The sequence below is a fragment of the Exercitatus varius genome (assembly GCF_029577735.1).
GTDB lineage: Bacteria > Pseudomonadota > Gammaproteobacteria > Enterobacterales > Pasteurellaceae > Exercitatus > Exercitatus varius.
In genome coordinates this window covers 1-57671 of record NZ_JARQTO010000003.1, presented here as the reverse complement: position 1 = coordinate 57671, position 57671 = coordinate 1, and the positions used below count along the sequence as shown (strand labels likewise).

Annotated in this window: 60 protein-coding genes and 1 tRNA gene (1 of these 61 running past the window's edge); 17 read left to right on the top strand and 44 right to left on the bottom strand. The window is 47.0% G+C overall.

The annotated features are described in order from the left end of the window. From P7M01_RS04425 to purM, 10 genes are all read right to left on the bottom strand, one after another. On the bottom strand, positions 1-160 hold the 5' portion of the coding sequence (locus P7M01_RS04425; RefSeq protein ID WP_317483255.1) for a heavy-metal-associated domain-containing protein. It extends 113 nt beyond the left edge of the window; the window shows 160 of its 273 coding nt (coding positions 1-160); its start codon is at positions 158-160; its stop codon lies off the left edge, out of view. Next, on the bottom strand, positions 157-519 hold the full coding sequence (locus P7M01_RS04420) for a mercuric transporter MerT family protein (protein ID WP_317482186.1): 363 nt from the start codon (positions 517-519) through the stop codon (positions 157-159). The genes P7M01_RS04425 and P7M01_RS04420 overlap by 4 nt, the downstream gene beginning before the upstream one ends. Next, complete coding sequence (locus tag P7M01_RS04415; protein ID WP_317483256.1) at positions 494-1591, bottom strand: transglutaminase-like domain-containing protein; 1098 nt, start codon at positions 1589-1591, stop codon at positions 494-496. Before P7M01_RS04415 ends, P7M01_RS04420 begins: the two co-directional genes overlap by 26 nt. A gap of 150 nt (positions 1592-1741) precedes the next feature. Continuing rightward, the gene (locus tag P7M01_RS04410) at positions 1742-2359 is read right to left on the bottom strand and encodes a glucose-6-phosphate 1-dehydrogenase family protein (RefSeq protein WP_317483257.1); all 618 of its coding nucleotides are present in this window, start codon (positions 2357-2359) and stop codon (positions 1742-1744) included. A gap of 77 nt (positions 2360-2436) precedes the next feature. After that, complete coding sequence (gene apaH / locus P7M01_RS04405) at positions 2437-3264, bottom strand: bis(5'-nucleosyl)-tetraphosphatase (symmetrical) ApaH (RefSeq protein ID WP_317483258.1); 828 nt, start codon at positions 3262-3264, stop codon at positions 2437-2439. A 3-nt stretch (positions 3265-3267) separates the two neighbouring features. After that, positions 3268-4137: a 16S rRNA (adenine(1518)-N(6)/adenine(1519)-N(6))-dimethyltransferase RsmA gene (gene rsmA, locus P7M01_RS04400; RefSeq protein WP_317483259.1), complete on the bottom strand. Its 870-nt coding sequence runs from the start codon at positions 4135-4137 to the stop codon at positions 3268-3270. A gap of 89 nt (positions 4138-4226) precedes the next feature. Beyond that, entirely contained in the window at positions 4227-5174 is a 948-nt protein-coding gene (locus P7M01_RS04395; RefSeq protein WP_317475931.1) for a peptidylprolyl isomerase, read from the bottom strand. Between the two features lie 63 nt (positions 5175-5237). Next, positions 5238-5777 carry a bifunctional pyr operon transcriptional regulator/uracil phosphoribosyltransferase PyrR gene (gene pyrR, locus P7M01_RS04390; protein WP_202936045.1) on the bottom strand — a complete coding sequence of 180 codons (540 nt, stop codon included), beginning with the start codon at positions 5775-5777 and terminating at the stop codon, positions 5238-5240. Positions 5778-5862: 85 nt separating this feature from the next. Next, complete coding sequence (purN, locus tag P7M01_RS04385; RefSeq protein WP_202936046.1) at positions 5863-6501, bottom strand: phosphoribosylglycinamide formyltransferase; 639 nt, start codon at positions 6499-6501, stop codon at positions 5863-5865. 54 nt (positions 6502-6555) lie between these two features. Continuing rightward, positions 6556-7593, bottom strand: a complete 1038-nt coding sequence (gene purM, locus P7M01_RS04380) for a phosphoribosylformylglycinamidine cyclo-ligase (RefSeq protein WP_202936047.1) — start codon at positions 7591-7593, stop codon at positions 6556-6558. A 586-nt stretch (positions 7594-8179) separates the two neighbouring features. On the opposite strand from purM, the gene rppH reads away from it, so the two are divergent. The 5 genes from rppH to tadA all read left to right on the top strand — a co-directional run bounded on the left by rppH (position 8180) and on the right by tadA (position 12302). Further along, positions 8180-8773: an RNA pyrophosphohydrolase gene (gene rppH, locus P7M01_RS04375; RefSeq protein WP_202936048.1), complete on the top strand. Its 594-nt coding sequence runs from the start codon at positions 8180-8182 to the stop codon at positions 8771-8773. Beyond that, entirely contained in the window at positions 8770-9561 is a 792-nt protein-coding gene (locus P7M01_RS04370; RefSeq protein WP_317483260.1) for a sulfite exporter TauE/SafE family protein, read from the top strand. Before rppH ends, P7M01_RS04370 begins: the two co-directional genes overlap by 4 nt. Before the next feature lie 24 nt (positions 9562-9585). Next, entirely contained in the window at positions 9586-10401 is an 816-nt protein-coding gene (gene lgt, locus P7M01_RS04365; protein WP_202936050.1) for a prolipoprotein diacylglyceryl transferase, read from the top strand. An 11-nt stretch (positions 10402-10412) separates the two neighbouring features. After that, positions 10413-11264 carry a thymidylate synthase gene (locus tag P7M01_RS04360; RefSeq protein ID WP_202936051.1) on the top strand — a complete coding sequence of 284 codons (852 nt, stop codon included), beginning with the start codon at positions 10413-10415 and terminating at the stop codon, positions 11262-11264. 486 nt (positions 11265-11750) lie between these two features. Continuing rightward, a complete protein-coding gene (gene tadA / locus P7M01_RS04355) occupies positions 11751-12302 on the top strand; it encodes a tRNA adenosine(34) deaminase TadA (protein ID WP_317483261.1) in 552 nt (183 codons plus the stop codon). A 28-nt stretch (positions 12303-12330) separates the two neighbouring features. Here the strand turns inward: tadA and rpoD are convergent, their stop codons facing one another. The 4 genes from rpoD to P7M01_RS04335 form a co-directional block, all read right to left on the bottom strand. Beyond that, positions 12331-14205 (bottom strand): RNA polymerase sigma factor RpoD, encoded by a 1875-nt coding sequence (rpoD, locus tag P7M01_RS04350; RefSeq protein ID WP_317483262.1) that lies wholly within the window; start codon positions 14203-14205, stop codon positions 12331-12333. An 81-nt stretch (positions 14206-14286) separates the two neighbouring features. Further along, on the bottom strand, positions 14287-16050 hold the full coding sequence (gene dnaG, locus P7M01_RS04345; RefSeq protein WP_317475936.1) for a DNA primase: 1764 nt from the start codon (positions 16048-16050) through the stop codon (positions 14287-14289). A 92-nt stretch (positions 16051-16142) separates the two neighbouring features. Further along, on the bottom strand, positions 16143-16358 hold the full coding sequence (gene rpsU / locus P7M01_RS04340) for a 30S ribosomal protein S21 (protein ID WP_005701713.1): 216 nt from the start codon (positions 16356-16358) through the stop codon (positions 16143-16145). A gap of 294 nt (positions 16359-16652) precedes the next feature. Beyond that, the gene (locus tag P7M01_RS04335) at positions 16653-18647 is read right to left on the bottom strand and encodes a TonB-dependent receptor domain-containing protein (RefSeq protein WP_317483263.1); all 1995 of its coding nucleotides are present in this window, start codon (positions 18645-18647) and stop codon (positions 16653-16655) included. Positions 18648-18866: 219 nt separating this feature from the next. Between P7M01_RS04335 and asd the strand changes: the two genes are divergently transcribed. After that, entirely contained in the window at positions 18867-19754 is an 888-nt protein-coding gene (gene asd / locus P7M01_RS04330) for an archaetidylserine decarboxylase (protein WP_202936056.1), read from the top strand. A 12-nt stretch (positions 19755-19766) separates the two neighbouring features. After that, entirely contained in the window at positions 19767-20393 is a 627-nt protein-coding gene (locus P7M01_RS04325) for an FKBP-type peptidyl-prolyl cis-trans isomerase (RefSeq protein ID WP_202936057.1), read from the top strand. Positions 20394-20458: 65 nt separating this feature from the next. Here the strand turns inward: P7M01_RS04325 and P7M01_RS04320 are convergent, their stop codons facing one another. The 5 genes from P7M01_RS04320 to proB all read right to left on the bottom strand — a co-directional run bounded on the left by P7M01_RS04320 (position 20459) and on the right by proB (position 25285). After that, complete coding sequence (locus P7M01_RS04320) at positions 20459-21670, bottom strand: NRAMP family divalent metal transporter (RefSeq protein WP_317479699.1); 1212 nt, start codon at positions 21668-21670, stop codon at positions 20459-20461. A gap of 39 nt (positions 21671-21709) precedes the next feature. Continuing rightward, on the bottom strand, positions 21710-22444 hold the full coding sequence (gene pxpA, locus P7M01_RS04315; protein WP_202936059.1) for a 5-oxoprolinase subunit PxpA: 735 nt from the start codon (positions 22442-22444) through the stop codon (positions 21710-21712). After that, entirely contained in the window at positions 22431-23360 is a 930-nt protein-coding gene (locus tag P7M01_RS04310; protein ID WP_202936060.1) for a 5-oxoprolinase subunit C family protein, read from the bottom strand. The genes pxpA and P7M01_RS04310 overlap by 14 nt, the downstream gene beginning before the upstream one ends. Continuing rightward, positions 23357-24001 carry a 5-oxoprolinase subunit PxpB gene (gene pxpB / locus P7M01_RS04305; RefSeq protein WP_317475942.1) on the bottom strand — a complete coding sequence of 215 codons (645 nt, stop codon included), beginning with the start codon at positions 23999-24001 and terminating at the stop codon, positions 23357-23359. The genes P7M01_RS04310 and pxpB overlap by 4 nt, the downstream gene beginning before the upstream one ends. A gap of 174 nt (positions 24002-24175) precedes the next feature. Continuing rightward, positions 24176-25285: a glutamate 5-kinase gene (proB, locus tag P7M01_RS04300; protein ID WP_317483264.1), complete on the bottom strand. Its 1110-nt coding sequence runs from the start codon at positions 25283-25285 to the stop codon at positions 24176-24178. A 182-nt stretch (positions 25286-25467) separates the two neighbouring features. Here proB and P7M01_RS04295 point away from each other — a divergent pair, with 182 nt between their 5' ends. The 3 genes from P7M01_RS04295 to folA are packed head-to-tail and all read left to right on the top strand — an operon-like array spanning position 25468 to position 27234. Beyond that, positions 25468-26244, top strand: coding sequence for a threonine/serine exporter family protein (locus tag P7M01_RS04295; RefSeq protein ID WP_317483265.1), 777 nt, complete (start codon positions 25468-25470; stop codon positions 26242-26244). 1 nt (position 26245) lies between these two features. Next, the gene (locus P7M01_RS04290; RefSeq protein ID WP_317475945.1) at positions 26246-26710 is read left to right on the top strand and encodes a threonine/serine exporter family protein; all 465 of its coding nucleotides are present in this window, start codon (positions 26246-26248) and stop codon (positions 26708-26710) included. A 14-nt stretch (positions 26711-26724) separates the two neighbouring features. Continuing rightward, complete coding sequence (gene folA / locus P7M01_RS04285) at positions 26725-27234, top strand: type 3 dihydrofolate reductase (protein WP_317479695.1); 510 nt, start codon at positions 26725-26727, stop codon at positions 27232-27234. A gap of 27 nt (positions 27235-27261) precedes the next feature. Here the strand turns inward: folA and P7M01_RS04280 are convergent, their stop codons facing one another. The 5 genes from P7M01_RS04280 to P7M01_RS04260 all read right to left on the bottom strand — a co-directional run bounded on the left by P7M01_RS04280 (position 27262) and on the right by P7M01_RS04260 (position 31493). Beyond that, a complete protein-coding gene (locus P7M01_RS04280; RefSeq protein ID WP_317483266.1) occupies positions 27262-28350 on the bottom strand; it encodes a 5-methyltetrahydropteroyltriglutamate--homocysteine S-methyltransferase in 1089 nt (362 codons plus the stop codon). A 119-nt stretch (positions 28351-28469) separates the two neighbouring features. Beyond that, entirely contained in the window at positions 28470-29687 is a 1218-nt protein-coding gene (locus P7M01_RS04275; RefSeq protein WP_394853429.1) for a BaiN/RdsA family NAD(P)/FAD-dependent oxidoreductase, read from the bottom strand. Beyond that, positions 29684-30514, bottom strand: coding sequence for a c-type cytochrome biogenesis protein (locus P7M01_RS04270; protein WP_317483268.1), 831 nt, complete (start codon positions 30512-30514; stop codon positions 29684-29686). Before P7M01_RS04270 ends, P7M01_RS04275 begins: the two co-directional genes overlap by 4 nt. Beyond that, positions 30511-30969 (bottom strand): heme lyase NrfEFG subunit NrfF, encoded by a 459-nt coding sequence (gene nrfF, locus P7M01_RS04265; protein WP_317480769.1) that lies wholly within the window; start codon positions 30967-30969, stop codon positions 30511-30513. The genes P7M01_RS04270 and nrfF overlap by 4 nt, the downstream gene beginning before the upstream one ends. Continuing rightward, complete coding sequence (locus tag P7M01_RS04260) at positions 30966-31493, bottom strand: DsbE family thiol:disulfide interchange protein (protein ID WP_317480768.1); 528 nt, start codon at positions 31491-31493, stop codon at positions 30966-30968. The genes nrfF and P7M01_RS04260 overlap by 4 nt, the downstream gene beginning before the upstream one ends. Positions 31494-31564: 71 nt before the next feature. Here P7M01_RS04260 and P7M01_RS04255 point away from each other — a divergent pair. Further along, a tRNA-Thr gene (locus P7M01_RS04255) sits at positions 31565-31640 on the top strand. Between the two features lie 9 nt (positions 31641-31649). Here P7M01_RS04255 and nrfE read toward each other — a convergent pair. The 16 genes from nrfE to P7M01_RS04175 form a co-directional block, all read right to left on the bottom strand. Continuing rightward, entirely contained in the window at positions 31650-33551 is a 1902-nt protein-coding gene (gene nrfE, locus P7M01_RS04250) for a heme lyase NrfEFG subunit NrfE (protein ID WP_317480767.1), read from the bottom strand. 84 nt (positions 33552-33635) lie between these two features. Then, positions 33636-34598, bottom strand: coding sequence for a cytochrome c nitrite reductase subunit NrfD (gene nrfD / locus P7M01_RS04245; RefSeq protein ID WP_394853329.1), 963 nt, complete (start codon positions 34596-34598; stop codon positions 33636-33638). Further along, the gene (nrfC, locus tag P7M01_RS04240; protein WP_317480766.1) at positions 34598-35278 is read right to left on the bottom strand and encodes a cytochrome c nitrite reductase Fe-S protein; all 681 of its coding nucleotides are present in this window, start codon (positions 35276-35278) and stop codon (positions 34598-34600) included. Before nrfC ends, nrfD begins: the two co-directional genes overlap by 1 nt. After that, positions 35275-35916: a cytochrome c nitrite reductase pentaheme subunit gene (nrfB, locus tag P7M01_RS04235; RefSeq protein WP_202936072.1), complete on the bottom strand. Its 642-nt coding sequence runs from the start codon at positions 35914-35916 to the stop codon at positions 35275-35277. Before nrfB ends, nrfC begins: the two co-directional genes overlap by 4 nt. Positions 35917-35995: 79 nt before the next feature. Continuing rightward, complete coding sequence (gene nrfA, locus P7M01_RS04230) at positions 35996-37519, bottom strand: ammonia-forming nitrite reductase cytochrome c552 subunit (protein WP_317483269.1); 1524 nt, start codon at positions 37517-37519, stop codon at positions 35996-35998. 407 nt (positions 37520-37926) lie between these two features. Further along, a complete protein-coding gene (lipA, locus tag P7M01_RS04225) occupies positions 37927-38889 on the bottom strand; it encodes a lipoyl synthase (RefSeq protein ID WP_317475951.1) in 963 nt (320 codons plus the stop codon). A 33-nt stretch (positions 38890-38922) separates the two neighbouring features. Then, a complete protein-coding gene (lipB, locus tag P7M01_RS04220) occupies positions 38923-39585 on the bottom strand; it encodes a lipoyl(octanoyl) transferase LipB (protein WP_317476987.1) in 663 nt (220 codons plus the stop codon). A 5-nt stretch (positions 39586-39590) separates the two neighbouring features. After that, positions 39591-39887, bottom strand: coding sequence for a DUF493 family protein YbeD (gene ybeD / locus P7M01_RS04215; protein ID WP_317476986.1), 297 nt, complete (start codon positions 39885-39887; stop codon positions 39591-39593). A gap of 112 nt (positions 39888-39999) precedes the next feature. After that, positions 40000-41187, bottom strand: coding sequence for a serine hydrolase (locus tag P7M01_RS04210; RefSeq protein ID WP_317483270.1), 1188 nt, complete (start codon positions 41185-41187; stop codon positions 40000-40002). 20 nt (positions 41188-41207) lie between these two features. Further along, positions 41208-41693 carry a septal ring lytic transglycosylase RlpA family protein gene (locus tag P7M01_RS04205; RefSeq protein ID WP_202936078.1) on the bottom strand — a complete coding sequence of 162 codons (486 nt, stop codon included), beginning with the start codon at positions 41691-41693 and terminating at the stop codon, positions 41208-41210. 75 nt (positions 41694-41768) lie between these two features. Beyond that, complete coding sequence (gene rodA / locus P7M01_RS04200) at positions 41769-42887, bottom strand: rod shape-determining protein RodA (protein ID WP_317475952.1); 1119 nt, start codon at positions 42885-42887, stop codon at positions 41769-41771. A 4-nt stretch (positions 42888-42891) separates the two neighbouring features. Further along, complete coding sequence (gene mrdA, locus P7M01_RS04195) at positions 42892-44985, bottom strand: penicillin-binding protein 2 (RefSeq protein WP_317480763.1); 2094 nt, start codon at positions 44983-44985, stop codon at positions 42892-42894. 19 nt (positions 44986-45004) lie between these two features. Next, a complete protein-coding gene (gene rlmH / locus P7M01_RS04190) occupies positions 45005-45472 on the bottom strand; it encodes a 23S rRNA (pseudouridine(1915)-N(3))-methyltransferase RlmH (RefSeq protein ID WP_202936080.1) in 468 nt (155 codons plus the stop codon). Positions 45473-45508: 36 nt separating this feature from the next. Further along, a complete protein-coding gene (gene rsfS / locus P7M01_RS04185; protein ID WP_317476982.1) occupies positions 45509-45823 on the bottom strand; it encodes a ribosome silencing factor in 315 nt (104 codons plus the stop codon). 40 nt (positions 45824-45863) lie between these two features. Next, complete coding sequence (locus P7M01_RS04180) at positions 45864-46709, bottom strand: 23S rRNA (adenine(2030)-N(6))-methyltransferase RlmJ (protein WP_202936082.1); 846 nt, start codon at positions 46707-46709, stop codon at positions 45864-45866. Positions 46710-46781: 72 nt separating this feature from the next. Further along, on the bottom strand, positions 46782-49370 hold the full coding sequence (locus P7M01_RS04175) for a penicillin-binding protein 1A (RefSeq protein WP_317483271.1): 2589 nt from the start codon (positions 49368-49370) through the stop codon (positions 46782-46784). Between the two features lie 129 nt (positions 49371-49499). Here P7M01_RS04175 and P7M01_RS04170 point away from each other — a divergent pair, with 129 nt between their 5' ends. From P7M01_RS04170 to pfkA, 6 genes are all read left to right on the top strand, one after another. Beyond that, positions 49500-50333 carry a competence protein ComA gene (locus P7M01_RS04170; RefSeq protein ID WP_317483272.1) on the top strand — a complete coding sequence of 278 codons (834 nt, stop codon included), beginning with the start codon at positions 49500-49502 and terminating at the stop codon, positions 50331-50333. Positions 50334-50339: 6 nt separating this feature from the next. Beyond that, positions 50340-50843, top strand: a complete 504-nt coding sequence (locus tag P7M01_RS04165) for a hypothetical protein (RefSeq protein WP_317483273.1) — start codon at positions 50340-50342, stop codon at positions 50841-50843. After that, entirely contained in the window at positions 50840-51424 is a 585-nt protein-coding gene (locus P7M01_RS04160; RefSeq protein ID WP_317483274.1) for a competence protein, read from the top strand. The genes P7M01_RS04165 and P7M01_RS04160 overlap by 4 nt, the downstream gene beginning before the upstream one ends. Before the next feature lie 2 nt (positions 51425-51426). Beyond that, the gene (locus P7M01_RS04155; protein ID WP_317483275.1) at positions 51427-51813 is read left to right on the top strand and encodes a pilus assembly protein PilP; all 387 of its coding nucleotides are present in this window, start codon (positions 51427-51429) and stop codon (positions 51811-51813) included. 9 nt (positions 51814-51822) lie between these two features. Beyond that, entirely contained in the window at positions 51823-53250 is a 1428-nt protein-coding gene (locus tag P7M01_RS04150; protein ID WP_317483276.1) for a type IV pilus secretin PilQ, read from the top strand. 187 nt (positions 53251-53437) lie between these two features. Further along, positions 53438-54403, top strand: coding sequence for a 6-phosphofructokinase (pfkA, locus tag P7M01_RS04145; RefSeq protein ID WP_202936089.1), 966 nt, complete (start codon positions 53438-53440; stop codon positions 54401-54403). A gap of 64 nt (positions 54404-54467) precedes the next feature. Here the strand turns inward: pfkA and purT are convergent, their stop codons facing one another. The 4 genes from purT to P7M01_RS04125 all read right to left on the bottom strand — a co-directional run bounded on the left by purT (position 54468) and on the right by P7M01_RS04125 (position 57609). After that, on the bottom strand, positions 54468-55649 hold the full coding sequence (gene purT, locus P7M01_RS04140) for a formate-dependent phosphoribosylglycinamide formyltransferase (RefSeq protein WP_317483277.1): 1182 nt from the start codon (positions 55647-55649) through the stop codon (positions 54468-54470). Between the two features lie 15 nt (positions 55650-55664). Continuing rightward, on the bottom strand, positions 55665-56171 hold the full coding sequence (gene luxS / locus P7M01_RS04135; protein WP_317483278.1) for an S-ribosylhomocysteine lyase: 507 nt from the start codon (positions 56169-56171) through the stop codon (positions 55665-55667). Between the two features lie 230 nt (positions 56172-56401). After that, entirely contained in the window at positions 56402-57007 is a 606-nt protein-coding gene (locus P7M01_RS04130) for a sugar O-acetyltransferase (RefSeq protein ID WP_317483279.1), read from the bottom strand. Further along, positions 57004-57609: a beta-phosphoglucomutase family hydrolase gene (locus P7M01_RS04125; protein ID WP_317476972.1), complete on the bottom strand. Its 606-nt coding sequence runs from the start codon at positions 57607-57609 to the stop codon at positions 57004-57006. The genes P7M01_RS04130 and P7M01_RS04125 overlap by 4 nt, the downstream gene beginning before the upstream one ends. Positions 57610-57671 lie beyond the last annotated feature (62 nt).

The following is a 57671-nucleotide window of genomic DNA, read 5'->3' as shown; positions in this document are numbered from 1 at the left end:
TGGTGGACACCACGCCGTCAAGGTTGCGCAGTTCCTTGTTCACCAAATAAACGCAAAGCTGGCAGTTCATTTCTTCGATATGCAACGTCACCTTGCGTTCGGCGGCAAAACCGTTACCCGACAACAAAAGTGCGGTCACAAAAAGTAACGTTTTTTTCATTCTAAAAATTCCAAAATATAAGGTAAAACATAGGGATAACTTAAGAAAAAGAGAATCACCGGCGCCATTATCCAATATAAAATCCGCAATGTTCGACGGGATAAATATTTAGTGCAAATGATTTTATCGGAAAAATTCAGCAGCCAGAATCCGTAGCCGAAAGCGCCCAGAGAAATCACCAGCATGGGCACCTGCAAATAGCTGTATTCGCTTAGCTGCACCAACCAGGCGGAAGACACGCCGAAAGCCAAATAAAGCAGCGGCCCGATACAGCACAGAGTCGAAGCCACGGCGGCAGCCAGCGCCGTGGTACACATCGCCCAGAATTTGGCGTTAGCGCTCTTTTGAGGTGAATTCATAACCGAACTCTTTGGCGTCGTAAGAATTTAACGGATCGCCGCCCACTTCCGCATAAGGATAGCCAAAGTTATTCAGCGGCGCCAATTCCGGCATTGGATAAAGATTGAAATCCCGCGCGTGGTTAAAGCCCATCCAGTTGCCTTCCCAGTTTCCGAACAAATATTGCGAAACCGCTTGAGTATCCTTATCTTCCGCGGATTTCTTCTCGGTTAAGCGATATTTCGCCACATCCGCAGAATCCACCGGCACCCAGCCGAAGCCTGCTAAATAGAATTCCGCTCGACAATGTTGACCGCCGTTTTCATTGGCAACCTTATCTTTTGCGCCGCCGAAAGCGGATTGGGAATATTCGCCCATTTTCACCGCTCGACCTAAACGGATACCGAAAATTTCACGCGCCGGAATGCCGGAAGCGCGGGCTAAAGCCACGAAAACGGAGTTAATATCCGTGCATTTGCCTTTTAACGCGCCGGTGGTTAAGATTTTTTCCACATCGCCGTCTCCGCAGCCTAAAACGGAATTGTCCCGTTCCATATTGTTAACGATCCATTGGTGAATCAGCTCGGCTTTTTTCAACGGATTGTTTTCTTTGCCCGTAATTTTATCGGCGAACTGCTTGACGATGCCGTCGGTTTTGATGTGTTGAGTCGGTTGTAAATATTGCTGCACATCCACGGAATATTCAATTTTTTCAGGAACTTGATAATCTTTCAACAGACCTTGTTTCATCGGCTCGCGATCTTTGGTTTCGACGACAAGCTTAACCGTTAAATCGCGTTTAGCCGCATCTTTTTGCCACACGGCAAACAAGGTTTTAGCACCGTATCGGTTGTTTTCCGTGATATAGGCTTGTTGATAGTTACCGTCAAATTCGACGGATTTCACCTCCTGATAATCATTGCTGAAAGGCAACGGCACCCACAATTTGGTTTCGCCGCTCGAGCCTTTCGGCACCTGCAAATCGTAGCGTTGGGTAAATTCGTAAGTGTGCGTTGTCGTATTCGGTGAGGTTTGCGCCTGGGCCAACGCCGCAACAGAGGAAAGCGCGGCGGCTAAAATCAGTTTTTTCATGGAAAGTCCTTAGAGAAGTAAACAAACAAAACTTGTTATATTCAGGTTCAGCGCTGAGGACAGAATGAACCGCTGTTAAGAATAGCTTAAAATTTCAGAAAAGAAAATGAGATAAGCGGGATAAAGTGCGGTCATTTTTTGCGAAGTTTTTTATTGATGACATTTTTCATACAGCGGCAATAATTCTCGAATGGTGCGGCTGATAAAATTCACCACGTCAAGATGAGCCAGTTCGGCTTTCTCCACATTTTTGCCGATGCACCAGAAATCCTCGTCGGAACGCAAATTCAAGTCGGATTGAGTCAGTTGTTTTACCCGACGGAAATCCGCATATTCGCTTTTATCGCCGCGCCAAATATCAAACTCGGCGAATTGCCGGAAATCGAAATTATCCAGCCATTGATTGTATTGCTGAACGCTGATTTGCGAACGCTCCGCGCGATAACAATGCCAATCCAGGCTGACCTGCAAACGGCGGCGATTCAACAACACCGACAAAATCGCGGCGGAATTTTTGTTAAATTCATATTTGAAATAGGCAAAGAAGTGCGCGCGCACCTGCCAACCGTTGCACCATTTTTCGATATGCGGTTCGGCAAAAGGCGAACCGAGCCGCGCCGAAACCTGCAATATACAGTTTTTCCATTCGTTCCATTCCCGTTTGTAATCCGCTTTAATACGGGGAATGTCTTCAGGGCAATATTTTTTCAACTGGGCGAATTGAAAAAACGGAATATCGAATAATTGACAGCTTGCTTCGGAAATCATGCAAAAACTCCGTGATTTTTATGTGTAATCGCCGGTGCGATTATTTATGGCTTCGCTACCGTTGGCAAAGCTAAGGTTCAAAAAACGTGGCTTTTTTTGACCGCACTTTGACTGAAAATTCGTTTGTCGTCCCAGCGTAACAGCGTCATGCGATTGCCCCAGGCGCAGCCCGTATCCAACGCATAAATATTAGCCGGCGTCGAATAATCCACCAGACTTGCCCAATGGCCGAAAATAATATTTTCGGTTTTAAACAGCGGATTGTCGCAGGCAAACCAAGGCATTAATTCCGACGGCGCCTGCTCCGGCGGCAGCTTGCAGTCGAAATCCAAACGATGATCCGCATAACAGAAACGCATGCGGGTGAAAACATTAATGCTGTAACGTAAACGTTCAATTCCTTGCAAATCCGACGACCAACGTTCGGGACGGCTGTCGTACATTTGGCGCAATAAGGCGCGGTAATCCCCTTGCCGCAACACCGTTTCCACTTCACGCGCGCAAGCCTGCGCCGTCGCCACATCCCAATCCGGTGAAATGCCGGCGTGAACCAGGCTGAAATTCAAAGATTCATCATGCACAAATAACGGTTGACGGCGTAGCCAATCTATTAATTCATCAAAATCCGGCGCGGCAAAAAGTGCGGTCAAATTATCGCGAGTTTTTACTTTTTTAATGCCGTACGCGCAGGCAAGCAAATGCAAATCATGATTACCCAACACCGTCTGCGCCGATGAACCGAGATTCTTCACAAAGCGCAGGCATTCCAGCGATTTCTCGCCGCGGGCGACAAGATCGCCGGTGAGATAAAGTTTATCTTTGGCGGGATCAAACCGAACCCGTTCCAGTAGCATTTGCAGTTCGTCAAAACAGCCGTGCAGATCGCCGACAAAATAAGCGGACATATTTTATGCTTCCGTATCCAAGATTTCGCCGATGTCGCTGTCAAGCTCAGGCGGATTATCGTGCAGCCAGTTTGCCAGGCGAACATAATCGGCAATGGTTAAATTTTCAGCGCGCGCCGTTAAATCCACGCCAAGTGCGGTCAGATTTTCAGGCGAAAATAACGTTGAAAGCGCATTGCGCAACGTCTTACGGCGTTGATTAAACGCCTGGCTTGTCACGCGATTAAGCCAATACAAATCTTTCGCCGGATACGGTAATTCCTTGTGCGGAATCAAACGAACCACGGCGGAATCCACTTTCGGCGCCGGTTTGAAAGCGGTGGGCGGCACTTCCAACACCGGCATCACCCGGCAAAAATATTGGGTCATGATGGTCAGGCGACCGTACGCTTTGCTGTTCGGCGCCGCGCATAAGCGTTTCACCACTTCCTTTTGCAACATAAAGTGCATGTCCTGAATTTTGTCGTGAAACTGCAGTAAATGAAAAATTAACGGCGTGGAAATATTGTACGGCAAATTGCCGAATACGCGTAATTTCAAGCCTTGCCGGGCGAGATTTTGTTCTTCATATAATTTGCCGAAATCAAACTGCATGGCGTCGGTTTCAATTACATTCAGTTTTTGATGTAAAAACGGATGATGACGCAAACGCTCGGCTAAATCGCGATCCAGTTCCACCACGGTTAAGCGATCAAGTTGATCGGCGACCGGCTCGGTTAACGCGCCCAAACCGGGACCGATTTCAACCAGAAATTGTCCTTTTTGCGGATAAATGGCGGCGACAATGCTTTGAATAACGTTGTCGTCATGTAAGAAGTTTTGCCCGAACCGTTTGCGGGCGGTATGTCCCAGGTGTCGTTTGGAATTGTTCATAATAATTATGCTTAAAAATAAAAAAGAGTGGGCGAAACCCGCCCACTGAGAAAATTCGTGTAATCCTTTTGGTTAAGAACCCGATTAAATTACTTCGTTAAATATTTGATTTCTGCGCCCTTGCGTAACGCTTTCACCCAATCTTTCGAATATTCGCGAAGTTGCTCGTTAACCAAGGTTTCGTACGCTTTTTGACGGTAGGCTACATCCGTCATATCCCCTTGGCGAGTATCCGTCACTTCCAGAATATGCCAGCCGAACTCGGTTTTAAACGGTGCGGAAATCGTGCCTTGTTTAGTGGTTTTCACCACTTTAGCGAATTCCGGCACATAATTTTCCGGGAAAGCAAAGCCTAAATCACCGCCGTTGGCGCCGGAAAGATAGTCTTTCGAATAATTTTTTGCCGCCTCCGCGAAGGTGGTTTTACCGGTTTGAATATCCGTCCGTACTTGGTTTAACTGCGCTTTTGCCTGTTCATCGTTTAACAGCGGATTCAACTTCAACAGAATGTGACGCACTTTGTATTGGGTAGCGGTGACCGCTTTCGGATTACCGCTGGCTTTCGCCTGCTGCAACATTTTCTGACTTAATTCTTCCACCTGTTCGCGACTTACGTCCACACTTTTGCCGATACTGCGGTTACGCACTTCCGCCATCATAATTTGGTTGGAAATATTCGCTTTGAACTGAGACAAGCTGATGCCCTGATAATCCAATGCGTCCAGTAATTGCCCGTAGGTTAAACCGTTTTGCGCCGCGATATTGCGCACGATTTGATCCACTTGCGCCGGATTCACTTTAACGCCCGATTCTTTAATGGCTTTCTGCACCAACATATCATCGATAATTTTATCTACAGCGGCGCGGCGATTGCTTTCGGTATTCGCCCGTTTTCCCATCGCCCGTTGTAATTGACTCTCCAAAATAGGTTCGCCGTTCACTGTCGCCACGACCTGTTCAATCGCCTGAGCGCCGGTTGCAACGGCAAACAATCCTACTGCGGAAATGGCAATAGCCTTTAAATATCCTAATTTCATAAACTATACCAGATATAAGTTAATAAATTTGCTTATTAGAGAAAAAACGGCGGAAAAAGTTCCTTATCGCGGCAATAAAGCCACTTCATAACAACCGTCAAACTTCATCGTACGCACCTGCACTTTCTCGCTGCGGCTGGTCGGTACGTTTTTTCCTACGTAATCGGCACGAATCGGCAGCTCGCGATGCCCGCGATCCACAAAAATCACCAGTTCCACTCTGGACGCGCGCCCGAAATCCACTAAAGCATCCAGGGCCGCACGAATGGTTCTGCCGGTAAACAGCACATCGTCCACCAAAATCACGGTTTTATTCTGCACGCTGATGAAGTCGGAAGAACCGTTATACACCGGCGATTGGCTGCTCGGTTCGGCATATTCCAAATCATCGCGATAAAAAGTGATATCCAAATCAATAGACGGAATTTGAGAACCGGTTAACTCATTGATTTTCCGCTTAATTAATTCTGCAATTTCCGCTCCGCGGCGTTTAATTCCGACAATTACGAGTTCGTTTAAATTCTCGTGTTTTTCAATAATTTCGTGGGAAATTCGTGAAATCGTGCGCATAAACTGGTCTTCATCAATGATGATTTTTTCCATACCAATGCGTTCTCCAAAGGTTAATAAGTCAAAGACCGTATTACTATATCAAAAATCCGATAAAAAATGACCGCACTTTATGAAATTATTCGTCGGCATAGCCGTTTTCCGGCAATAATTTGCCGTCTAAATAGGCTTTGCCTTGAATTTCCTGCAAACGCCCATCGATAAACCACTTCACTACCAACGGATAAATCTGCAATTCCTGGGTTTTGACCCGCGCTTCAATATCCGAAATGTCGTCTCCGGGGAAAATCGGCACTTTCGCCTGTAAAATAACGGCGCCGCCGTCCAGTTCCGGCGTGACGAAATGCACGCTGGTACCGTGTTCGCTGTCGCCGGCGTCCAGCACTTGTTGATAAGTATTCAGTCCTTTATATTTCGGCAATAATGACGGATGAATATTAAGAATTTTCCCTGCAAAGCGCGTAACGAAACCTTCGCTCAGAATTTTCATGTAACCCGCCAACACGATTAAATCCGCGCCGATCTTTTCGATATAATCCCCGATGGCTTGGTCCATCGCCGCATGATCGGCGAAATCCCGACGGATAAAAAGTGCGGTAGGAATTTGCGCAGTTTTTGCCCGTTCCAAACCCAAAGCGGAAGCCTGATTACTGATGACCGCCGCCACCCTGGCATTAATACGGCCCGCCGCACAGGCATCGATAAGCGCCTGTAAATTCGTTCCCGTTCCTGAAATTAATACGACAATTTTTTTCATTATTAAAACCAAAAGCCCAATCCGGAGATCGGGCTTTGTTAAATTATTTTTCCATTAACGAATGATGACTTGCTCTTCTCCGGCATTCAACGGTTCGACCCGGCCGATTAACCAAGCATTTTCACCGGCCGTGCGCAAAACGTTCAACGCCTTTTCCGCTTCCGTCTCAGGCAACGCAATCACCATGCCGACGCCGCAGTTGAACGTACGGTACATTTCATGGCGGGTAATATTGCCCTGTTGTTGCAACCATTTAAACACAGGCTGCCATTCCCAGCTGCTTTCATCGATCACTACTTTCACATCTTTCGGTAACACGCGCGGAATATTTTCCCAGAAACCGCCGCCGGTCAAATGGGCAATGGCGTGCACTTCCGCTTTTTCGATTAACTCAAGTACGGATTTAACGTAAATTTTAGTAGGCGCTAACACCTGTTCCGCCAACGGTTTACCGGCTAATTGTTCGGTCGCCGGATTCACGCCCGCCACTTCAATTACTTTACGCACTAACGAGTAACCGTTTGAATGCGGGCCGCTTGAACCTAATGCAATTAACGCATCTCCCGCCCGCACTTTAGAGCCGTCCAGAATTTTTGACTTTTCCACCACGCCGACACAGAAACCCGCCAAATCGTAATCGCCCTCATGATACATGCCCGGCATTTCTGCGGTTTCGCCGCCCACTAACGCACAACCGGATTGCACGCAGCCTTCCGCAATGCCTTTTACTACATCGGACGCCACATCGACGTCTAATTTACCGGTGGCATAATAATCCAGGAAAAACAACGGCTCGGCGCCTTGCACCACTAAATCGTTTACACACATGGCAACCAAGTCGATTCCGATGGTATCGTGTTTTTTCAAATCAATAGCCAAACGCAGTTTGGTTCCCACCCCGTCAGTCCCCGACACCAACACCGGTTCTTTATATTTGGTCGGTAAAGCGCACAATGCGCCAAATCCGCCTAAACCGCCAATCACTTCCGAACGCGTGGTGCGTTTCACATGCGGTTTAATGCGTTCGACCAATTCATTACCCGCGTTAATATCGACGCCCGCGTCTTTATAACTTAAAGATTGTTTGCTCACGGTAAATTTCCTTCTAAAGATTAGGTGAGTAAAAAATTTGTGGCGTATTGTATCAGCTAACGTAATCGTTTGCGATAATTTTCCGCGTACGGCGGAGAAAAATCCGCCCGGTGAAAATCGGTTATTTTTTGACCGGCGCTAATCCGGCCTAAACGGGAAAAATTTCCGGCTCATCACTTCAGGTTTAACTTATTGATTTTATTTCTATATTTAGAACCAAGCCCCTTCAACCGAGAATATTTTACAGTGTTCTTCCCGACTTCAATCACAACCTTATCCACAAAAAAACTGAATAACTCATAAATGGCTTTTCCCGCTTCCCGAACGGTCAAAATCCGAGCGAAATATCGTCCTTTTCCCGATAAAAAGTGTGGTCAATTTTTGCTTTAAATTTCAGATAACCATATTCGGAACCCCGTTACTTTCCGAATCTTCGGCGGGATCGGAATTTTCTATCTCCCAATTATCCCCAAATTTATCCACAATACGAAGAATGGCGCGAGATAAACCGCATACAGTATTGGCGAAATCCGCCTGCTATGACATAATTCATGCTTATGAATTTTTACAGTTAAGGTGAAGGATAGTGATCGACTTCGATGGCTACCGTCCTAATGTTGGCATTGTGATTTGTAACCGCAAAGGACAAGTGCTTTGGGCAAAAAGGTACGGGCAAAACTCTTGGCAATTTCCGCAAGGCGGCATCAACGAAGGCGAAACGCCCGAACAAGCGATGTATCGCGAATTGTTTGAAGAAGTGGGATTGCAGAAAAAAGACGTCAAAATTCTTTACGCTTCGAAGCAATGGCTGCGTTATAAATTGCCGAAACGACTATTGCGGCACGACAGTAAACCCGTTTGCATCGGGCAGAAACAACGTTGGTTTCTGTTGCAGTTACTTTGTAATGAAAAAGAAATTGATATGGGCCGTACGCAATCTCCCGAATTCGACGGCTGGCGCTGGGTCAGCTTCTGGTATTCCGTTCGTCAGGTGGTTTCCTTTAAACGCGATGTATATCGCCGGGCAATGAAAGAATTTGCGCAATTTTTATTCGATCCGAGCAAAAATGAGACCGCACTTTTTCAACATAACGAAGCCGGAAAGGCGGAATCCGGCAAAAAGCAACCCTATTACCACAAATACGCCCCTCAAAATAAAAAAGGGAAAAAACGCAGATGATAACGTTATTTTTAATTTGCCTGCCGGTTGGTTGTTTAGTCGGTTTTCTGGCGGGCTTGTTCGGTATCGGCGGGGGATTGGTGATTGTGCCCGTGCTGGTTTATTTGCTTCCGCTGGCCGGCGTACCGGATTCTCTGCTAATGACGACCGCGCTGGGCACATCTTTCGCCACCATTATCGTAACGGGCGCGTCTTCCGCCTATAACCACTATAAAATAGGCAATATTCGCTGGTCGTCGCTGAAAGTGTTTGCACCGTCCATTATGATCGCCACATACCTGGCGAGCTTATTTATCAGCAACCTGCCGCGCGAGCTGGCAAGTAAAATATTTGCCGCATTAGTGGTTTATCTTGCCGCCAAAATGGTTTTATCCGTTAAATCCAAAACGGGCGACAAACCGCTAACCACGCAGGCCGCTATTATCGGCGGCTCCGTCATCGGTGTTTTATCCAGCGGCGCAGGTATCGGGGGCGGCGGTTTTATCGTGCCATTTCTGAACAGCCGCGGTTACGAAATGAAGCAGGCAATCGGTTCTTCTTCATTCTGCGGCATGTTGTTGGCATTGTCCGGCACCTTAAGTTACATCACCAGCGGCTGGAACAACGCCAATATGCCGGAATGGTCCCTGGGTTACGTTTATCTGCCGGCTATGTTAGGTATTGTGGCAACCTCCATGTTTACTACCAAATTCGGCGCAATGACCGCAACCAATCTGCCGGTCGCCAGACTTAAACGTTATTTTGCCGTTTTCTTACTGCTGATTGCCGTTAAAATGTTTATTGCATAAACAGAATTTATTTTCAGGATTTTTATGACAAATTTTATTCATCTTCCTTACATCGATCCGGTTATTTTTTCTATCGGGCCCATCAGCCTGCGCTGGTACGGCGTGATGTATTTATTGGGTTTTGCCTTCGCTTACTGGTTGGGTTTACGCCGGGTGAGAAAATCACAAGGCGCCTGGACCGAAGATCAATTCGAGCAATTGCTTTACAACTGCTTCGCCGGCGTGATTTTGGGCGGACGAATCGGCGATGTTTTTTTCTATAATTTCGATATTTTTTTACAGGATCCGCTTTATTTATTCCGCATCTGGGAAGGCGGCATGTCTTTCCACGGCGGGTTAATCGGCGTGATTATCGCCATGATTCTGACTTCCGTCCGCCAAAAACGCAGTTTCTGGCAAACCGCCGATCTGATTGCACCGCTGATTCCGTTCGGATTAGGATTGGGCCGCCTCGGAAACTTTATTAATAACGAACTTTGGGGTCGTCCGGTGGAAAATCCCGACGCCGTACCTTGGGCGATGTTTCCTTACGGTTATACCGGCGATGTGCCGTTGCACCCGTCACAACTTTACGAAATGCTGCTGGAAGGCGTGTTGCTGTTTATCATTCTGAATCTGTTTATCCGTCGGTCCCGGCCTCAAGGCGCGGTTTCCGGTCTGTTTTTAATCGGCTACGGCTTGTTCCGGTTCTTAGTGGAGTACGTACGCGAAATCGATCATCACGTCAACACGGCAAGCGATCTGATTACGCGAGGACAAATGCTGTCGCTGCCGATGATCATTATCGGCATCGCTGTCATGATTTGGGCGTATTCACATAAAAGTGCGGTCAAAAAATAAGGAGTTTTTTTATGCGTCAATATTTAGATTTATGTCAGCGTATCGTGGATGAAGGCGTCTGGGTGGAAAACCGACGCACGGGCAAACGCTGCCTCACCGTGATTAACGCCGATTTAACCTATAACGTGGCAGATAACGAATTTCCTATTATTACCACCCGCAAAAGCTACTGGAAAGCCGCTATCGCCGAATTTCTGGGCTACATTCGCGGTTACGATAACGCGGCGGATTTCCGCAAACTCGGCGCGAAAACCTGGGATGCCAACGCCAACGAAAATCAAGCCTGGTTAAACAATCCCGCCCGTAAAGGCACCGACGATATGGGACGCGTTTACGGCGTACAAGGGCGCGCATGGCGTAAACCCAACGGCGAAACCGTGGATCAACTGCGCAAAATCGTGGATGATCTCAGCCGCGGGATTGACGATCGCGGTGAAATTTTAACCTTCTTAAATCCCGGCGAATTCGATCTCGGTTGCCTGCGCCCCTGCATGTACAATCACACCTTCTCATTACTCGGCGACACGCTGTATTTAACCAGCTATCAACGTTCCTGCGACGTGCCGCTCGGCCTGAACTTCAACCAAATTCAGGTTTTCACTTTCTTAGCCTTAATGGCGCAGATTACCGGCAAAAAGCCCGGACAGGCGTACCATAAAATCGTCAACGCGCATATTTATGAGGATCAGCTGGAATTAATGCGGGATGTGCAGCTCAAACGCCAACCGTTCCCATCGCCGAAACTGGAAATTAATCCGGATATTAAAACCTTAAAAGATTTGGAAACCTGGGTGACGATGGATGATTTTAAGGTGGTGGGATATGAATGCCACGAGCCGATTAAATATCCGTTTTCGGTATAAATTTATTTCTTACTTTCTTTGCTTCGCCAAAGGTTCCATACTTTTCTTTGCTTGCACAAAGAAAAGTATGCAAAAGAAAGTGCCCCCGACTTCGGTGCCGTTCTTCGTTTGGTTGAAATTTTCTTGACGGAAAATAAGTAAACTCGTTACGCTCAAACAAACTTCTTTTCCTGAAAATTTCAAGTCGATCAGGCGCCTCAGACGGGGCCTCTTAGAGCGTGATAATAAAAGTGCGGTTAAATTTCTGAATGTTTTTTATAATTCGTTGAAAAGGCTATCATTTTAATACGCCGGCACTTTCCCCTTTTTGCCGCCTAAAAATGGTTAAATTTATAGAAAATCTTGTTTGTCTGAGCGTAGCGAGTTTACAAGATTTTCGTGAAACAAATTTAAGTATTTTCAGGAAATAAGGCAAAACGGGGGCGCCTTTCTTTGCTTACTTTCTTTGGCGAAGCAAAGAAAGTAAGTGATTAAAATAAAAAAACTATGAACACATCAATACCCGAAAATCAAATTTCTCTCGATGAATTCTTCATGAACCGCGCGCTTACGCTTGCCGATAAAGCGCAGGCAACGGGTGAAATTCCCGTAGGCGCGGTTCTGGTGGATGAGAACAACCGAATTATCGGTGAAGGCTGGAATTTATCGATTACCCGCAGTGATCCGACGGCGCATGCGGAAATTATGGCGTTACGTCAGGGCGCGGAGAAAATTCAGAATTACCGCTTATTGAATTGCACCCTTTACGTCACGCTGGAACCTTGCACCATGTGCGCCGGCGCGATTCTACACAGTCGGATTAAACGGCTGGTTTTCGGTGCGGCTGATGAGAAAACCGGCGCGGTCGGTTCCCGTTTTCATTTTTTTGAAGATTATAAAATGAATCACGTCATCAGAGTAACCGGCGGCGTGTTAGCGGAAAAGTGCGGGCAAAAATTGAGTGATTTTTTTAGCATGCGGCGGGAACAGAAAAAAGCGCAAAAACAAGCTCGTCAAGCCGGACAAAAAACCGTCGAAAAACAAAAATCCACCTTATAAAGGTGGATTTTAACAAATGTAAGAACCGCTATTCGTCCAGGAAACTGCGTAATGTTTCCGAGCGGCTCGGATGACGCAATTTGCGCAATGCTTTTGCTTCGATTTGACGAATACGTTCGCGCGTCACATCGAACTGTTTACCCACTTCTTCCAACGTGTGATCCGTATTCATATCAATCCCGAAACGCATGCGCAACACTTTCGCCTCACGCGGGGTTAAACCTTCCAGCACTTCGTGCGTCGCCACTTTCAGACTTTGCGCCGTTGCGCTGTCTAACGGCAGTTCAAGAGTGCTGTCTTCAATGAAATCGCCTAAATGGGAATCATCGTCGTCACCAATCGGCGTTTCCATGGAAATCGGTTCTTTAGCGATTTTCAGCACTTTACGGATTTTATCTTCCGGCATGCCCATGCGTTCCGCCAATTCTTCCGGAGTGGCTTCCCGTCCCATTTCCTGCAGGCACTGACGGGAAATCCGGTTTAACTTGTTAATGGTTTCGATCATGTGTACAGGAATACGGATGGTGCGCGCTTGGTCCGCAATCGAGCGGGTAATCGCCTGACGAATCCACCATGTGGCATAAGTCGAAAACTTATAACCGCGGCGATATTCGAATTTATCCACCGCTTTCATCAAACCGATGTTACCTTCCTGAATTAAATCCAAAAACTGTAAACCGCGGTTGGTATATTTTTTCGCAATGGAGATCACCAAACGTAAATTCGCTTCCACCATTTCTTTTTTGGCGCGACGGGCTTTTAATTCGCCTTGAGAAATACGATCGCCGATATCCCGGATTTGCTCGATAGTTAAGTGAGTTTCCTGTTCCAAATTCTGTAATTTGGCTATTGAAGCGCGAATATCCTCCGCATATTTCGCCAGTTTTTCCGCATAAGGTTTCTTGCCGCCCAGTAATTTGGTTAACCAGGCGTCGTTGGTGCCTTTGCTCGCGGAGAAAATTTTCACAAATTCTTCTTTCGGCATTTTGGCATAATCCACCGCCCAACGCTGAATTTGGCGTTCTTCGATGCGGATGCGTTTCATCATGTCGCGCATCGGAATGACCAACACATCAAATTGGCGCGGCACCAAACGGAATTGAGTGAAAATATCGGACAACGCTTTCATTTGTTCGCGCGCTTTCACACTGGCGCGACCGTGTTTGGCAATCGCCGCAATGGTTTTATCGTGTTGATCTTTTAACGCATGGAATTTTTCACGGGCGACTTCCGGATCGATAGAATTGTCATTGTCATCATTGGAACCGTTGTTATCGCCGTTGCTTTCTTCGTCTTCGCTTTCATCGTCCAGATCCGCATCCACTTCGATATCCGCATCTTCGTCATCCGATAAATCTTCGCTAAATTCGACCGCACTTTCCTCTTCCACCGTCGGATCCACAAAACCGGTAATCAAATCCGCCAGGCGAACGCCGCCTTCTTCCACTTGCGCATATTGGTGAAGTAAATAAGTGATGCCTTCCGGATATTCCGCAATGGCGCTTTGTACCTCGTTAATACCGTCTTCAATGCGTTTGGCGATGCCGATTTCGCCTTCCCGGTCAAGCAGTTCCACACTGCCCATTTCGCGCATATACATGCGCACCGGATCGGTCGTGCGGCCCAGTTCGGATTCCACGCTGGAAAGCACTTGCGTGGCTTCTTCCACCGCATCTTCGTCGGTTTCGGTAATATTTTCGTTTAACAAAAGATCATCGGCATCAGGTGCGGTTTCCAACACTTGAATACCCATATCATTAATCATTTGAATAATGTCTTCGATTTGATCGGTATCCACCAAATCTTCAGGGAGATGATCGTTCACTTCCGCAAAAGTCAAATACCCCTGCTCTTTCCCTTGGGCGATTAACAATTTCAATTGAGATTGTGGATTATGCTCCATAGTGATCCGCCTTTGATTAATTTGTCATTCTGATAAAGAAATAAATTTTAACATTGTTATGACAGTTTACCTAGAATTGTTTTACGCTCGTTCCCGGCTCAATAATTGTGCAAGCTCTTGTTTTTCATCCAAATCCAGGCCTTGTTTACGATCTTTCGCGATCAAATCCTCTATGCGCTGAGATTGCAATTGATTGGCGAAAAATGCGAGCGTATCGATAAACGTGACGGTAATATTGTCGTCTTCGATTAAATGATCCCACACCGACAGAATTTCAAGGGACTTGGCATAATTTGTACCGCGGAAATATTCCAGAATCTGTCCCATGGTAATGCCCACATTTTCACGACAAAGTGCGGTCAGATTTTCTAACAAATCCAGGCCGTTTACGTCCGTTTTCAATTCCTTAAACGCTTCCAGCGTATAAGGCAGTTGCGCCAGTTCGGGATTTTGCAGCAATAATGCAACCAGGACGCGCATCGGCGTGCGTTTCATTTCCGGCGCCGTTTTGACCGCATTTTTCCCCGGCTGTCCGCCTTTGGCAAATAATTTTTCAATTTGGGCCGGTTCAATAATACCGAGCTTTAACGCCAGCGTATTCTGCAAATATACCCGCAACATATCGCCCGCTACGCGATTAATCAGCGGCACCGCCAACGCGGCTAACTTGCTTTTTCCCTCTTTAGTGGAAAGATCCACTTGTTGCAGTAAATGGTCGAACAGAAAATCATGCAAGGTTTGCGCCGTTTGAATATAGGATTCAAAGCCTTCTTTGCCGAACTGACGAATATAACTGTCGGGATCTTCTTTCTCCGGCAGGAAAACGAACTTTAACTGACGACCGTCTTCCAAATAAGGCAAAGCATTTTCCAACGCGCGCCAGGCGGCGGCACGTCCGGCGCGATCGCCGTCATAACAGCAAACAACCTGTTCCGTCGCTCTGAAAACCAACTGGATTTGTTCGGGCGTCGTTGCCGTGCCCAGTGACGCCACCGCATAATTCACACCGAATTGAGCAAGCGCCACCACGTCCATATAACCTTCGACCACCAGCAACATTTCCGGCGATTCATTCGCCTGTAACGCTTCAAATAATCCGTAAAGTTCGCGCCCTTTGTGATACGTCACGGTTTCCGGCGAATTCAGGTATTTCGGCGTGCCGTCTCCCATTACGCGGCCGCCGAAAGCAATAACCCGCCCGCGGCGATCCCGAATCGGGAACATAATGCGATGACGAAACGCATCATAAAGCCCGCCGCGTTCATTACGTTTCACCATACCCAAAGTAAACAGACGTTCCTGTTCTTCTTTGGTTCGTCCGAAATGCCGCAACACGAAATCAAAACTGTCCGGCACATAACCGATACCAAATTTACGGATTATTTCTTCGGATAAACCGCGTTGCTGCAGGTAAGCCTGAGCGGGAATCGCCGTGGTAAGCTGTTTTTGATAAAGCGTGGCAATATCTTGCATCAGCTCGTATAAATCGCGCTTTGCCTGAAAACCGATCGGCGTTTTTTGATTTTTACGATCGCCATATTGCTCCCGCGGAACATCCAGCCCTAACATCGCCGCCAATTCTTCCACCGCTTCCACAAACTCCAGTTTGTCGTATTCCATTAAAAAATTCAGTGCGTTGCCGTGAGCGCCGCAACCAAAACAATGATAAAACTGTTTGTTTTTACTGACGGTAAAAGAAGGCGTTTTTTCATGATGAAAAGGACAGCATGCCTGATAATTATTGGTACCGGCTTTTTTAAGTTTAACGCGAGAACCCACTACATCGACAATATCCGCTTGAGCGACAATATCATTGATGAAATCCCGTGGAATATGTCCTGCCATGGTAAATTCTCCTGCGTTTAAAGCAACAAAACCGCGATCCCACTGGCATCACGGTTTGTTGAACTCGAGTTTTAATTCGTTAACGTGACGAATTAGTATAAACGTGTATTACGTGCATTTTCGCGAGCGACGCGTTTCGCGTGACGTTTTGCACGAGTTGCGTTTTCACGTTTACGAATTGTCGTCGGTTTTTCGTAGAATTCACGAGCGCGAACTTCCGCTAAAATACCGGCCTTTTCGCAAGAGCGTTTAAAACGACGTAATGCAACGTCAAATGATTCGTTTTCACGTACTTTAATTACTGGCATATGCCATCACCTCTAGTAAAATTTTGATAATAAGTTAGTTAATTTTGCAAAATTACTGAGCAACTTACTCAATAAGGGTCGTAATTCTACTTCACTTAGCCTATAAAAGTAAAGTTTAAATTTCGTCACATTGCCCGCGCTTTCGGCTAATTTCGCGAAATAATGTAAAAAGTGCGGTAAAAAAACGCAATGTTTTTTTACGTCGGCTTTGTCGGCGGGTTCAACGGGGCGATTAATGCTTTCAAACGCCGCAAACAAAAAAGACGGACTTAATCGTCCGTCTTTCGAGCCAAACTAGAATTTATAGGAAACACTGAGTTTGTAGTTGCGACCCGGGTCTAAGTCAACGGAATCATAGTATTGGGTACTGTGATCTTTATAAGCGCGATCGAAAATATTATCAATACCGAAGGTTAATTCCAAACCCTTCACTTGAGTCGGCGCCCAGCTTACATAAGCGTTGCTGACGGCGTATTCTTCTTTCGTCGTAATCGATGAAGCGGAAGTGGCATAAGCTAAACCGCGAACAAGCATGGTATTCCAGCCCATTTCAACGCCGATATTCGGAATACGGTAATCAACCGCGAAAGTATAACGATCGCCGGAATCCGGGAAGGCGGAATAACCGTTCTCTTTTCGTTCGCTGCGGGCACGGGCGTAACTTACCCGGGCGCTGAAATTATCAATCCAATAACGGGCCTGAGTTTCGACGCCGCGCAATTTTACATCGCCCAGGCTGGCATAAATACTTCCGCCGCCCGCCGGATTAGCGATGGATTGATTAATGTTGTCGTAATCGGTACGGAAATATTTTGCCGTGATGGAGAAACCGTCAACATCAGTGAAAATACCGTCATGTTTATAATTGAAACCGACCTCTTTGTTATCGCCGCGCGTCGGTTCCAGGCTGCCGGTATAACGTCCCGGCGCGACCAGTGTCAATTCGCCGAAACCCGGTCCTTTAAACAATTCCGTATAATTGGCAAAGAACATTAAATCGTCCGTGGCCAGATATTTTAAACCCAAGGCTTTTGAAAAACGGTGATACGTTTTATCCAGATCGATTAAATCCGCTTTGTAATGATCAAAACGCAAGCCCGGTGTAATCACGAAATCACCGACAGCGATAGCATCTTCAACGTAAATCGAAGTAGAATCGGAATGTTGTTTATAATCGGGACGATAACCCGTTATGCGACCGGTACGACGATTAGTTTCCACGCCGCCATAACGTAATGCGGTGGTTTTATAATATTCGCCGCCTACAAGCACGCTATGGTTGGTAATACCCAATGTAAAATCAGAACGGTTGGATAAAGTTCCGCCGACGGTTTTCACTTTACTTTGTTTACGGTTCATAGAAGAATTTTCGGTTTCCGTATAATAAGTATTGGCTTTAATGTTCACCCAGTTGTTATCACTTGGATTATAGGCATAGCTCAAAGTATAAGTAGAACGTTCAATAACGGATTCCGCTTTACCGTGACTTGCCTGAATATATCCCGCATCACCCGGTTGCGGGACATCTCCCAAACACATCGCCATATTGGCGCGGAAGCAATTCACCGCCGTATTGGTATAATGTTCCGCCGTCGCTTTCACCCAATGATTTTCGCCAAAGTTGTACTTCGCTTTAAACAAATAATCCTGAACTTTCCCTTTATTTTGATTTTTCAGACCGTTACCGTCTTTCCCGTTTTCCTGATGACGATAATTAAAATAGCCCAATAAATCCCAATTTCCGGCACGCCCGTATAACATCCCCATGCCCTGGTTGGAATCGCCGTTGGAACCATAAGAATATTTCACCTTACCGCCGAAATTCCGACCTTCTTCCAACATATCTTCCGCGTCCACCGTTTCAAATTTTATTGAACCGCCTAACGAACCCGCACCCGTCGCCACGGAATTGGAACCGACATCAATATCCACCCGTTTCAAAATTTCAGGATCAATCCCGTAATTCCCTGAATGATGGAAGGAATAACCTTCCTGACGAGCGCCGTCTACCGTAATATTCAAATATTCTTCGCTCACACCACGAACGTTATAACGTTCAACGATAGAACGCGCACCGTTCACATTCACGCCCGGCACGCCGCGCAAAACGTCGGACATTTTCTCCGCCTGACGCACTTTTACCACACCCTTGGCGGCAACATTTTCTTTCTGCGGCGAATAATTATCGCTCACCACATCGATAGTATCCAATTGTTCGGGTGCGGCGGCCTGCACGGACATCGCCACAAACGCCGCCACGGGCAGCAATGCAAAATGTGTTTTTTTCATGTTTTTTCCTTGGTTAAATTGTTTTTGATAAAAACGCGAATAATTATTATTTATAATAATATTACCCGTCAAGAAAAACTTAAAAAAATTTGACCGCACTTTTCTTGTGGGAAAAGACCGGCAATCGATTACCTCAAATCCCGGCCGCAACAACAGGCGACATTCCCTTCAGATATTGTTATAATCCCCGCATTATTTTTCGCTTAAAAGAGGAAGATTATGAATTTATTAGAAAAAACTTTAGATTTAAGTTATTGGAAACGTCTGAAAATTGCCTTCCAATATGTGATGCCGCAAAAATATCTCACCCAATTTGCCGGTTGGTTTGCCAAACAAAAATGGGGAAGCGTCACCCACTTCGCGATTAAAATGTTCGCTAAAAAATACGATATCAACATGGATGAAGCGGCAAAAGAAAACTTCAGCGATTATGCTTCCTTCAACGAATTTTTTATCCGCAAATTAAAAGACGACGCCCGCAAAATCGACGAAAATCCGACCGCACTTTGTCAGCCGGCCGACGGCAAAATCAGTCAGTGCGGACATATTTTTGACGAAACCATGTTGCAGGCCAAAGGACATAGTTTCAGCCTGCGCGATTTATTAGCCGGCGATGAAGAATTAACGGAAACCTTTAAAAACGGCGAGTTTGCCACCACTTATTTATCACCGCGCGATTATCACCGCGTTCATATGCCGTGCGACGCCACATTACGCAAAATGATTTATGTGCCGGGCGATTTATTTTCGGTGAATCCGTTTTTAAACGAGCACATCCCGAACTTACTCGCCCGTAACGAGCGCGTCATTTGCGTATTTGATACCGAATTCGGAAAAATGGTACAAATTCTGGTGGGTGCCACCATTACCGCCAGCATCAGCACCGTTTGGGCGGGAATAATTAATCCGCCGCGTTTAACCCATGTGAAAAGTTGGGATTATGACGGCGAACAAGCGATAAAATTGACGAAAGGCCAGGAAATGGGAGCATTTCAGTTGGGCTCGACCGTCATCAATTTATTCCAGCAAGATCGCGTGAAATTAGCGGAAAATTTAGATGTCGACAGCGTAACGCGAGTCGGCGAAGTATTGGCTTTTAAAAAGTAAGAAGGAAAAACAATGTCAATTTTTGACTCGGTAAAATTGGAAAGCGTCGCCGAAAAAGGCGGTTACGGTGTGGGTTTACAAATCGGTCAGCAGCTTGCAGACAGCGGTTTGGGCGTATCCGCCGAAGCCGTAGCAAAAGGAATTTACGACGTATTGAATCAAAACCCGCCGGCGCTGGATTTAAACGAAGTAACGGCGGCGTTACAACAATTACAACAAGCGGCACAGGAAGCGGCTCAGGCGCAATTCAAAAAAGTTGAAGAAGAAGGCCGTGCGTTTTTAGTGGAAAATGCGAAAAAAGCCGGCGTAAACGTGACCGAAAGCGGTTTGCAATACGAAATTCTGACAGAAGGCAACGGCGCTAAACCAAGCCGTCAGGATAGCGTTCGCGTACATTACACCGGCACCTTAACCGACGGCACCACATTCGACAGTTCCGTGGTCCGCGGCACGCCGGCGGAATTCCCGGTGAGCGGCGTCATTGCAGGCTGGACCGAAGCATTGCAATTAATGCCGGTGGGTTCAAAATGGCGCTTAACCATTCCGCATAATCTCGCCTACGGCGAACGCGGCGCAGGCGCTTCCATTCCGCCGTTCAGCGTATTGGTGTTTGAAGTGGAATTATTGGATATTCTTTAATTTCAATAAATTAAACAAAAGTGCGGGCAAAAAAACGAAAGAATTTTTGCCCGCACTTTTCGTATTTATCCCGCTAATGTCGAAATATATTTTACTAAAGTTTGTGCGCTGAGAACGGCCATTAAAACGGCTACCGTCCATCCGATAACAGCCAGTATCTTCGGGTGTCGGTAATTGCCGACGATCTGGCTGCGATAGGCGGCAAGTAGAATCAACGCCAACGCTATCGGTAAAATCAGCCCGTTCAATGCGCCCACAAACACCAGTACTTGCGCCGGGCGTCCTACCGTCACAAGCACGGCGGTAGAAACGATGATAAATCCGATAATCCATTTATTGCGGTTCGCTTCAATCTGTTTATTGAAGCCGGAAATGAAGGAAACGGACGTATATGCCGCTCCGACCACGGACGTAATGGACGCCGCCCAAATCACCACGCCAAAAATAATCGCGCCGAAACTGCCCGCCACATGCTGAAACGGCGTTACCGCCGGATTTTTGGGATCCAGCATCACGCCCTGACTGACCACGCCTAATACAGCAAGAAACAGAACGATACGCATGACGGAGGCAATAAGAATAGCCGAAACGGAACTGCGGCTGACATCCGGCAAGGCCGACGGTCCTTTAATGCCGGCGTCCAATAAGCGGTGTGCACCGGCAAAGGTAATATAGCCGCCGACCGTACCGCCCACCAACGTTACAATGGCGATAGGATCCAATGCTTCCGGGACAAAAGTCCGAATCACCGCCTCGCCGACGGGCGGATGAGACCGGAACGCGACGTAAGTGGTCAGCGCAATCATGATAAATCCCATCATCTGAGCAAAACGATCCATCACGCTGCCCGCTTCTTTCACGATAAAAATACCGATCGCGATAACCGCGCTTATCACCGCTCCCGTTTCGGGCGATACGCCCGTAAGTATATTTAGCCCTAAACCGGCGCCGCCCACGTTACCGATATTGAAGGCCAATCCGCCCATTACAATCAAAACGGCTAAAAAATATCCCGCTCCGGGGAAAACCAGGTTGGCAATATCCTGCGCCTTACGTTCCGAAACGGCGATAATGCGCCAGATGTTTAATTGCGCCCCGATATCGAGCAAAATCGACAGTAAAATCACAAAACCGAAACTCGCCGCCAGATTTTGTGTGAATACCGCCGTTTGCGTTAAAAAACCCGGTCCGATAGCGGATGTGGCCATCAAAAACGCCGCACCTAAAACGGCGTTTCTACGATGCCGGATGTTAGAAGTTGATTTTTCCGTTTTCATAGTTGTCTTCCTGTATTGTTGTGTATGTTTTTTTATACTTTAAGCCGTGACGCGGATTTTTTGTTGTTGTAATGCATCACGAATCTGTCGGGCGAATTGCAGCGCGTGAACGTTATCACCGTGCAGACAAACGCTTTCCGCCTTTACGCTGACGGTCGAACCGTCTACGGCGGTAACCGTGCCGTCCAGCATTTGACAAACTTGCATGATGGCTTCCTCATCGCTGCCTACCATCGCATTGGGTTGAGTACGCGGTACCAGCATACCGTTCGACTGATAATGACGATCCGCAAATACCTCGGAAATTGTTGCCAATCCCGCCTCCTCCGCAAGACGCAGCATTAAACTGCCCGACAAGCCCATCAATTTTAGCGCCGGATTAAACTCCCTGACGGCATGAATAATCACTTGCGCCAGGTGCGGATCGTTCGAAGCTTCATTATATAAAGCGCCATGCGGTTTAACATAAATCAATTCCGCTTGCTGCGCATCACAAATTGCCTGCAACGCTCCCAGTTGATAATGCAGATAAGCCGTTAAATCGGCGTCCTTTAGCGGCATATTTTTGCGCCCGAAATTTTCCCGATCGGGAAATCCCGGATGAGCACCGATGCGAACGTTATTTTCTTTCGCCCACTTGACGGCGTTACGCATTTCTATCGCGCCGCCGGCATGCAATCCGCACGCAATATTGGCGGAGGTAATCAATTTCAATAAAGCTTCGTCAAATGGGAAACCTTCGGCCAAATCGGCGTTTAAATCAATCTGCTTCATAGGCGATTCTCCGTATATGATTGAGGTAAATATCATTTTCCTTATGCAATTTTTCCACGGTTTGCATATCCGCAAGATAAAATTTAATTTCGCCGCCGAAACGGACTTGCGCCAGCCGCCCAAGATCGGCGGAAACAACCGTGGCAATTTTAGGATAACCGCCCGTCGTTTGCGCGTCCGCCATTAAAATAATAGGCTGACCGTTCGGCGGAACCTGCACCGTACCGAACTGAATCGCATGCGACAACATTTCAAGCGGCGCCTTCAGTTGCAAACTTTCGCCTTTAAACCGATATCCCATACGATCGCTGGAACCCTGTAATATCCAGGTTCGTTGCCACCACAAACGTTGAGATTCCGCGGTAAACGCATCATACTCGGACGACGGAACGGCATAAATCGTATTGCGCCACGCGATGGGAGCGACTCCGATTGTCGACAACGTATTATGCCGCGTCAGAGTCGGCACGGCATCGCCCTGGCGTAAATAGCGTCCTTCGATTCCGCCAAGGCCCGTACGATTATCCGTGCTGGCGGATCCCAATTCATGAGGCACCTGAAAACCGCCGCATATACATAAATAACCGTACATCCCGATTTTAGCCCGCACCAATGTCAAAATCTGCCCGGCTTTGGCGGTATAACGCCAATAAGAATAAATCGGTTCACCGTCTAAATACGCTTCGTAAAAGGCGCCGGTGATGCAAAACGGCGTATCATAATCGAATTGTACCGTCATTCCTCCGAGAATCACTTCAACCGCCGCGGCATTCTCTTCATTACGAACAAGCAAATTACCCGCTTTCAATGCCAAAGGATCCATCGCACCGGCTTGCCCGATACCCAGTTCCCGCCAACCGGAACGTCCCAAATCCTGAACGGAAGCAAGCGCCTGAATATCCAAAATTTTCATCATAAATCAATCTTCTCCGCGATAAAACGCACTCGATCGCCGGTTTTAAGCAATGTCGGCGGCAGTTGATTTTTATCGAATAACGGAACCGAAGTATGGCCGATAAGCCGCCATCCGCCCGGCGAAGCAAAAGGATAAATGCCGGTCTGACTGCCGCCAATTCCCACCGAACCTGCGGGAACGAGCGTTCGGGGCTCGGCGCGACGCGGCGTATGTAACGATTCGGGCAAGCCGCCGAGATAAGGAAACCCGGCCTGAAAACCAATCATAAATACGGTATAAACCGGTTGAGTATGCAAAGCGACAATGTTTTCCGGCGTCGTATGATGAAACGCCGCCACTTCCGTCAAATCTTCGCCCCATTGTCCGCCGTAACGCACCGGAATTTCCACAAGACGGCTTTGGTAGTCAAGTGCGGTCGTTTTTTGCCATGTTTTTTTCAAATCCGCCGCCAACCGTACAAAATCAACAGGATAATGCACAAATACCGTCACATTATTCATCCCGACCACCACTTCCCGAATCCGGGAATATTCGCGCAAGTGCGCCGCAAAAGCCCAAAAACGCTGCTGATTTTCAAGACTGGCCGGCGGCGGCAAACGACAAACAACCGCCGATTCAGAGGTCGGTATAATTTCAAGCATCCGTTATCTCCTTTTAAAATAATATGTTAATAACGTAAATCGGCCCGAACTGTCAACAAAGAAATGGAATAAAATTAAACACCAGGCTATTTTATTAAAAAAAATATAACAAAACAGAGGAAAAATAAAAAAGCAGGTGAAACAACCCTGCTCTTATTGGAAAAAATATAAAATCTATTTTATCACAATCATATCATCGCGATGTACCGCTACGGCGCCGTATTCATAGCCCAAAATCCGTTCGATTTCATGGGATTTTTTACCTTTAATCAAAGTCAGCGCATCGCTGTTATAACGCGGCATACCAAGTGCAATATCTTTGCCACCGAGAGTACGGATTTTCACTACTTCGCCGCGGGAAAAATGACCTTCCACGCGCACGATTCCCGCAGGCAACAAGGATTTATGCTGAACCAACACGGCGTTTTCCGCGCCGTCGTCAATGATCAGCCGTCCCGCCGACGGCGCAGCAAACAGCCATTGTTTGCGGCTTTCCAAATGTTCCGGCGCAACGGTGAACTTCGTGCCGATAGGTTTGCCGTAGGCCAAATCCGTAATTACATCGGGGCGGTTGCCGGGGGCGATGACGGTTTCTATGCCGGAGCGGGTTGCAATATCCGCCGCACCGATTTTAGTGGACATGCCGCCGGTACCGAGTTGCGTACCGCTGCCGCCTGCAATGGAACGGATATGATCGGTAATCTCATTCACCACGGGAATTAATTTCGCCGCCGGATTTTTGCGCGGATCGCTGTCAAACAAGCCTTGCTGGTCGGTCAGCAGATAAATCTGATCAGCCTGCACTAAAATCGCCGCCAGTGCCGATAAATTATCGTTATCGCCCACCTTAATTTCTGCCGTCGCCACCGCATCGTTTTCATTAATCACAGGAATAATGCCGTTATCCAGCAGCGCCCGCAAAGTATCGCGCGCATTCAGAAAACGTTCGCGATCTTCAATATCCGCGCGCGTCAGCAAAATCTGCCCGATATGAATATCGTAAATGGCGAAGAGCTGTTCCCAGGTTTGAATCAACTGACTTTGTCCGACGGCGGCAAGCAGCTGTTTCGAGGCGATCGTCGGCGGCAATTGTGGATGATTCAGATAATCCCGTCCCGCCGCAACCGCACCGGAAGTGACGATAACAATACGAAAGCCCGCCTGATGTAAGCGGGTAATTTGCTGCACGATAGAAATCATGTGCGGACGATTCAATTTCGGTGAGCCCTGAGTTAAAGTGCTCGTGCCGAATTTAACGACAATAGTTTTGCAATTCTGCGCCATAAAAATTGATCCCGGAAAGAAAAGAGCCATTAAAGTAGCACTAAACTATCCCAAAATCACGAAAAAATTACGAAAAATCCGACCGCACTTTACCGCCTTTTATCTTTATGTAAGATCCGTTTTCATCCGCCCGAAGATAGGCATATAATTGCGCTGGATAAAACTTTTCACGGAGAAAAACAATGACGGATATTTCGCCGAAACAACGGGATATTACGCGGCTTTGCGTTCAAGTTGCCGCATTGCAGTTGCAACACGGTCTGGAAAGTGCGCAAGTGGTACAAATGACTATGCGACTGGGACTGGCGTTGGGCGTGGACAGCGTAGAATGCGCGTTAACTCCCGACGCCGTCATTATCACCACCTTGCTGAACGGACATTGTCTCACCACAACCAGACGCGTGCTGGATAAAGGTTTGAATATGCAGGTGATTACGGAAGTGCAACGCATCATTATTACCGCCGAGCATAGAATCTATAACATCAATATGGTGAAAGAAAAACTCAACCAAATCAAACCGTTACGTTACAATCGATGGCTAGTGGTGTTTATGATCGGGCTGTCCTGCGCCTGTTTCGCTCACTTAGCGGGCGGCGATTGGACGATTTTTGCCATTACCTTCGCGGCTTCCGCCTTAGCCATGTTCGTCCGCCAGGAATTTGCCAAACGACATTTTAATCCGTTAATCGTATTTGCCGTCACCGCCTTTGTGGCTTCACTGATTTCAGGGCTAGCGCTCAAATTTGACCTTGGCAACAATCCCCAAATCGCGCTGGCGTCAAGCGTATTATTGTTAGTGCCCGGATTCCCGCTGGTGAATTCTATCGCCGACATTCTGAAAGGGCATATTAACATGGGATTGGCGCGCTGGTCGCTGGCAACGGTGCTCACATTCGGCGCCTGCATGGGAATTGTATTTGCTTTAAACGTGCTTAATATTTCGCAATGGGGAAATTAATATGGAACTGATTTTACAGTTATTGGACGACATGATTTTTGCCGCCGTTCCCGCCGTCGGTTTCGCGCTGATTTTCAACGTGCCGCCCAAAGCCTTAATTTATTGCGCTTTTTTAGGCGCTCTCGGTCACAGCTTCCGGACATTATTGCTGCATTTTGACGTTCAGCTGGTGCTGGCGACCTTTCTGGCGGCCGGCTTAATCGGTTTCATCGGCGTGCAGATTTCGCAACATTATTTGGCGCATCCGAAAGTTTTCACCGTCGCCGCCATCATTCCTATGATTCCGGGCATTTACGCCTACAAAGCGATGATTGCCATTGTGCAAATCGGTTCTTACGGCACTTCGCCGGAATTGTTTCAGCAAATGATGGACAACTTTGTGAAAACCGGCTTCCTGCTCGGCGCATTAGTCTTTGGACTTGCGCTGCCTCGTCTGTTATTCTATCGCCAAAGACCGGTCGTTTAATTTAAAGGAAAGCTATGTTATTCAGCCTTATCGTTGCCGCCGCCAACAATCGCGTCATTGGAAAAGACAATCAAATGCCGTGGCATTTACCCGCGGATCTCGCTTGGTTTCGTCAGAATACCACCGGCAAACCGGTGATTATGGGACGCAAAACCTTTGAAAGCATCGGACGTCCGTTGCCTAAACGGACTAACATCGTGTTGTCGCGCCGCCCTTTTGCGCACGAAGGCGTAATTTGGAAAAACAGCCTGGAAAGTGCGGTCGATTTTTTGAAAGATTTTGATGAAATTATGCTAATTGGCGGCGGGGAATTATTCGAACAATATTTGTCGAAAGCGGATAAGCTCTATCTGACGCAAATTCAGGCGGACATTGAAGGCGATACTTTTTTTCCCGAATTGAATTGGGCGGAATGGGAAATCGAACATGAAGAATGGCGCCCCGCGGACGAAAATAACGCCTATGACTTACGTTTTTTAATTCTACGTCGCAAATCCTGCGATACGGCGAACAAAAAGGGCTGATTCAGCCCTTTTTTCTTACGCCGGAATTTAATCTTCGCCCCAAATTTCACGGGCAATTTCTTCCACCAAACGAACTTTCGCCCATTGTTGCTCTTCCGTCAAAATATTACCTTCTTCGGTAGAGGCGAAACCGCATTGCGGGCTTAAACAAAGCCGTTCCAGCGGGACATATTGCGCCGCTTCGCGAATGCGCGATTTGATAAATTCCTTGTCTTCCGGCTCCGGAAATTTGGATGTCACCAATCCGAGCACCACTCGCCCTTTATTGGCGGCAAAATATTTCAAAGGCTCAAATCCGCCGGAACGTTCATCGTCGTATTCCAGGAAATAACCGTCATAATCGGTTTGCGCAAACAAGGCGTCGGCAATAGGATCGTAAGCGCCGGTTAAACGATAGGAAGATTTATAATTACCGCGGCAAACATGAGTAGTGACGGTCATATCCGCCGGTTTCACCGATAAAATCGCCTGAACATTTTCCAGCGCCTGCGCTTTATCCACCGGAAATGAAGGTAAGTCCTTGTTATTACACAAGGTTCCCCAATACACATCATCAATCTGCAAATAACGGCAACCCGCCGCATAAAAAGCTTTAATCGCATCCTGATAAGCTTTTTGAACATCTTTCATCATTGCCGCTCTATTCGGATAAACCGCAGTATTCAGTTGATAGTCATACATCAACTGATTCGGGCTTGGAATAGTGAATTTGACGATGCCTCGACCGTTCACAATTTTCTGCAGTGATTTGAAATGGTCTAAAAAAGGATGATCGTCATTCCAGGAAATTTTGCCGGAACAACGAATATTGTACTTACGTACGCTGACACCGCGGAAATTATAAGCTTCCTCCGGCACATAGCCTTCTATGCCGTTTAAATTTTCCAAAAAATCAATATGCCACCAGGAGCGGCGATATTCGCCGTCGGTAATCACCTGAATGCCGGCCGCCAACTGCGCCTGAACCAATTTTTCAATTTCCGCATCCTCAACGGCGGTCAATTCCGCCCGAGAAATGTTGCCTTCGGCGAATTGGGCGCGCGCCGCTTTCAACGGTGCCGAACGCAAGTAAGAACCGACGGTATCCGCGTGCAAGGGTAAAACTTTGTTTGTCATCATTAAATTCCTTAATATTGCCTGTCATTTTCAATGACATTCACTATAAGGAAAAGCCTGGGTAAGAACAAGTTAAAATCAGACTGAATAGCGTCTTTTTATTGATAATAAACATGAATTTAATTCATATTAATGCCTTGCGCGCAGGCATAAGCCGAGCTCCACGCCCACTGAAAATTGTAACCACCGAGCCAGCCGGCGACATCCAGCACTTCGCCGATGAAATACAGACCTTTCACCTTTAGACTTTCCATCGTCTTAGAAGAAATTTCACGGGTATCCACGCCGCCCAGCGTTACTTCCGCCGTGCGATAACCTTCCGTGCCGTTCGGTTGAAAACACCAATGATGAACCAAATCCGTCAGTTTTTCCGACCGCACTTTGGTTAAATTTGCCACAGTTTCGTCTTCTATCAGCCCTTGCGCCAACCAAACATCCACCAGTTTTTTCGGCAACACTCGATTTAGCAGGGTTTTCAATCGAATTTTCGGTGAATCGGTTTTGGCTTGCCGCAGCAGCTCACCAATGTTGGCTGACGGCAACAAATCAATGGTCAGCGATTCGTGCGGTTGCCAATAATTGGAAATTTGCAAAACCGCAGGCCCCGAAATTCCGCGATGCGTAAACAACAGCCGATTGTTAAAACGCTTGCCGTTTTGAGCGGTAATCGTCACCGGCAACGAAATACCGGAAAGTGCGGTCAAAAATTTATCGATTTCTCGATAAGTAAAAGGCACCAGGCCGGCGCGCGGCGGTAACACCTTCATACCGAATTGTTCCGCAATCCGATAGCCAAAAGGCGACGCACCAAGCCCCGGCATCGATAACCCGCCGCTGGCGATCACTAAATTGTCACAGCGCCACTGTTGCCCGTTGGCGCGAATCATAAAACCCGCATATTCGCCCGTTTCCGATTCGCTTTCCGCGCGTTCCACGGACTCAATCTGCTGACGCAAGACAATCCGCACGCCGCTTTGCTCGCATTGGCGCGCCAGCATCGCGACAATGTCTTCCGCGCCGTTATCGCAAAACAATTGCCCGTCTTCCTTTTCGTGATAAGCAATGCCCGCTTCCGCCGCCATGGCGATAAAATCCCATTGGCTGAAACGCGCCAACGCCGATTTAACAAAGTGCGGATTATGAGAAAGGTAATGCTGCGGAGTGACATCCAGATTGGTGAAATTACAAAATCCGCCGCCGGACATCAGGATCTTACGTCCGATTTTCTTGCCGTTATCCAGCACCGCAACGGTTTTGCCCCGTTTACCGATTTGCGCGGCACAAAATAAGCCGGACGCGCCGGCTCCAATAATTATCGTGTTGAAATACTTCATTATTTTTTCGCTTTCTGTAACTGTTCCGCCATTTTTATGGTTTCGATAATTTTACGGCGATCCACTTCCTGTCGTCCGCTGTCCAGCAGTTGCTGCCAATAACGGATCGCCTGTTCGTAATCGGTTTTCAAAAAAGCCTCCGACGCCAATAAAGACAAGCTGGCGGTTTCATGCTTATCCTGTTGTAACGCGGCATCGATTAATTGCCGCACTTTCGGCGTGATTTTTTGTCCGGCCCGATAATAAAGCGCGGTCGCCGCCAAGCCCAAAATTTCAGGCTTGCTGCCGCGCAGGCGTTCTGCGTTGCCATAAGCGACCAAAGCATGTTCGAATTCGTTGTTCAACGCGTAAGCCTGGCCTAATTCCATCCAGGCGTCCGCGTCATTCGGATCCTTGCGCAATTTATTTTGTACGGAAGTCACATAATCCGTATTTCTTTCCGTTGCCGTGGCGGTTTGAAGTTGTTTTTGTTTATCGGCGAACGCCTGTTCGCCTTGTTTCACGTAATCAAAGCGGTTAAGGGAAAAATAATAGATAAGCGGTACGACGATTAATATCAGCCATAAAAATGCGGAAAAAACAGAGGTATTTTTGACCGCACTTTTTACTTTCGACGGTGCGCTTTGCTGCAACGCCTGTTCGTCGGTGAGTAAACGCTGACTCAATTCATCCGCTAATTCGGCGGAAGGATGAGCGTCCATTTGCGCCTGATACAACTCAATATTTTTCTGCCGGCGATAATTTTTCTGCCAGTCGATTTTCGCCGTGAAAGGCACAAAAACCAACATGGCCAGCAGGGCGAAAATAAAGATGCCTAAAGGTAATATCATTGTTTTTTCTCTAATAAATCCGTCAGCGCCCGCTTTTGTTCCGGCGAAAGTGCGGTAGATTTCGGCGATGTTTTTTCCCGTTGACGGGAATAACGCCATAACGCGCCCAATGCCGCTAACAATAACAGAACCGGCAATCCCCATAATAATACGGTTTTCCGTTGAAACGGCGGTTTATACAGCACAAAATTGCCGAAACGCGATGTCATGACCTCTATAATTTGTTCGTTGGTTTTGCCTTCGTCAATCATTTTATACACTTCAAGACGCAAATCGTAAGCGATAGGCGAATTGGATTCCACCAGGTTTTGATTCTGGCATTGCGGACAACGCAGAGATTTAGCCAACGCCACCGCGCGGGTGCGATCCTCCACCGATTTAAACCGGTAAGTATCCACCATTTCGCCGCGGGCGACGCCTGCGACCAAAATCAACAGATAAAATAAAATTCTCATTTCAGTTTTTCCAATTCCGGCAGCAGGACGTTTTCAATAATTTTGCGATCAAGCGCACCCGATTGACGGTAACGAATAACGCCGTATTTATCCACCACATAGGTTTCCGGCGCGCCGTCCACACCAAGCTGCATAGCAAGTTTGCCGCGGCTGTCATCAATATTAAACAAAAAAGGATTGCCCCAATGCTGCAAATATTCCAGCGCATTTTGCCGTTTATCGCGATAATTCAAGCCCACAATCTGCACGCCTTGTTTTGCCAGTTCCAGCAATAACCCGTGTTCCTGTTTACAATAATAGCACCAGCTTCCCCAAATATTGATTAAATGCGCCGTTTTCGGCAGGTTTTTATTACTGACAATTTGATCGGGATTCTGCAAATCCGCCTGAAAAAATTCCGGCACCGGTTTATCAATCAGCGCCGAGGCAATTTTTTTCGGATCCTGCTGCAAACCGACAAATAACAACGCACAAACGGTTAAAATCAACACTAAAGGTAAAAATAAAATAATTTTTTTCTTCATAATTCACATTTTTTTGAAAAAAGGGTTACTCCGTCCCGCAAAAATTCATATAATAAGCGACGTTCTTTCGTGCCGACTTAGCTCAGTCGGTAGAGCAACTGATTCGTAATCAGTAGGTCGTCAGTTCGATTCTGATAGTCGGCACCATTTCCTTTCTTATTTCTTTTTACCGTTTCGTTTCAGGCTTAATGCCGCACATAACGCGCCGATTGCCATCAATACGCCGCCGAACCACAACCATCCCGCGAAAGGTTTGTAATGCAGACGAAAAGTGAATTCGCCCGGGTTGCCGCTTTCGCCGGTTAATTTGTCGCCCATGACGATATAAATATCTCCGAGCCAGCCCCAGTTAATGCCCACTTCGGACATATTCATGGTTCGCACTTCATAATAACGGCGTTCAGGGTAAAGTGCGGTCAGAATTTCATCGTTTTTTACCACGTCGAAACGGGCTTTTTCACTGGTATAATTAGGCCCGATTTCATTGCTGAATCCCACATAACGGAACTCGTAACCGTTCAGTTGTCGGCTTTGTCCCGGCGCTAAGCGTACGCCGATTTCGGCAGCGAAATAACCGGACATCACGGCGCCGATTACCGTCACCGCCACACCGCAATGCGCCAGAATCATGCCTACGCGCTTCAGCGTCAGCGCCCGCCAGTTAGCCCAGACGGTAGAGATAAACAACCAAATAGCGAGGCTCAGTAAAATCAACGCCGTCCAATTAAATTTTAAACTCGGTTCCTGATTCAGGGTATAACGAATCAAAGCGTAAGCGGCCACCGCCGACGGCAACAGGCATGCCAGCCGTTTAAACAGAAAAGTGCGGTCGATTTTTTGCCATTTTGTTGCCGGCGCAATCACCATGGCAATCAGCAAAATCACGATTAACGGCAGAAAAATACTGTTGAAATACGGCGCACCCACAGAAATGGAGCCCCATCCCAGGGCAGTGAATAACATCGGATAAAACGTGCCGATAAACACACTGATCATCGCGACGGCAAATAAAATATTCGCCAATAACATCAAGGTTTCTTTAGAAACAACGGAAAATCTGACCGCACTTTGACGTAAATCGGTTTTCATCGCAAACAACGTAAGCGAGCCGACGGTCATAAGAAAAAACAAAGCCAGCAGCGCGGAACCGCGTTCACCGTCCACGGCAAACGCATGCACGGAGGTTAGCACGCCGGAACGTACGATAAACGTTCCCAGTAAGCTGAAAGCAAAAACAAATAGGGAAAATAAAATGGTCCAATAGCTGAAAATGCCCCGCTGTTCCGTGACAATCAAACTGTGTAATAAGCCCAGTCCGAGCAACCACGGCATTAAAGAGGCGTTTTCCACCGGATCCCAGAACCACCAGCCGCCCCAGCCCAATTCGTAATACGCCCACCAGGCACCGAGCACGATACCGACGGTCAAGAAAAACCAAGACACTAACGCCCACGGACGCATCCAGCGCGCAATGGCGGCATCAGCATAACCGTCGATTAATGCGGCAATCGTAAGTGCAAAATTCACGGCAAACCCCACATAACCGAGGTATAACAGCGGCGGGTGGAAAATCAATCCCACATCCTGCAACATCGGATTAAGATCCCGACCTTCCGGCGGTAACGGAAATTGACGAATAAACGGATTGGAAAAGAAAATGATAAAAATACCGAATCCCAAACACAGCAATCCCAAAACCGATAACGCCCGGGCGGCGATAATCGGATCAATGTTGCGACTGAAAAAGGCGAATAATCCCACCCAAACGCTTAACGCAAACAACCAAAATAACATGGAACCTTCATGCCCGCCCCAAGTCGCTGCGATTTTGAAGAAGGTCGGCAATTGAGAATTGGAATGCGCCGCGATATATTCCACCGAGAAATCGTCAACGACAAAACCGTATGCCAAAATGCCGATAGAAATCGCGGTAAAAGTGGCGGAAATATAACTGAGATTCCAGGCATATTGCGGTTTACCGATCATCGGACAAATCGCCAATAAACCAAAAGCGAGCGTGGCGATCACAAGCGCTAAAAAAGCAAGTTCGGGTAACATGAATCTTTATTTCGTCTATCGTTTCGTTAATCTGAATTCATAAAAAAGGGCGTTATGAAACGCCCTTATTTTACAATAAAAACCTTATTGCGCGATGGTTAATTGCCCTGCGTATAAAATAAAATAACGTAAGCATAAAACACCAATCAGGTCGAAAATAGACACTAAAATGATGAATTTAGCGTTATATTTAAATTTATCGCTGGCAAATAAATTCGCAACAAGCGGGATCAAAATACCAATCAACATTACCCCGATCCAGAAAACAGCTCCCCAGAATCCGGTTAATGCGTTATGTAACGACACCACTTTTTGACCGCCGCCGAAATATAGGCCCACAAAGAAACACACGATTAACCCTAACTCGGTCACCATGATCGGCACTTCGAATTTATGGATAAAGTGAACTTCGTGGCTGTCTCCTTTGATTTTACCGGCAAGTAAAATACACAAAAATGTGGCGGCGATACCGGACGACGTACCGGACGCCAGGAACAACGCCGGCAAAACCGGATTATTCAGCATCGGATAACTGATTAATGCGGAAAGTAAGAACCCCGTATAAGCGCCAAGTACGGCGGCCAGGACGAATAAAATCACTTCCGATGCGCCGAAAATCCATTCGATTTTTGTGATCATTGTGGTCACAAACCGAAGTTTCGGCACGAAACGTTTAATCAGTGCGTCAATTTCTTCTTTAAAGATAACGGCAATCCAAATTACCATGAATAACATGTAAACTTGAAATAGCATTACCCCCATCGACATTACCGAGTTGAACTGATAGTTAAACATCAATTTCCAGAATGTCCAAGGACGGGCCAAATGGAAAATCAACAAAGTTAAACCGATTAAAGTCGGAATCGTGCCTAAAAACGCCGCGCTACGGATAATCCAGTTTTCATTCGGTTTATCCAATTTATTACTACGACGGTAAGCAATCGCTAATTGCACGGCACCCGATGAAATCCCCAATAAGAAGAGATAAATGGCAATCGAGCTATCCCAAACGAGGTTCGGGGTTTGGAACGGTACATATTCATTCATTATCTATGTTCCCCCTTGCCAAATGGAATATGATATAAATTCGGTTCGGTACCCAGTTGTACTTTGGTACGGTAAACCGGATTTTCGCGAACTTTACGTGCAACGGCGCTGTTACTGTCGTTCATATCACCGAATGTTAACGCTTTGGTCGGGCAAGCTTCCACACAAGCCGGTTGTTTGCCTTTTGCCAGGTTGGTATCGCGACAGAAATTACATTTATCCGCCGTTTTATGCACAGGATGAATAAAACGGACGCGATACGGGCAAACGGCTACGCAATATTGACAACCTACGCAAAGATCCCGGTTCACATCAACAATACCGGTTGTCGGATCAATGTAAGAGGCGCCTGTCGGGCATACCGCTACGCAAGGTGCGTTAGTGCAATGCTGACAAGACTGGCGGAAAAATTCATATTCCTGATTCGGAAATTCGCCGATAGGCTCGCTACGGATAATTTCCAAACGAGAAACTCCTTCCGGCACTTGGTTGGTTTCGCGACAAGCTTCCATACACGCCGTGCAGCCGATACAGACGGATTCGTCATGTACCATTGCATAGCGCTTCGGTTTTTCCTGCTTTTCGCTTTCGCCTTGTGCCTTTAAACTAACTATTGTTCCCGTCGTAAGGATTAATGCTCCCACTCCGGAAACAAAGTTTCGGCGTGAGCAAGTTGTCATTGTTTATCCTTTTGTTCGGTCGTCATTTGTTGTGCGGCTTCTTTACGTTTACGTTGTTCGCCGTGACAATCAACACAGAGTTTTACGCGTTCTTTCGTTTTAATTTCTTTCATTGCTTCTTTTTCAGGATGCAATGTATGGCAAGACGCACACGGCAGTTTCATGGCGTGGACATCATGCGCCCAGAATTTTTCACGTAAATCTTTTGGTCGGTGGCAAGAGAAGCACACTTGATTCTGCTCTTCGGCTGTGTACATCGGTTTTTCATCACTGAAAATATCGCCGTCAAAACGCATGACGTCTTTCACACCTTTTCGGTGGTTTTCACTGATATTTCCGTGACAGCTTACACATGTAATCGGTTTGCCCGTCGCAGGATTTTCTTTGGTTAAATGCACACCGTGGAATTTCCCTGCGTGATTCGTCCCCACGGCCTGATCTTTCGCGACATCAAGATTATGACATTGCGCGCAATAATGATTAGGATCGCGCACGTTATCTAATTTCTGTTCAAAAGACGCAACCGGAGACTCTTGTTTTGCTTCAGTTTTCGCTTGCTCGGCTTGAACTGTTGTCGCAAATAGCATCACCCCGAATACGGCCGAGAGCTTTGCAAATTTTTTCAATACAGAGTTCATTTTCGTTACCTTAATCGTTTGATTGAAGTTACCGCACTTCAAAGCGCTTTTTAATGTCAAAGTGCGGTCGGTTTTTTCATTATTTTTCCGGTGTTGTCGGCGGTGGAGTTAAAATTAAACCTTTTTCAATCGCTTCTTTATTCCATTCCGGAATAACGGTTTTGATGAACTCTTCTTTGTCTTTACGTTCTTTTTCGATATCAATACCCATGACTTTCCAGGCTTTCTCAGCGGTTGAAATATCAGGATAATTGATAGGTTGTTGAACACCGTGTTTCGCTAAAATTACCGCTAATTTAGCACGCGCATCCGCCGCACGATCCAAACCGCCGGCAATAATTTTCAATGCTACATCCGGTGCGTGCATGTGCATACCGTGGCTGGCGGCTGCAAAATCCCAACGCCATTGCGCATGACGAATCGCTTGTAACGCGTCTTTCATTTCTTCTTTGGTCGCACCGGCATCCCAGGCGGCTTTTGCCTCAAAGTGCGCTTTCACGATTTGATCTTCAAGTTTAATCATAACTTCGCGAACATCGGCTTTATGCTGAGCAACCGTTTTCACTAACGTTTCCTGGCTTTGGTCATGGCAACGCGCGCAGGTATTTTGGAAATTATCCACGACCGGGTTGCCTACCACTTGGTGATCCGTAAAGACTTTGCCGTCTTTATCCTGTTTTTTCGCCATGTGGCAGTCGATACAAGTCACTCCGTTTTTACCGTGCGTGCCCATAGACCAGGCTTCAAAGTCAGGGTGCTGGGCTTTTAACATCGGCGCTTTTGAAATGGAATGCTCCCAATCTTTGAATTCGATTTCGTCATAGTATTTTTCAATACTGTCCACATCGCGACCTTTATACCATGGGAATACCACATTATTCACGCCGGTACTTTTATCGAAGTAATATTCAACGTGGCAGTTAGCACAAACACCGGCACGCTGATCGGTACGATCCGAAGTTGCAAAGGTTTTACCTACCGTATCCAACGCACGTAAAACATGAGGACGGGCAACGCGTAATGCCGGCTTGCCGTCTTTAAATTCTTGGGATTGCGTATCATGACAGTCCGCACAACCAATACTGTTTACCACTTCGGAACCGGCTTTTGCCCATTTACCGCTGAAATAGCCTTCTTCTCCCCATTCCGCAATTAAACGGGGAACATCAGGACCTTTACATGTCCAACAAGCCATCGCCTGAGGACCGTCGTTCGCATTTTTAGGCGCACCGGTACGTAAAATATTACGCACATCGGTCACAGCATAAAAATGACCGCGAGGAGAGTTAAATTCTTTCGCAAAGGCATAGCCGCCCCACATCACGATCATACGCGGATCATCCTCGACTTCGCGATGAAATTCCGTTTGGTCCGCCGTTTTTGCCCAGGTTTCATATTGACGAGGGAAATCTTTTGCAAATTTTTCGTTAACGGCATCAATCTTCAAATCGGGATTAGCTTTCGTTAATTCCGCTTGAGTCGGTGCGCGTTTGGCGGCCGTTTCAGGTAAAGGTTGTTGCAACTGCTGCGCTTTTTCATGTGTCGTTTTCGGATAATCTTCCGCTGATGCCGAATTTACCATTGCGAAACCTAAACCAATCATCGTTAATGATGATAGTGTTTTCTTGAGAATGTTCACGGTAATCACTCCATTAAAAAATTAATAACCAAGGTTATATTTTTATATACAAATTTTAGGTTTATTCAGGCTCACTTAATATAAATTATTCATATTTACATTAATTCACATGAATAAAATGAAAATTATTCGAGGGTAAAAATAACAAAATTAGTAAGGGTTTTCACGATTATTTAACAAAAGTTTGCGTTCGATCAAGGTTTTCTTAATACCATATATTTTCTAAGCTTATTAATGGGTTACAAATACCTAACAGTAGGTATAAAAATGAAAGTTTGATTAGCGTCACAAATTTCAAAATATAACTATAATAAGTTATTAACAAATAAAAAAACGGAGAACCGAAGTTCTCCGCTTTATTAAAATAATCATTATTTCACAAGCCCGCCGCTTGCCTGTAAATCTGCATGATAAGACGAACGCACAAAAGGTCCGCATGCCGCATGTTCAAATCCCATTGCCTCCGCTTTTTCGCGGAATTCGTCAAACTCCTCAGGCGGAACATAGCGTGCAACCGGCAAATGATGACGACTTGGTTGTAAATATTGCCCTAATGTCAGCATGGTTACGCCGTTGGCACGAAGATCGCGCATAACATTTAGAATTTCTTCATTACTTTCGCCTAATCCCACCATTAAACCGGATTTAGTCGGAATATGAGGGAACATAGTTTTAAATTCACGCAATAACTTCAGTGACCACTCATAATCCGCACCGGGGCGGATTTCACGATACAAACGGGGCACATTTTCCAAATTGTGATTAAAAACATCCGGCGGATTATCTTTCAGTTTTTCTAATGCCAGCTCAATGCGTCCGCGAAAATCAGGTACCAGAATCTCAATTTTAATACCCGGATTTAAAGCGCGAATTTCCCGCACGCAATCCGCAAAATGCCCGGCGCCGCGATCCGGTAAATCATCACGGTCTACCGAGGTAATCACCACATATTTAAGTTTCATATCCTGAATGGTTTCCGCCAGTTTTTTCGGTTCTTCCGGATCCGGTGGGAGCGGTTTTCCGTGCGCAACATCACAAAACGGACAACGACGGGTACAAATCGCCCCTAAAATCATAAATGTTGCGGTCCCGTGATTAAAACATTCGTGCAAATTCGGGCATGACGCCTCTTCACACACGGAATGCAATCCATGGCGACGCATTCCGTTCTTAATGCTATCGATTTTGGCCGAACTGGCGGGCAGTTTAATTTTCATCCATGAAGGTTTTTGCAATAATTCCCGATCAGGATCGATATTAGTCACTTTAATGATTGAAGTTTTTGCGGCATCGCGATATTTCACGCCGCGTTCCATTTTAAATGGCGTACCCATAAATTTTCCTAAATTATAAAAAAAGTTGAAATGTTAAAATTTTGTTGCATTATACCCCAAAATTTCAGCAAAGTGTGTAACTAATTTAGGCGATACTTTATCGCAATCCGCTTCGTCGTTTTCAACAAAATCAGCTAACTGACACATTTCAAGTCCGGCATAACCGCAAGGATTAATATGATGAAACGGGCTTAAATCCATATTGATATTCAGCGCCAGTCCGTGAAACGAACAACCGCGACGAATACGCAATCCCAGTGAACAAATTTTCTTCTCTTTTCCGTCCGCTTGCACATAAACGCCCGGCGCATCGGTTTTCGGATACGAATCTATACCGTAATCCGCCAGCGTTTTAACTACGGATTGTTCAAGTGCGGTCACTAATTGACGCACATTTAAATTCTGTCCGTAAGCTTTATGGCGTTTAATATCAATCAGGACATACATAATTTGCTGCCCTAAACCGTGATAAGTAATCTGCCCGCCGCGATCGGATTGCACCACGGGAATAGCGGTCGGGTTAAGCAAATGTTCCGGCTTTCCCGCCTGTCCTTGGGTGAACACCGAAGGATGCTGCACCAGCCAGATTTCATCGGGCGTATTTTCATCTCGCCGATCGGTGAAATCCTGCATTTGTTGCCAAACCTGATTATAATCCCGCACGCCGAGCCGGCGGACAATTAACGGCATATTCATTACTGTTATAACACCATTCTCACGCCTTCAATTTTGGCAAGCTCGGCGTAAAGGGTTTCAATCTGTTCGATATTAACGGCCAGAATTTCAATCGAAACGGAATTATATGTTCCCTTCGCGCTGCGTTGTTGAGTCGGGCTGTAATCTCCTTTTGCATGAATCTGTGTTACCGCAATAACGTCGTCTACCAAATCATCACGATGCGCGCCCACCACTTTAAACGTAAACGGGCATGGAAATTGCAATAAATCTTTCAGTTTCGCTTGCGGTACATCTTGTAAATTAATCATTTTCTGCGTCATAAAATCACCTCAAAACAGATAAAAAAATCACCGCACTTTTACATAAAAAGTGCGGTCGTTTTTTGCTTCATTTTTTTAATGACAAATGGTGTCGGATATCAGCATTTCAAGGCTAGTCAAACAAACTTTTTATCGTTAAGACCAACCAGTCCCAACCTTTACCGATAAACCCGGCTTCGCCTACGTCTTTCATCACTTGCAAATCCAGATTCGCCACGTCTTTTCCGTCCAAACTATAAACCACTTTGCCTACGGTTTGTCCTTTCGCTAACGGCGCTTCCAAATGTTTCGTCGTAAATTCCATCCGCGCTTTTAAATCCGCCTGACGGCCTTTCGGCACCGTAATAAAACCGTCCTGCAACACACCGACCGCAACCTCGCCGTCTTCACCGTAATAAACCGGCTGTTCGCCCACGGCTTTACCGGCTTCTAATGTTTTGAACGTATCAAAACTGTTAAAGCCCCATTGCAGCAATTTTTTACTTTCCACTTCGCGGCCTTTATAAGTCGGCACGCCCATCACCACGGAAACCAAACGCATATTATTAGCATTAGTTGCGGAAGCCACTAAATTGTAGCCAGCCTGACTGGTATGACCGGTCTTCATGCCGTCTACATTCATGCTTTTATCCCACAACAAGCCGTTACGGTTAGGTTGTTTGATTTTGTTGAAAGTAAAATCCTTTTCCGCATAAATTTTATATTCTTCGGGCAAATCATGAATAATCCGGATGCCGATTAACGCCATATCCCGCGCAGAAGAATACTGATTCGGATCATCCAAACCGTGCGGCGTGGTGAAATGGGTATTTTTTAACCCGAATTGCTGCACATATTTATTCATTAATACCACGAATTGCTCGGTGGAACCCGAAACATGCTCGGCTAACGCTACACAGGCGTCATTACCGGAAACCACAATAACGCCGCGGTTTAAATCCGAAACCGAAACCTGTTGATTCAGATTCAGGAACATTTTTGACGAGTCCGGGAAATTTTTACCCCAAGAACTCTCACCGATAGTGACTTGATCATTCGGGTGAATTTTACCCTGTTTAATCGCATCGCCCACCACATAACTGGTCATCATTTTGGTTAAAGATGCCGGATACTGGCGTTGATCGGGATTTAATGCCGCCAGCACCGCACCCGAATTATAATCCATCAAAATATATGTTTGTGCGTTTAACTGAGGCGGAGTAATACCGTATTGAGCGTCTTCGGCTGAAACGGCAAATGCCGTTGCCATTAAACCGGCGGTTAACGCAATTTTTGTTTTTTTAAGGGTTGCTGATAACATCTCTGTATTTACGATCCTGATTAATTTTTAACAATATGTAATTTTTCAATTTTCACATTCCCGACGCCGGAATTGAGCATACCCAAATCGGAAGCGGCGGCACGGGATAAATCGATAATTCGGGAACCGTGATAAGGCCCTCGGTCATTAATTTTCACCACCACTTTTCGGTTATTACGCAAATTCGTGACTAAGGCGTAAGAACCCAAAGGCAGGCTGCGATGTGCCGCAGTGTATTCGCGGGAATTATAAACTTCTCCGCTTGCCGTGCGGCGACCATTAAATTTGTTGTGATAATAACTCGCTCGCCCGTTTTTGCTGTAATGAGCGGCGGAACCGGATTTGGTCGAATAAGTTTTTCCCTCTACTTCGTAAAGGGGATGATTAATGCTTTGGTATTGATGAATCGTTTGTCTCTTCACCACTTTTCTCGCTTCCGCCGACGAAGTACAGCCGGTCAAAAATAACGCTAAAAGTGCGGTCAAAATAATCTTAAATTTCATCATAATTAAATTCTCAAGTTGTCCTAAGTGCCAACGAATAAATCAAAAATCCGTTAACTAAGAGTAAAAAAATACTGATTAGTTCCCTTGGGAATAGAGAGAACGCTTATGAGTGTGGATTGACATAATCAATCCGAACCCCGCCATGAGCGCCACAAATGACGTACCGCCATAGCTCACCATCGGTAACGGCACACCGACGACCGGTAAAATGCCGCTCACCATACCGATATTAACAAATAAATACACGAAGAAAATTAATGTCAGCGCACCGGTTAAAATACGACCAAATGCCGTTTGCGCCTGAACGCCAATCATTAATCCACGGATAATAATAAAAAAATACAGCAATAACAGAATAATAACGCCTATCAATCCGTGTTCTTCGCTTAATACGGCAAAAATAAAGTCCGTATGCGGCTCCGGCAGAAATTCAAGCTGGGATTGCGTTCCCAACATCCAACCTTTACCCATTAAGCCGCCTGAGCCGATAGCAATTTTCGATTGCAAAATATGATACCCCGCACCCAGCGGATCTTTCTCCGGATCAAGCAGGGTTAACACCCGGGTGCGTTGATAATCATGCATCAGATAAAACCACATCACCGGAATAAAAGCGGTCAGCCCGACCACCGCAATGCCAATCAGCCACCAGCTCATGCCTGCTAAAAATACCACAAATATTCCCGAAGCACTAACTAAAATTGATGTGCCCAAGTCCGGCTGGATAGCCACCAGCAAAGTCGGCACGATGATTAATCCCAGGGAAATCATCGTATCTGCCAGGGTCGGCGGTAACGAACGATTACCCAAATAAACCGCAACCATCAGCGGTACGGCCAATTTTACAATCTCCGAAGGCTGGAACCGAACAATACCGAGATCAAGCCAGCGTTGCGCTCCTTTGCTCGTTGTCCCCACCGCATCCACCAATATCAATAAAATAATACCGACGATAAACAAATAAGGCGCAATACGTTGATAAAACCGCGGCGGAAATTGCGCCATCACAATCATCACGACGAATCCCAAAACCACCTGAATCACACGGCTGCGGAACATCGCTTCGCTGGCGCCGGACGCACTGTAAAGCACAATCAAACCGTAGCCCGTAATCGCCAATAAACCAATCAACAACCAAAAATCCAGGTGCATTTTGCCCCAAAGGTTGGATAATAAAGATTTTTTCTCGTCCATTTCTCTATTCCGCCGGTTTAGGTTCGCTCAACGGGGCATTTTGCTGTATGTCGTTTTGTTCCTGCAAGATAACCGGGATATTCTCTTCAAAATCTTGCTCATTTTCGACCGCACTTTCATCCCCGTTGTTGGAAGCCGGTAAGTTTTCCGTTTCGTCAGGGACTTCGTTCGGCACCACGCCGCCATTTTCCGTCTGTTCTTCCGCTTTCATCAATTCAGGCAAACGTTTATTCAGATAAAAATCCATAATTTGACGCACTACGGGCGCCGCATTACTGGAACCGCCGCCCGCATTTTCCAGGATAATCGACACGATTAACTTCGGATTTTCATAAGGCGCAAACGCCGTGAACCAGGCGTGATCATGCAGGAATTTTTTTAAATTGGCCGCGTTGTATTTTTGCCCTTCTTTCAAACTGAATACCTGCGCCGTGCCCGATTTCCCCGCCGCCACGTAAGATGCGCCGGCAAACGCTTTGCGCCCGGTACCGCCCGCACCGTTAATCACGCCGTACATCCCGCGTTTAGCCGCGCTCCAGGCCTCCGCTTTCGGTTCCTGAATATCTTCGTACAACAACGGATCCTTATAAGGTTCCACCGTAGAACCGCGCGATTCTTTCATTAAATGAGGCGTGTTCACTTTACCGTTGTTCACTAAAATCGCCGTCGCTTTCGCCAGCTGTAACGGCGTCGCGGTCCAATAACCTTGACCGATGCCCACCGGGATCGTATCTCCCATCACCCAGGTTTTTTTATAGCGTTTTTGTTTCCACTCCCGCGTCGGCATGATGCCCGGCGTATCTTCGTGAATATCCACGCCTGTGGGCATACCGAAACCGAAACGCTTCATCCAGTCGGCTAACCGGTCAATGCCCATACGATAAGCCACCGTATAAAAATAAGTATCGGAGGATTCGGTAATCGCCTTTTGCAAGTTGGTCGGACCGTGCCCCGATTTTTTCCAGTCGCGAAAGCGTTTGGTGCTGTTCGGCAACTGCCAATAGCCCGGATCGGAAATCGTCATGCCCGGCGTAATCACACCTTCCGTTAACGCCGACACCGCAATAAACGGTTTTACGGTGGAAGCCGGCGGATAAGCCCCTTGTGTTACGCGGTTATACAACGGACGGTTTTCATCGTTCAGTAAACGACGGTAATCCGCCCCCGAAATACCGCCCACAAACAGATTGTTATCATAACTCGGGCTGGAGACCATGGCTAAAATGCTGCTGTCTTTCGGATCCAACACCACAACCGCCCCTTTCTGATCGCCCAAAAGCTGCATAATAAACTGCTGCAACGGCAAATCGAGCGTCAAATAAATACTTTTGCCGGCAATGGGCGGCTGTTCGCTTAATTTACGAATCACTTTGCCGCGGTTATTGATTTCAACCTGCTCAAATCCCGCCTGCCCGTGTAATTGTTCCTCATAATAACGTTCGATACCCAACTTACCGATATCCGTTGTGCCCGCATAAGCCGTTTCTTTTTCGGCGTTTTTCAGGCGTTCGGCATCCTTATCGTTAATTTTCGCCACATAACCCAAAATATGCGTGAGCGGTTCGCCGTAAATATAATGACGTTTAAAATAAGGGCGCACGTCTAAACTCGGATAATTGTACTGATTAACGGCAAATCTGGCGATTTGTTCTTCCGTTAAATCGGGTTTCAGCAAAATCGGCGTATAACGGGAAGAGCGACGGCGCTCTTTCTTAAATTGTTCGATATCCTTATCGGTTAACCCCACCACCTCGCGCAATTCGTCAAAAGTGCGGTCAAGATTTTCCACTTTTTCCGGCACGATATACAAACCGAAAAATGTCAGATTTTCCGCCAACAACGTACCGGAACGATCATAAATCAGTCCACGGGTCGGCGGAACCGGCAATAATTTAATGCGGTTACCGTTTGAGCGGGTTTGATATTTATCGAAATCAACAATTTGTAAATGATATAAATTCACCAACAAAACCGCCGTAAGCACCAACGTACCCACAAAGGCCACCAATGCGCGGCGTGCGAACAGATTTCGCTCCGCTTGGTTGTCGCGAATCGGTTCGTGAGTTGGCGGCGAAAGCAATTTTCTCAGAAACTTCATAAAGTTATGCTATTTTTAATCATTCACGGTGATAAGGATGATTGGTTGTGAGCGACCACGCGCGATACAGGCTTTCCGCCACAACGACGCGCACCAACGGATGCGGCAAAGTCAACGGCGAAAGCGACCAGCTTTGTTCCGCCGCCGCTTTACATTCCGGCGACAGCCCTTCCGGCCCGCCGATTAACAAACACAGATCGCGACCGTCGTTTTTCCAGGCTTCTAACTGTTGCGCCAACTGCTGGGTCGTCCAAGGTTTGCCCGGAATATCCAGCGTCACAATTTTATTTTTACCGCAAGCCGCCAGCATGGCCTTGCCTTCCTGTTCCAGAATACGGGCGATATCGGCGTTTTTGCCGCGTTTACCGGCGGCAATCTCGATTAATTCAAACGGCATATCTTTCGGAAAACGGCGTTGATATTCTTCGAATCCCGTTTTCACCCAGGCCGGCATTTTTGTGCCTACGGCAATCAGCTGAATTTTCATAAAAGTGCGGTCGATTTTTCTCGAGTTTTTTGGAAATTAAGCCCAAAGTTTTTCGAGCTGATACATTTCCCGGCTTTCGCGCTGCATGATATGCACCATCGCCTGCCCGAAATCGACTACCACCCAGTCGGCTGTGGCTTTGCCTTCCTGGCCGAAAGTGTCAAATCCCGCCAGCTTGCTTTCGTCGACTAATTTTTGCGCTAAAGACGCCACATGGCGGCTTGAGGTGCCGGTACAAATAATCATGTTATCCGTCACGGAGGATTTGCCCCGCACATCGATGGTTAAAATATCGGCGGCCTTTAAATCGTCCAGTTTTTCGGTTAAAAATTTCGTTAATGCGGTTGTCATTCTCTTTCCTTTAAAAAGCCTGAATTTTATCACAAATTTTCTATTCCGGGGTAATCCAGTTCAGCGACCATTTTCCCGTGCCTGCCGGCACCAGCACTTCGGTTAAGTACGGCAGAATCGACTTCATTTGCGTTTCCAGCTGCCACGGCGGGTTGATGACAATCATACCGCTCGCCGTCATGCCGCGCTGATCGGAATCGGGCCGAACCGCCAGTTCGATTTGCAAAATTTTGCGGATACCGCTTCGCTCCAGACCGCGTACAATACGCTTCGTCTGTTGGCGCAGCACAACGGGATACCAAACGGCATAAACGCCGGTGGCGAAACGTTTATAACCTTCTTCAACGGCTTGCACCACCAAATCGTAATCCTCTTTTAATTCATAAGGCGGGTCGATCAACACCAGGCCACGGCGTTCTTTCGGCGGCAGCGTGGCTTTCAGCTGTTGGAAACCGTCGTCACGTTTGGTGACGACATTGGCATATTCCTTAAAATTATTACGCAACAGCGGAAAATCCGAAGGATGCAATTCCGTTAGCAACGCGCGATCCTGCGGGCGCAGTAATTGGGCCGCAATCAACGGCGAACCGGCGTAATAACGCAGCGCTTTCCCACCGTAATTCAGCCGCTTAATCTGATCCACATAACGTTTTACTTCCGGCGGCAAATCATTCCGTTCCCATAAACGGGCAATTCCTTCTTCAAATTCCGCCGTTTTTTCCGCTTCATCGCCGAACAGACGGTAACGACCGACGCCGGCGTGCGTATCAAGATAATAAAAACCTTTTTCTTTGAGTTGAAGATTCTCGATAATCAGCATTAGCACGATATGTTTCAGCACATCCGCATGATTGCCGGCATGAAAGCTGTGGCGATAACTCAACATAATATTTCCTTATAAAAAACAATGGAAAAACCGACCGCACTTTCCCAAGTGCGGTCGATTTTCGAAGAGATTTTAGAATAATTCCTGTTGCGAACCGTCCGGCGCTTTACCGAGGCGTTCCTGCAGCGCAGGCGGTACATAATAAGCCGGACCGGCTTTTTCCTGTACGTAAACCCGTTTCGGTTCGGTGCCGACGATGAAATATTCGGTGCGACCGCCGTCGGCGGACAACAATCCAGAACCGATATCAATTTTCTTCTCGACAATATTTTTCGGAATCGGCAATACACGTTCCGGCACATCGGCAAGCGCTTGTTTCATATAGGCAATCCAGGCCGGCATGGCGGCCGTAGCACCCGCTTCATGTCTGCCTAAATTCCGTTTATTATCGTCAAAACCGATATAAACGGTTGTGGTCAGATTGGCGCCGAAACCGGCATACCACGCCACTTTCGAATTGTTGGTGGTACCGGTTTTACCGCCGACGTCCGCCCGTTTGATCTGACTGCCCATGCGCCAGCTGGTACCTTTCCAGTTTAATCCTTGCTCGCCGTAAATCGCCGTATTCAACGCGCTGCGGATTAAAAACGCCAATTCGCCGCTGATCACGCGAGGCGCGTATTCCACGGTGGAATGATCCGATTTCCCTTGCGCCATTAAATTCAAATCCGTTTCCTTGATTTGACCGTCTTTGGTTTGGATTTCCGGATCTTCCGTCGGCTCGGCGGCTTCGTCAATTTCTTCGCCGTTACCGGCGTCCGCCGTATTCTTTAACGGCACATTGGCGGCGGCATCGGCAACGGAAGCTTGGAATCCGTCGATTTTTTCATTGGTTGAAGAATAAACCGTCGGAATATCGTCACAAGTCGGGCAGGCGATTTTCGGATTCGCCACAAAAATTTCTTTGCCGGTATTGTCCAGGATTTTATTGATGATAAACGGATCAATTAAAAACCCGCCGTTATCAAACACCGCGTATCCGCGCGCCATTTCGAGCGGAGTAAAGGACGCCGCACCTAACGCCAGGGCTTCGCTGGCAAAATATTGATCGCGTTTAAAGCCGAAACGCTGTAAAAATTCTGCGGTGAACGGAATTCCCGTCATCTGCATGGCTTTCACTACAATCATATTTTTAGATTGCCCCAAGGCCACACGTAAACGCATCGGGCCGTCATAGCGATCCGGCGAATTTTTCGGACGCCACGGCTCCTGTCCCGGTTTATTAATCACGATCGGGCTATCCTGCAACACGCTGGAAAGCGTCAGCCCTTTTTCCAATGCCGCCGCATAAATGAACGGTTTAATGGATGAACCGACCTGCACCAAAGATTGAGTGGCGCGGTTAAATTTACTCTGTTCAAAACTGAATCCGCCGACAATCGCTTCAATCGCACCGTTATCGGAATTGAGCGAAACCAGCGCAGAATTGACTTCCGGCAGTTGTCCCAGCGTCCAATTGCCGTCCTCAAGCTGACGAATCCAGATTTGCTCGCCCGCCCGCACGCCTTTGCTTCCGGCGAAACGAAGTGCGGGAGAATTTAGCGTCATTTTTTCACCCGAAGCCCGCATCACTTCCGCACCGCTTTTATTCACGGCTAACACCGCGGCCGGAACAAACGGCGCCGCATTCGGTAATTTCTGTAAAAACTCGGTGATTTTACCTTCGCTCCAAGCTTCTTCGCCTTTCTTCCAAAGCGCGGCGGCACCGCGATAACCGTGGCGCATATCATAAGCAATGATATTCTGAATCACCGCATTCTGGGCATTCGTCTGAGCTTGCGAGGAAACGGTGGTATAAACCTGATAGCCGCTGTTATAGGCATTTTCCTCGCCGTAACGTTTAACCATTTCCAAACGGACCATTTCCGTCACATAATCGGCACGGAATTCCAGTTGTGCGCCGTGATAGCGGGACACGATCGGCTCTTTAATCGCCGCCTCGTATTCCTCCCGCGTGATATGGCGCATTTCAAGCATACGTCCCAACACGACGTTACGACGTTCTTCCGCGCGTTTTACCGAATACAGCGGATTCATCGTAGACGGCGCTTTCGGCAAGCCCGCAATCACCGCCATTTCGGATAAAGTTAAATCCTTCAAATCTTTACCGAAATAAGTTTTCGCCGCGGCCACGACGCCGTAAGAACGATAGCCAAAATAAATTTTATTCAGGTAAAGCTCTAAAATTTCATTTTTACTCAAGGTGTTTTCAATATCGATCGCCAAAACCGCTTCTTTGGCTTTGCGGATAATCGTTTTTTCGTTAGTTAAAAAGAAGTTACGGGCAAGCTGTTGAGTGATGGTGCTCGCGCCCTGTGAAGCGCCGCGGTTGGCAATCGCCACGCGAATCGCACGGATAATTCCCACCGGATCGACGCCGTGATGATCGTAAAAACGGCTGTCTTCCGTATCTAAAACCGCATCAATTAAACGTTTCGGCACATCTTCCAGTTTCACCGGAATACGACGTTGTTCCCCCACTTCCCCCATTAATTTACCGTCTGCGGTATAAATCTGCATAGGTTGTTGCAGAGTCACGGTTTTCAGGCTTTCTACATTCGGTAAATCCGCCTTGATTTTGGCGTAAAACAAACCTGCCGCCACACAACATAAGATAATGATGGTTAACAAGGTACTTAAAATTAATTTTGCGATCTTCATTCCAGAATTCACTCTTGAGTAATGCGTTGGATTTTAATTTACGGAATACTGCCCCAATCCGATTTGGGCGTAAGTATATAGATTTTAGAGCCGTTAAGCGAAAGAAAATTCATTTTGAAGGAAAATTTCATGTCGGGAAAAACACAAAAATATCAGGCGACAATTCAAATTGGCGTGTGGAAACGGGGAGAGATCTGGGAAGCGGTTTGGTTTTCACCGAATCAGGAAGAAATCCGACCGCACTTTACACGCACGGAAGAATTTCTAACCGGTTGGCTGATTCAACATTTTGGCATGCAAAAACGCCCGCTGAGATTCAATTACATCGTCAGCTTATTACCCAATCACATTTGGTGCAAAACCCTGATTCTGCCGCAGGTTTTAAATGCTCAGGAATGCGAACAGCAGATTACGGCGATCATCGAAAAAGAATTGCCGTTGCCCTTGGATCAACTGTGGTTCGATTACCGTTCGGAAATGTTGAAACAAGGCATGAAACTGGAAATTTCCGTAGTGATTCAAGAAACGGCGAAAGACTGGCTGGAGCAATACGCGCCGCTGTCCGTTTCCGTACTCGATAACACCGCGCACGCCGTTTTTCGCGCCTTTCGTTATCTCAAACCTGAAATGCCGAAAAATACGTTGTATCTCTACCATGACGAAAATTTCTGTCTCGCATTGCAGGAAAGCGCACAGGAATTCCACGTATTACAACAGCAAAACATGCCCGCGGAACAGCTGATTCGGCGCTTTACAGAACGCTATCAAACCGAAATCGAGCAAATTTGTATTTATCGGCGAACGGCGGATAGCGAACAGAACCTGGAACTTCCCAAAAGTGCGGTCAAAAATCATCACGTTTTTGCAAATGCCGTTTATCTTTCCACGGAGTTGCCTTTTATCGCGCTGGGAAACGCCCTTTGGCGGACGGACTTGCATCAACACACAATCAAAAACGGTTAACCGATAATGAATTTACTGCCCTGGCGATTAACCGCTCACCGGCAACGAAGCCGGCAGGCTTTCAGGCGTTTTATTTTGGTGCTGGGAACATCCCTGGCGGCTTATATCGCATTGTGGCAGGTTAATCTTCGCAGTGAAAGCGAGTTAAACCGCATACAAGCCGAACTCGAACAAATGAACCAAAAACTACCGGCGCTGATTGCGCAGGTGCGGCGACAACAGCAGCATCTCACGCAAAAGGAAAACAGTAAACCCGTTGCCCGGGTGCAAATTCAACAAACCATGGATTTATTACAACAGCTGCCTTTCATTCAAGGAGAATTATCCGATTTTACTCTTGACGCGGAACAAATCAGGTTAAAAGGCAAGGCGCAAGATCAGCGGGAATTTGAACAAATTCAACAATTTCTGAATGATTTACCGGCTCTGAAGACCGAATTGCAACAATTTTTACCGCAACAAAACGAACTGCAATTTGAGTTTTATCTTTCCAAGGAAAACGCATCATGATAAATCGCTACTTTCACCGTATCGACACCCGCAACGGCCAATGGCAATATTTTTCCCGGCCCTATAATTCCTGGGGAAAATGGGCTTCATTCACGCCGCTAAAACAATACTTCGGATTGCTTTTGCCGTTCGCATTCCTGTTGAGTTTTCCCGCCCATCAATATTGGCAAAACCAGAATACTTTGGCGGAAAATTTTGCCGAATTACAACGGAAACGGCAGCAATTGGATCACCAGTCACGGCTGCTGGCAGTTTTGCAGCAAAAGGCGCAACGCCATCTCAGCCAGGCCATGACGGCAAAATTGGCGTCAATTCATCAGCAAATTCAGTCGCTTGCCGCCGATTTATCGCTCACTCATTCTCAATGGCAACTGCAAGGGACGCCCGCCCTGGATCTGAAAATTCAAGGACATTTCGCCGAAATTCAACAATTTTTGACCGCACTTTTACGGCAAATTCCCGAATTGGCGTTGCTCAGCTGGCATATTCGGAAAAACGATGAAACCGATAATGCCGAAACCGACAGCCATTTTTCCGTCGAAAGCAGTCTGTCGTTCCAGCTTCAAATTGACAAGGAGTAATCATGTATCGTTTAAGCCTTTTCCTTTTCATTTTTGTTGTAAGCTCGGCTTATGGCGCGGATCCCTTTGATAAAAACCGTCGTACCGAAGCTCATCGGGCGCAACCTCATCCGGTTACCGCAACGCCGAATCAAACCTGTCATTCCGGGAATGAAATTATTGCCGAAAACATAAATTTTAAACGGCTTAAACTGGTGGGTCTGTTATCGGAAAAAGATCGGCCGCAAGCATTATTTCAAACCGATGAAAAGCAAATTTTCATGGTTAAAGAGCAGGATTTTATCGCGCAGGAGCGATTGCAAATTCAGCAAATCGGAAAAAACGCCGTTCACTTTAATCAGTGGAAACTCGATTGCCATAAACCCGAACGGCTAACCTTGAAATTTTAGGAGAAAAACATGAAATCTTGGGGCGATTTTACGGTAAAGTGCGGTCTGTTTTTGATGAGTTTTTTAGCATCGGTTCAGGCGCTATCCGCAGACAACCGCGTTTTTTCCATCCGTTTACAACAAGCTCCCTTAGTGGCGACCCTGCAACAGCTGGCGCTGGAACTGGACGCCAATTTAATCATTGACGACGAGCTGGAAGGCACGTTATCCCTCAAATTGGACAATACCGATTTGGCTCAGTTACTGCGTTCGGTAGCGAAAATCAAACAACTGGATTTTTGGCAAGAAAACGGCATTTACTACCTTAACCGAAAAAATTCATCCTCCTCGGAAAGCGCGGATTTCAACACGCCGGATGCCGCCGATATTCCCATTACGCCGGCAGAACCGAAGTTAGAAACCGTTACCGTCAAACTGCATTACGCCAAAGCGTCGGAAGTAATGAAATCGCTTACCGCCGGCAACGGCGCGTTAGTCAGCGATATTGGGCGGTTAACCTTTGACGATCGCAGCAATCAACTGATCATTCAGGACGATAAACAATCCATTCGCAATATCAAAAAACTGATCGCCGAACTGGACAAACCTATCGAGCAAATCGCCATCGAGGCGCGCATTGTCACCATGAACGACGAAAGCCTGAAAGAACTCGGCGTACGCTGGGGCATGTTCGAACCGACGGCGGGAGCGCATAAAGTCAGCGGCAGCCTGGCAGCCAACGGATTCGCCGATATCACGAACAACCTCAACGTAAATTTTGCCACCGCCACTATGCCCGCCGGTTCCGTCGCATTACAAGTGGCTAAAATCAACGGACGCCTGTTAGATCTGGAATTAACCGCTCTGGAACAGGAAAAAAACGTGGAAATCATCGCCAGTCCGCGCTTGCTTACCACCAACAAAAAATCCGCCAGTATTAAACAAGGTACGGAAATTCCTTATGTCGTCACCAACGGCAAAAATGACACGCAATCGGTGGAATTCCGTGAAGCGGTATTAGGGCTGGAAGTGACACCGCATATTTCGCAAAACAACGCCATTTTAATGGATTTAATCGTCAGCCAAAATTCGCCGGGCAACCGCGTTTCGTATGGAGAAAACAGCGAAGTCGTCTCCATCGACAAACAGGAAATTCAAACCCAGGTGTTCGCCAAAGACGGCGAAACCATTGTGCTGGGCGGCGTATTTCACGATACCGTAACCAAAGGCAACAATAAAGTGCCGGTTCTCGGCGACATTCCCGTTATCAAGCATCTGTTCAGCAATGACAGCGAACGCCGCCAGAAACGGGAGCTGGTTATTTTCGTCACGCCGCACATTTTGAAAAACGGCGAAACACTGGAACGATTAAAACACAAAAACGGCTTACAAAACCGCAAACCGTCGCCCGTTCGGGACAAAACGCCGCCAAATCGGCAATCGACAAAAATCTCGTAAAAAGTGCGGGCAAAAAATGACGAATTTTACGCTATTCAATCACAGGCTAACAATTCGTGAAAAAATCCTAAATTAGATCAATTTTTGGCGGATTTACCAAAAAATTAGTAGAGCCCCGTGCGTTCTTGGTGTAATCTTACGGGCGTTTCTCAATTTCAATATTTTTAAAATTAAAAGGGTAAATTCCATGATCAAAAAAATTGCAGTCTTAACAAGTGGCGGTGACGCGCCGGGAATGAATGCCGCAATTCGTGCCGTGGTACGTGCGGGATTATCCGAAGGCTTAGAAGTTTACGGTGTATTCGACGGTTACCAAGGACTTTACGAAAACCGTATCGAACAACTTTCGCGTTACAGCGTGTCCGATGTCATCAACCGCGGCGGCACATTTTTAGGTTCCGCCCGCTTCCCGGAATTCAAACAACCGGAAGTGCGGTCAAAATGCGCCGAAGTTTTGCATTCGCGCGGCATCGACGCCTTAGTGGTGATCGGCGGTGACGGTTCCTACACCGGCGCAAAATTATTGACGGAAGAACACGGTTTCCCTTGCATCGGCTTACCGGGCACAATCGACAACGATATTCCTGGCACCGACTACACCATCGGTTATCAAACCGCATTGGAGACCGCCGTTGACGCTATCGACCGGCTACGCGACACCAGCGGTTCTCACCACCGTATTTCCATCGTGGAAATCATGGGACGTCACTGCAGCGACTTAACCATTTGTGCGGCAATCGCCGGCGGTTGCGAATACATCGTCGCGCCGGAAGTCGGATTCAATCAGGAAGAATTAATTCAGCAAATCGAGCGTAGCCTTGCCAACGGCAAACGTCATGCGATTATCGCCATCACCGAATTGGTGACGGACGTACACAAATTAGCCAAGGAAATTGAAGCGCGCGTGGGCAACGAAACCCGTGCGACCGTGTTAGGCCACGTACAACGCGGCGGTTCGCCTTGCGCTTTCGACCGTATTTTGGCCTCCCGTATGGGCGTATACGCAGTAGAATTATTGCTGCAAGGCGAAAAAGGTCGTTGTGTGGGCATTCAGCAGGAAAAACTGGTGCATCACGACATCATCGAAGCCATCGACAGTATGCGCCGTCCGTTTAAATCGGATTACCTGGAAGTTTCCAAAAAATTATTCTAACGGCGGAAGTACAAACAAAAAAGTGCGGTCAAATTTGACCGCACTTTTCGTTGAACCGAACTTGCTACAATAAAATCCGTAACTGCGCGTAAGCCCGCGACGCTTTTTCCAAGGCTTTTTCCACAGAGATATCACGGCTCAAGATAACCGCCATACGACGATGGCCGTCTACCTCGCCTTTACCGAAAATGCGTAAATCCGTATCGGCTTCCGCCAGCACTTTGTCCAGATTGGCGAATTGAACCTGATTGGATTTTCCTTCCACCACCACGGCTTTAGAAGCCGCCGGGCCAATCAAATTAACAGAAGGAATCGGCAAACCTAAAATCGCACGCGCATGTAAAGCGAATTCGGACAGCTCCTGCGAAATCAGAGTAACCATGCCCGTATCATGCGGTCGCGGCGACACTTCGTTGAAAATCACGTCATCACCGCATACGAACATTTCCACCCCGAAAATACCGCGTCCGCCCAATGCCGCGGTGATTTTTCCCGCCACATCCTGTGCTTTTTTCAATGCGACTTCAGACATTGCCTGCGGCTGCCAGGATTCGCGGTAATCGCCGTTTTCCTGACGGTGCCCGATAGGCGCCAAAAACGAAGTGCCGCCAAGATGCCGCACGGTAAGCAAGGTGATTTCATAATCAAATTTCACAAAACCTTCCACGATAACACGCCCCGCACCGGCGCGTCCGCCTTCCTGCGCATAATGCCAGGCGCGTTCCACATCCGCTAAAGATTTGATTACCGACTGCCCGTGCCCGGAAGATGACATAATCGGTTTCACCACGCAGGGAACGCCGATTTTTTCCACCGCACGTTGAAAATCCGCGAAATTATCCACAAACCGATAGGGCGAAGTGGGCAGCCCCAATTCTTCCGCCGCCAAACGGCGGATGCCTTCGCGATTCATGGTCAATTTTGTGGCTTTCGCCGTCGGCACCACGGTAAAACCTTCCTGTTCCAGTTCAACCAAAGTATCCGTGGCAATGGCTTCCACTTCCGGAACGATATAATCGGGACGTTCTTTTTCCACCAACGCACGTAATGCCGCACCGTCTAACATAGAAATCGTATAAGCGCGGTGAGCGACCTGTTGGGCGGGAGCGTTCTCGTAACGATCCACCGCAATCACTTCCACGCCGAGGCGCATTAATTCAATCGCCACTTCTTTACCCAATTCACCCGCGCCGAGTAACATTACCTTCGTCGCCTTGGCGGTTAACGCCGTACCAATTGTCGTCATGTTGTCACTCCTTCGTTATTCGGCCAGTAAAGATTCGTCTAACAACAACGCTTCATTTTTATTGACGCCGATACCGCTCGCAATCACATGTTGCGCCGTCGCCTGCGCGTCGTCGAGCGAATGTTCGGTGAAAGTGCCGCATTGATAAATATTCAATTCCGGAATATGGCTTTGATCCCGTACGTTCAGAACATCATGCATTGCCGCCAGCCATGCGTCCGCTACTCGTTGTTCGTCCGGCATGCCGATCAGCGACATATAAAAACCGGTGCGGCAGCCCATCGGTGAAATGTCGATAATTTCCACATCGGCGCCGTTCAAATGTTCACGCATAAAGCCGGCAAACAAATGTTCAAGGGTATGAATGCCTTTAGGCGACATTATTTCTTTGTTCGGTACACAAAAACGCAAATCAAAAACCGTGATAGAATCTCCTTTCGGCGTCATCATCGTTTTTGCGATGCGCACAGCCGGCGCCTGCATTTTGGTGTGATCAACTTTAAAGCTATCTAATAAAGGCATAAAAATTCCTCAAAAAAATTTGAACTTAATAAAAACCCGCCTGTCCTAGAATACAAGCAACTTGCAGTTGTGATTAATAATAAAAAAATTGGTTCCTTAGGTTATATTCACCGCTCAATCTCGCAAGAGAAAGGGCGGTTTTTTTATCCTGCGGATTTCACATAAACGCTGAGAAATACCCGGATAAACATGTTCCGCAGGCAATGGTCCGCAAAAGTGCGGTCAAAAAATCAATCGTTTTTCATGTACGTTGTCAGATAAAATTGACGATCCGCATCGGTAATTTCCCGCAATACGCGACAAGGATTTCCCACGGCCAAACTGTTGGCGGGAATATCTTTGGTGACAACCGCCCCTGCGCCAATCACCGTATTATCGCCGACGGTGACGCCGGCCAAAATGGTCACGCTGCCGCCGACCCACACGCTATTTCCGATGATAATTTTTCGTCCGTGCTCCCAGCCTTCATTACGAAGCGATACGTCAAGAGGATGATCCACCGTGTATAAACTCACATTCGGACCGAACAACACATTATCGCCGATACGGATTCCGCCGGTATCCAGCATGATACATCCGACGTTGGCAAAAAAATTTTCGCCCACTTCGATTTGAAATCCATAATCGCAAAAAAACGGTGAATTTACTTTGATAGTCTGACCGGTTTTACCCAGAATCTTCTTGATTAACGCCGTTTTTTTCGCTTTTTCCGAAGGTCGCAGCAGATTATTATAATCGAACAACATTTCACGGCAGTGTAAGCGCAAATCGGACAAATCCGGTTCGGCGGCAAGATGCGCGAATCCCTCCCGCATTAACATCAACTGCGTCGTCATTTCGCACCTCGGGTTAGCGTTTTGGTACGCACGTCAAACACATCCATACCGCCGTTCAATGCGGCTTGCACGCCAAGATCCGCATCTTCAAATACCAGACAGGCTTGCGGACGAACGCCCACTTTTTCCGCACATTTCAGAAAAGTTTCCGGATCAGGCTTATGCGCGCTGACTTCGTCGGCATCGACAATGGCATTAAAATAACGGCGTAATTCGAATTTATCCAGCAACATATTCACCATATTACGGTGAGAACCGGTGCCAAGCGCCATCGCGCGTCGCCCCAGATTGGCTTTCACAATATCAAAGGTCGGCAATAAAGTCGCATTCAGTTCAACCATTTCAAAACCGAACTGACGTTTTAAACGAATGACTTCATCCAATAAATCCATCGGAATACCGTAACGACTGCAGGTTTCCCGCGCAATAGTACGCACCGGCGCGCCGCCCAGCTCGTACATAATATCACCGGTAATGGGATAGCCTAATTGACGCCCAACCTTTTCCCAGGCTTTGGCATGGCTCGGCATTGTGTCGATAAGCGTGCCGTCCATATCGAAAATTAAGGCGTCATATTGATTAATAACGGATTGATCTAACATTTTGATTCCCGATATTCCTTCTAAACTAATAAAGTGCGGTCACAAAAAGCAACGCTTTTTGA

Bases quoted from the DNA above. Each gene is read 5' to 3' on its own strand.
- P7M01_RS04420 (WP_317482186.1), bottom strand. From the start codon at position 519: ATGAATTCACCTCAAAAGAGCGCTAACGCCAAATTCTGGGCGATGTGT.
- P7M01_RS04415 (WP_317483256.1), bottom strand. From the start codon at position 1,591: ATGAAAAAACTGATTTTAGCCGCCGCGCTTTCCTCTGTTGCGGCGTTG.
- P7M01_RS04410 (WP_317483257.1), bottom strand. From the start codon at position 2,359: ATGATTTCCGAAGCAAGCTGTCAATTATTCGATATTCCGTTTTTTCAA.
- apaH (WP_317483258.1), bottom strand. From the start codon at position 3,264: ATGTCCGCTTATTTTGTCGGCGATCTGCACGGCTGTTTTGACGAACTG.
- rsmA (WP_317483259.1), bottom strand. From the start codon at position 4,137: ATGAACAATTCCAAACGACACCTGGGACATACCGCCCGCAAACGGTTC.
- P7M01_RS04395 (WP_317475931.1), bottom strand. From the start codon at position 5,174: ATGAAATTAGGATATTTAAAGGCTATTGCCATTTCCGCAGTAGGATTG.
- pyrR (WP_202936045.1), bottom strand. From the start codon at position 5,777: ATGGAAAAAATCATCATTGATGAAGACCAGTTTATGCGCACGATTTCA.
- purN (WP_202936046.1), bottom strand. From the start codon at position 6,501: ATGAAAAAAATTGTCGTATTAATTTCAGGAACGGGAACGAATTTACAG.
- P7M01_RS04370 (WP_317483260.1), top strand. From the start codon at position 8,770: ATGATAACGTTATTTTTAATTTGCCTGCCGGTTGGTTGTTTAGTCGGT.
- lgt (WP_202936050.1), top strand. From the start codon at position 9,586: ATGACAAATTTTATTCATCTTCCTTACATCGATCCGGTTATTTTTTCT.
- P7M01_RS04360 (WP_202936051.1), top strand. From the start codon at position 10,413: ATGCGTCAATATTTAGATTTATGTCAGCGTATCGTGGATGAAGGCGTC.
- tadA (WP_317483261.1), top strand. From the start codon at position 11,751: ATGAACACATCAATACCCGAAAATCAAATTTCTCTCGATGAATTCTTC.
- rpoD (WP_317483262.1), bottom strand. From the start codon at position 14,205: ATGGAGCATAATCCACAATCTCAATTGAAATTGTTAATCGCCCAAGGG.
- dnaG (WP_317475936.1), bottom strand. From the start codon at position 16,050: ATGGCAGGACATATTCCACGGGATTTCATCAATGATATTGTCGCTCAA.
- rpsU (WP_005701713.1), bottom strand. From the start codon at position 16,358: ATGCCAGTAATTAAAGTACGTGAAAACGAATCATTTGACGTTGCATTA.
- P7M01_RS04335 (WP_317483263.1), bottom strand. From the start codon at position 18,647: ATGAAAAAAACACATTTTGCATTGCTGCCCGTGGCGGCGTTTGTGGCG.
- asd (WP_202936056.1), top strand. From the start codon at position 18,867: ATGAATTTATTAGAAAAAACTTTAGATTTAAGTTATTGGAAACGTCTG.
- P7M01_RS04325 (WP_202936057.1), top strand. From the start codon at position 19,767: ATGTCAATTTTTGACTCGGTAAAATTGGAAAGCGTCGCCGAAAAAGGC.
- P7M01_RS04320 (WP_317479699.1), bottom strand. From the start codon at position 21,670: ATGAAAACGGAAAAATCAACTTCTAACATCCGGCATCGTAGAAACGCC.
- pxpA (WP_202936059.1), bottom strand. From the start codon at position 22,444: ATGAAGCAGATTGATTTAAACGCCGATTTGGCCGAAGGTTTCCCATTT.
- P7M01_RS04310 (WP_202936060.1), bottom strand. From the start codon at position 23,360: ATGATGAAAATTTTGGATATTCAGGCGCTTGCTTCCGTTCAGGATTTG.
- pxpB (WP_317475942.1), bottom strand. From the start codon at position 24,001: ATGCTTGAAATTATACCGACCTCTGAATCGGCGGTTGTTTGTCGTTTG.
- proB (WP_317483264.1), bottom strand. From the start codon at position 25,285: ATGGCGCAGAATTGCAAAACTATTGTCGTTAAATTCGGCACGAGCACT.
- P7M01_RS04295 (WP_317483265.1), top strand. From the start codon at position 25,468: ATGACGGATATTTCGCCGAAACAACGGGATATTACGCGGCTTTGCGTT.
- P7M01_RS04290 (WP_317475945.1), top strand. From the start codon at position 26,246: ATGGAACTGATTTTACAGTTATTGGACGACATGATTTTTGCCGCCGTT.
- folA (WP_317479695.1), top strand. From the start codon at position 26,725: ATGTTATTCAGCCTTATCGTTGCCGCCGCCAACAATCGCGTCATTGGA.
- P7M01_RS04280 (WP_317483266.1), bottom strand. From the start codon at position 28,350: ATGACAAACAAAGTTTTACCCTTGCACGCGGATACCGTCGGTTCTTAC.
- P7M01_RS04270 (WP_317483268.1), bottom strand. From the start codon at position 30,514: ATGATATTACCTTTAGGCATCTTTATTTTCGCCCTGCTGGCCATGTTG.
- nrfF (WP_317480769.1), bottom strand. From the start codon at position 30,969: ATGAGAATTTTATTTTATCTGTTGATTTTGGTCGCAGGCGTCGCCCGC.
- P7M01_RS04260 (WP_317480768.1), bottom strand. From the start codon at position 31,493: ATGAAGAAAAAAATTATTTTATTTTTACCTTTAGTGTTGATTTTAACC.
- nrfE (WP_317480767.1), bottom strand. From the start codon at position 33,551: ATGTTACCCGAACTTGCTTTTTTAGCGCTTGTGATCGCCACGCTCGCT.
- nrfD (WP_394853329.1), bottom strand. From the start codon at position 34,598: ATGAATGAATATGTACCGTTCCAAACCCCGAACCTCGTTTGGGATAGC.
- nrfC (WP_317480766.1), bottom strand. From the start codon at position 35,278: ATGACAACTTGCTCACGCCGAAACTTTGTTTCCGGAGTGGGAGCATTA.
- nrfB (WP_202936072.1), bottom strand. From the start codon at position 35,916: ATGAACTCTGTATTGAAAAAATTTGCAAAGCTCTCGGCCGTATTCGGG.
- nrfA (WP_317483269.1), bottom strand. From the start codon at position 37,519: ATGATTGGTTTAGGTTTCGCAATGGTAAATTCGGCATCAGCGGAAGAT.
- lipA (WP_317475951.1), bottom strand. From the start codon at position 38,889: ATGGGTACGCCATTTAAAATGGAACGCGGCGTGAAATATCGCGATGCC.
- lipB (WP_317476987.1), bottom strand. From the start codon at position 39,585: ATGAATATGCCGTTAATTGTCCGCCGGCTCGGCGTGCGGGATTATAAT.
- ybeD (WP_317476986.1), bottom strand. From the start codon at position 39,887: ATGACGCAGAAAATGATTAATTTACAAGATGTACCGCAAGCGAAACTG.
- P7M01_RS04210 (WP_317483270.1), bottom strand. From the start codon at position 41,187: ATGTTATCAGCAACCCTTAAAAAAACAAAAATTGCGTTAACCGCCGGT.
- P7M01_RS04205 (WP_202936078.1), bottom strand. From the start codon at position 41,693: ATGATGAAATTTAAGATTATTTTGACCGCACTTTTAGCGTTATTTTTG.
- rodA (WP_317475952.1), bottom strand. From the start codon at position 42,887: ATGGACGAGAAAAAATCTTTATTATCCAACCTTTGGGGCAAAATGCAC.
- mrdA (WP_317480763.1), bottom strand. From the start codon at position 44,985: ATGAAGTTTCTGAGAAAATTGCTTTCGCCGCCAACTCACGAACCGATT.
- rlmH (WP_202936080.1), bottom strand. From the start codon at position 45,472: ATGAAAATTCAGCTGATTGCCGTAGGCACAAAAATGCCGGCCTGGGTG.
- rsfS (WP_317476982.1), bottom strand. From the start codon at position 45,823: ATGACAACCGCATTAACGAAATTTTTAACCGAAAAACTGGACGATTTA.
- P7M01_RS04180 (WP_202936082.1), bottom strand. From the start codon at position 46,709: ATGTTGAGTTATCGCCACAGCTTTCATGCCGGCAATCATGCGGATGTG.
- P7M01_RS04175 (WP_317483271.1), bottom strand. From the start codon at position 49,370: ATGAAGATCGCAAAATTAATTTTAAGTACCTTGTTAACCATCATTATC.
- P7M01_RS04170 (WP_317483272.1), top strand. From the start codon at position 49,500: ATGTCGGGAAAAACACAAAAATATCAGGCGACAATTCAAATTGGCGTG.
- P7M01_RS04165 (WP_317483273.1), top strand. From the start codon at position 50,340: ATGAATTTACTGCCCTGGCGATTAACCGCTCACCGGCAACGAAGCCGG.
- P7M01_RS04160 (WP_317483274.1), top strand. From the start codon at position 50,840: ATGATAAATCGCTACTTTCACCGTATCGACACCCGCAACGGCCAATGG.
- P7M01_RS04155 (WP_317483275.1), top strand. From the start codon at position 51,427: ATGTATCGTTTAAGCCTTTTCCTTTTCATTTTTGTTGTAAGCTCGGCT.
- P7M01_RS04150 (WP_317483276.1), top strand. From the start codon at position 51,823: ATGAAATCTTGGGGCGATTTTACGGTAAAGTGCGGTCTGTTTTTGATG.
- pfkA (WP_202936089.1), top strand. From the start codon at position 53,438: ATGATCAAAAAAATTGCAGTCTTAACAAGTGGCGGTGACGCGCCGGGA.
- purT (WP_317483277.1), bottom strand. From the start codon at position 55,649: ATGACGACAATTGGTACGGCGTTAACCGCCAAGGCGACGAAGGTAATG.
- luxS (WP_317483278.1), bottom strand. From the start codon at position 56,171: ATGCCTTTATTAGATAGCTTTAAAGTTGATCACACCAAAATGCAGGCG.
- P7M01_RS04130 (WP_317483279.1), bottom strand. From the start codon at position 57,007: ATGACGACGCAGTTGATGTTAATGCGGGAGGGATTCGCGCATCTTGCC.
- P7M01_RS04125 (WP_317476972.1), bottom strand. From the start codon at position 57,609: ATGTTAGATCAATCCGTTATTAATCAATATGACGCCTTAATTTTCGAT.